Source organism: Paraburkholderia dipogonis (assembly GCF_042680985.1).
In the GTDB taxonomy this organism is placed as follows: Bacteria; Pseudomonadota; Gammaproteobacteria; order Burkholderiales; family Burkholderiaceae; genus Paraburkholderia; species Paraburkholderia phytofirmans.
This window is the reverse complement of the sequence record NZ_JBHUFR010000011.1, coordinates 1-57671: the sequence shown is the minus strand read 5'-3', so window position 1 is coordinate 57671 and position 57671 is coordinate 1. Positions and strand designations below refer to the sequence as shown.

Below are 57671 nucleotides of genomic sequence, written 5' to 3'. Positions count from 1 at the left end.
CGGAAGTAGATGAAACGATCATCGCGAAAATCGTCTCGGACTGGACCGGCATTCCCGTCGGCCGCATGGTAACGAATGAAGTTGCGGCTGTGCGCGCTTTGCCCGAAACACTCGCCGCCCGCGTGATCGGGCAAAGCGATGCATTGCGCCAGATCGGTGAGCGAGTGCAAACGGCGCGTGCGGGTCTTACCGACCCACGCAAGCCACTCGGCGTGTTTCTGCTGGCTGGGCCGTCCGGCGTCGGCAAGACGGAAACGGCGCTTGCACTGGCCGAAGCCCTGTATGGCGGTGAGCAGAACCTGATCACGATCAACATGAGCGAGTATCAGGAGGCACACACGGTCTCCGGACTCAAGGGCGCGCCGCCCGGATACGTCGGCTACGGTGAAGGCGGCGTGCTGACAGAAGCCGTCCGCCGGCGCCCGTATGCGGTTGTTCTGCTCGACGAGATCGAAAAGGCGCATCACGACGTACATGAAATGTTCTTCCAGGTGTTCGACAAAGGCTACATGGAAGACGGTGACGGACGCTACATCGACTTCCGCAATACCACGATCCTTTTGACCAGCAATGCCGGTTCCGAGTTGACAGCGAGCCTATGCGCGGACGCCACACTCGCACCCGATCAGGACGCCCTGCGTGAAGCGTTAGCACCTGAGTTGCTGAAAGTATTTCCCGCAGCCTTCCTCGGACGCGTGACCGTCGTGCCGTATCGCCCACTGGTCCACGCGTCGCTCGCCAGCATCGTGCGTCTGCATATGAACCGTGTCGTGCGGCGTATGGCCGACAGTCATGGCATTGCGCTGTATTACAACGAACAGGTGATCGACTACATCGTCAGCCGCTGCCTCGTGCAGGAGACCGGCGCTCGGGTGATGATCGGGTTTATCGAACAACACGTTCTGCCGAGACTGTCCGCTCTCTGGCTCGGCGCATTCTCGTCGAAGCAAGCCCTCTCGAGCATCGAAATCCACGTCGGCGACAGCAACGCCGCGCCCGCTGCCGCATTCGTCTTTGCATCTGCCAACAAGACAGCGCTCAGCGAGAGCATTTCCCCGGTTTCTGTCGGCGAGACTCATTAAACCTGCCGGCCATTTCCCACGCTTACGGAGTCATGCATGTCCGTTTCAAACAGTTCGCAGAAGTTCATCGCGCGCAACCGTGCGCCGCGCGTCCAGATCGAGTACGACGTCGAGATCTACGGTTCCGAGAAAAAGGTGGAACTGCCATTCGTGATGGGCGTGCTCGCCGATCTGTCCGGCAAGCCGGTCGAACCGCTGCCGGCCGTCGCGGATCGCCGCTTCCTCGACATTGATATCGACAACTTCGACGAGCGCATGAAAGCGCTCAAGCCACGCGTCGCATTCGCTGTGCCGAATACGCTCACGGGCGAGGGCCAGTTGATGGTCGACATGACATTCGAAAGCATGGAGGACTTCTCGCCGGCCGCCGTCGCAAGCAAGGTCGAGCCCTTGAATCGCCTGCTCGACGCGCGTACCCAACTGGCCAATCTGCAAACCTATATGGACGGCAAGTCCGGCGCCGAAGCGCTCGTCAACAAGCTGCTGGCTGATCCGGCCTTGCTGAAAGCGCTCGCCGCCGTGCCGAAGCCGAAGGTTATCAACGAGACAGAACACAGCCATACCGACAAGGCGTCGAACTGACCGCCGCTACTGGCGAAGGCACACCGGCAAGAACGACTCAAGAACGACCTAAGAACGACCCAAGAACCACAGAGACACACAATGACAACACAGCAGGTAAAGGCGACGGCAACCGCAACTGCCGCGCATTCACAGACCGACTTTTCGCAGTTGCTCGCGCAGGAATTTCGCCCCAAGACCGCTGCGGCTCGCGACGCGGTCGAATACGCGGTTCAAACGCTAGCCGAGCAGGCACTGCAACAGTCGATCATCATCAGCGACGACGCCTACAAGAGCATCGAAGCGATCATCGCGCAAATCGATCACAAGCTGTCGGAGCAGATCAACCTGATTCTCCACCACAACGATTTCCAGAAACTGGAATCGGCGTGGCGCGGTCTGCATCATCTGGTGTCGAACACCGAAACGGACGAGCGGCTGAAGATCCGCTTCATGGACGTGTCGAAGGAGGAACTGCGTCGCACGATGAAGCGCTACAAGGGTCTCGCATGGGATCAGAGTCCGCTTTTCAAGCAGATTTACGAAGAAGAATATGGCCAACTCGGCGGCGAACCATACGGCTGCCTCGTTGCTGACTATTACTTCGACCACACACCGCCCGACGTCGACCTGCTCGGCTCGATTGCAAAAATCTCCGCAGCCGCGCATACGCCGTTTATCTCGGGGGCCTCGCCCTCGGTGCTGCAGATGGAATCGTGGCAGGAACTCGCCAACCCGCGCGATCTGACGAAAATCTTTGCGCAAAATCTCGAGTACGCGCCGTGGAATTCCCTGCGCAATACGGAAGATGCGCGTTATATCGGGTTGGCAATGCCGCGCTTCCTGTCGCGTCTGCCGTACGGCGCGCAGACGAACCCGGTCGATGAATTCGACTTCGAGGAAGACACCAACGGTCCCGATCACCGCAACTATGCGTGGGCCAACGCGGCCTACGCCATGGGCGTAAACATCAACCGGTCGTTCAAGCTGTATGGCTGGTGCTCGCTGATTCGCGGCGTCGAATCGGGCGGCACGGTCGAGAGCTTGCCGTGCCACACGTTCCCGACCGACGACGGCGGCATCGACATGAAGTGCCCGACGGAAATCGCAATCTCGGACCGTCGCGAAGCGGAACTGTCGAAGAACGGTTTTATTCCACTTGTGCACCGTAAAAACACCGACCACGCGACCTTCATCGGCGCCCAGTCGGTGCAGAAGCCCGCCGAATACCACGATCCGGATGCGACTGCCAACGCCAACCTGTCGGCGCGGCTGCCGTATCTGTTCGCCTGCTCGCGATTCGCCCACTACCTGAAGTGCATTGTGCGCGACAAGATCGGGACGTTCCGCGAGCGCGAGGATATGCAGCGCTGGCTCAACGAATGGATCATGAACTACGTCGACGCGGATCCGGCGAATTCATCGCAGGAAACCAAAGCGCGCCGCCCACTGGCGGCGGCCGAGGTGGTCGTCGAGGATGTCGAAGGCAATCCCGGCTACTACCAGGCGAAGTTCTTCCTGCGTCCGCACTTTCAGCTCGAAGGCCTCACGGTGTCACTGCGTCTCGTTGCGCGACTGCCTTCCGTGAAGGAAGCGGCCTGATCGATCGCTGCCAGAACGCCGCCGGCCGCCGTGTAATCCAGCCGGCGATGCCGGCGGTCATTCTGGATGCGTCGGCCATTAACAAAAAAGGAGTCTCTCAGATGTCTTCGCTACGGTTTGATGGGCGTACACACCAGATTGCGCTAGTTGATTCTGGTGGCAATACGACCGGCACCTGGGCTGCGTACAACAACGTCGACAGTCATGCCACGATTCGTCACATTCAGAACGGCGTCTACACAGTCCAAGACCGGGTGATACCTCACCCTCACGCTGCGTCCGCCAATGGCCCCTATGGGCTACATGGCATTGTTCGCTTCAACGTGCCCGGTCATCCCGGCATCGGCGTTCATTCGGGACGAGCCAACGCGACTCATTTGGCGGGTCCGCAACATCCGACCATGGGTTGCATCCGAACGACGGACGACGCAATGAACGCCATCGGCAATCTGATGAGAACGGACGCGCTGACCACCGTCGAAGTTGTCGGCAACGACAGCATGGGTGCGCATGCCGCGTCCCGGCGCAACCGTCACGCCAGCCTTCATGGGCGCAGTCATGGTTAGGCTTCCAATTCGTGGCGCTATGTTCAGGCCGATCGCATGTCTCGTTGCGGTGCTCGGTTTCCTGTCAATGTCATTGGCCTACGGTAAGGCTTGCACCGAGCATGACGCAGTCGGTGCGGACGCGATGGTTGACAAGATCACCACCTGGAACGCGGCGAACGTCGCGTTCACGAAGTACGGACAGTGCGACGACGGCGACATCGCGGAGGGGTATTCGGAGGCGATTGCGCGACTACTGGTGGATCGGTGGAATACATTGCCGCGACTTGGTCAATTGATCAAGCGCAATCCATCGCTCAAAGGCTTTGTGCTGCGTCATATCGACAGCACGCTGGATACGGCCGACCTCGACAAAATCAAAGGACTTTCCACGTCATCATGTCCGGCGGGCATGGAAACGTTCTGCAAGGCACTGACCCACGCCGTCGTGCAGACCGAACGGACAACGAAATGAAGTAGTGCGCCCGTCGCGCCGTAGCCAACGCCACAGCCATCGCGGTGCGCACGTGCACGCGTACGTCCGCAAGCGGTACGCAACTCGTCTGCGCAAAAAGAACTGTGGGCAGCCGAAGCGCCGCCAATACGCGGCGTTCACTGGCAAAGAGCATCGCTGATACGACGCGGCAGTCCCGCAACAAAGAGCAGTCTGTTTTTTCACTCACGGAGTTTTTAAATGGCACAGGACATTTTTATCAAGATCAACGGCATCGACGGCGAATCGCAGGATTCGGCGCACAAGAACGAAATCGAAGTGGCGAGCTGGGGCTGGCAAATCCTGCAGCAGTCGAACATGCACATGGGTTCGGGCGGCGGCGCGGGTAAGGCAACTGTCGAAGATCTGGCGTTCGAACACCTGGTCGATCGTGCAAGCCCGAACCTGATGAAGTATTGCCTGACCGGCAAGCACATCGACCAAGCCGTGCTGACCGTGCGCAAGGCAGGTGGCAATCCGCTCGAATACCTGAAGATCACGATGAACGACGTCATCGTTACGCAGGTTCATCCGTCGGGTAGCAACGCTGACAATGGCATCCGTGAACAGGTGCGCCTGTCATTCGCGAAGGTCAAGCAGGAATACGTCGTGCAGAACGCCCAGGGCGGCAGTGGCGGCGCCGTGACGGCAGGCTACGACATCAAGCTCAACAAGGAAGCTTAAGCGCTCCTGTCTTGCGAGGTCCGGCGTGCGCGCCGGACCTTATAACGCCCCACTTCCCTGTTCACTGCCGATGCGCCCGTCCACTCACGTCGTCGTACTTATCTGCGTGCTCGGACTCACCGCATGCGCGAGCAACGATCCCAAAGCCGTTCATGAACCCGTGAGGCTCGACCTGTCGATAACCGCCTCATCGAGCGTCAACCCCGATGACCAGAAACGCGCCGCGCCGATCGTGGTGCGCATTTACGAATTGAAAAACGCCGACGCGTTCACCGCCGCCGACTTTTTCTCGCTGCAGGACAAGGACAAAACCGTGCTCGCCGACGACCTAGTCGTGCGCGAGCAGTATCAGCTTCGTCCGGGAGAAAACAGGACGATCCAGCGCAACGCCGATCAGACCACGACCGCGCTCGGTGTCATCGCGGCCTACCGCGATCTGCCGAATTCCGTGTGGCGCGCCACCTGGACACTGCCGTCATCGCCACCGGCTGCGTGGTACCGGATCGCGCCAAAACTGAAGCTGACGATCAATCTCGATACCAGTGCGATCCGGATCACCGACGCACAAAAACAAAACAAGTAATGGACCACACGCATGAGTTGGTATAACAAGGTCACCTGGAGCGAAGGTCTGTTCCTGCGCCCTCAGCTTTTCCAGCAGCAGGAACGCTACCTCGAACATTTCGCTCACAAGCGCGCGGCGCCGCTTTCGCCTTTTTTCTTCGGCTTCTCTCACTACGCAATCGACAATGAGGCGCTCGCGCTCGGCAAAGTGATCCTGAAGTCCGCCAGCGGTGTATTCGCCGACGGCACGCCCTTCGATTCGCCGGGCAACACGCCGCCGCCCGCCCCGCTGACGGTACGGCCGGAGCATCTGGACCAGGTCATCCATCTTGCCGTGTCGATTCGCGTGCCCAACGCCGAAGAAACCACCTTCGACGAGTCCTCCCATTCGCTAGCCCGCTATGCCGTGTTCGACACGGACTTGCGCGATACGAACTCGGTCGGACAGGGTCCGAAAGCCGTTCAACTATCCAATCTGCGGCTGCGACTGGTGCCGCAGAAAGAGATGACCGACGCGTGGATCGGTCTACCCTTGACGCGAGTCAAGACGCTTCGCGCGGACGGCAGCATCGAACTCGACGACACCCTGGTCCCGCCGGTGTCGGGCTATGGCGCCAACGCGCTGCTCACGAGCTGGCTGGCGAAGGTCCACGACCTCACGCGCCTGCGTGCGGATGCGCTCGCCAAACGGCTGACCGGGAGCGACGGCCAGGCCGGCACGGTCGCGGAGGTCTCGGATTATCTGCTGCTGCAAACGCTCAACCGCTACGAACCGCTGTTGCAACACCTGCGCCGGGTTCCGGCCACCTCCCCCGCCGATCTCTACGCGCTGCTGCTCAGCATGGCGGGAGAACTCTCGACCTACGTGCGTCCGCAGACGCGCCGGCCGCTCGAAAGCCATCCGCCGTATCAGCACATCGAGCCGCATCTGTGCCTGAAGCCAGTGGTCGACGACACGCACTGGCTGCTCAACGCGGTCCTCGTACGCAGCGCGCAAAGCATTCCGTTTACCGATGCGGGATACGGCATGCGCAACGCGGTGGCCGATCCGGCGGAGATTCGCAGTTTCAGTTCGCTGGTCCTCGCCGTGTCGGCCCAGATGCCACCGGACGCGCTGGTCCAGCAATTCGCCATGCAGGCCAAGATGGGACCGTCCGAGCGTCTGCCGGATCTGGTGCGCTCGCACCTGCCGGGCATTGCGCTTCAGGCACTGCCCGTGCCGCCGCGGCAGATTCCATTCAACGCCGGCTACGTGTACTACGAACTCTCGCGAACGGGTCCGCTGTGGGAGACCGTTGCGCAGCATGGCGGCATTGCGCTGCATGTGGCGGGTGATTTCCCCGCACTCAGGCTGGAACTGTGGGGCGTGCGCTGATAAGCCGTGACTCACCGGAAAACAGGAACGCTTCCGTAGAAGCGCCCGTTCATCATCGCATCAGGGGAACACAGTGAATCCAGACCGAGGACTGCCTTCTTTAGGCACAGCTTTCGCGCCCGACGACCGCGCTGCGTCTGCCGGCATGGAGAAAAAAATTGGCGACTCGGCGTCCGGCGTGAAGCCCGAACTGCCGGCCACGTTGCTCGCCAGCATCCCCGCCGGTGAACCGCAGGCCGCCCGCCTGCAGGCCGTGGAGGACGCGGCCAATCCGCTGCTGGAGGCCGCGCGCCCTTTGCTGCGCGCGCTTGCCGACATGCCGGACAATCTGGATCTGACGGCCATCGATCAGCTTCACCTGCTGCTCAAACAGGAGGTGCGCATCTTCCAGCGGCTGTGCGAGCAAGCGAATATCAGGCGCGATCACATGATCGGCGCGCGTTACTGTCTGGCCACGGCGCTCGATGAGGCCGCCGGAAAGACCGTTTGGGGTCAACGCGAAACCGGCGTCGAATGGCTTCGCAAAGGCTTGGCCACCGAATTCCACGAGGACCGCCAAGGCGGCGACAAGGTCTATCTGCTGATCGGACGGCTGATGAACGAGCCGCGCGAGCATCTCGACCTGCTCGAAGTGATCTATCGGATTCTGAGCCTCGGCTTCATGGGTCGTTACCGCCATGAAGCCGACGGCGCCCGCAAGCATGACGCCGTGCGTCAACGGCTCTACAACGAGATCCAGACGCAGCGCGGTGTCGTGCCGATCGCACTGTCGCCGCGAGTGCAATCCGACGCCCGCGGACGGCGCCTGTCCGTCTACGACTTTCCGGTCTGGATCACGTTTGCCGTTCTCGGGCTGATCCTGCTCGGCCTGTTCGGCTGGTTCAAATACCATCTGCTCGACCATGGCGCGAACGTCGAGAAGCAGATCACCGATATCGGCCATCTGACGCCGCCACCGGCCCCGCGCCTGCCCCACCTCAAGGAACTGCTGAAGAACGAGATTGCGGCCGGCACGGTCAGCGTCGACGAAGACGCACGTCATAGCTCCGTGACATTCCGCGGCGACGCAATGTTCCCGCCGGGCGGCGTCAACGTCAACGCGTCGATGGGGCCGCTGATCGCGAAGATCGCGAGCGAAATCGGCAAGGTGCCCGGCAAGGTCACCGTCACCGGCCACACCGACAACCTGCCGATCAGAAGCCGCCAGTTCGCATCGAACGATGCGCTCTCAGAAGAGCGCGCAACCCAGGTCATGCAGATGCTGCAAGCATCGGGCGTGGCTGCGGCGCGGCTCGAGGCGATCGGCGGCGGCGAGGCGAACCCCATTGGCGACAACACAACGGCGCAAGGCCGCGCGCAGAACCGCCGCGTAGAAATCACGGTCACCCCCTGATCAATATCATGCCCATCGGGACTCAAGGATGAAGAAGTTGTCGTTTCTGGTATCGCGCTGGTTCCTCGCGTTCCTTGCGCTGTTGGTCCTCGGACTGGTGATCTGGTTTCTGGGGCCGTTCGTCGCGTTCGGCGGCCTCAAGCCTCTTGTTAGCGTCGGCATGCGCGTCCTCGTGATCGCGCTGCTGCTCGTGGGCGCGCTGCTCTGGCTCAAGGGCTGGTCGACCGGCGTGGTGTTCGGTGCGCTGCTGTGCCTGCTGGTCTGGTACGCAGGGCCGCTGTTGAGCTTCGGGCGTGCCGCGCCGTTGACCTCCGTCGCGGCGCGCGTGGTCGCCATTGCCGTCGTGCTGGCGCTTTTTGCCGCGTTCGGTCTGTACTGGCTCTGGCAGAAAATGCGCAGTGACGAAGCGTTCCTTAAAAAAGCGCTGACGTTCGGCGGCAAGAAGGAGGCGCCGCCGGCCGCCGGCAGGCTCAAAGAGGTCGAGGCTCGCATCAACGCCGCGCTCGCGCGGCTGAAGTCCATGCGCACGGGCGCGCGAGGCGCGGGACGGCTCTTCCAGGGCACGCGGTATCTGTACGAGCTACCCTGGTTCATCGCGCTCGGCTCGACCTCCTCCGGCAAGACGAGTGCATTGCTGAACGCCGGGCTGGTGTTTCCGATTGGCGGAGCGACGCCGCGAACGGCCGGCGCATCCGTCGGCACGAAGAACATCGACTGGTGGCTGTCGAACGATGCCGTTCTGATCGATACCGCCGGCTACTACACGCGACATGGCGCATCGACCCAGTCATTGCCCGCGCTCGCGGACAAACGCGCCGAAAACAAAGACGACAAGGCCGCAATCCAGGGAGCGGACGCCGCGGTGGGTGATGCCGACTGGCGTCGGCGCGTGGACGAAGACGAATGGCATGGCTTTCTCGACCTGCTTCGCCGTCACCGCCCGCGCGCGCCGATCAACGGCGCGGTGCTCGCAATCAGCCTCGACATACTGACGGCCTCCGACCCCGCGGTGCGCGCGACCGAAGCCGACATGCTGCGCGAACGGCTGGCCGATTTGCGCGCCCGGCTGGGTATCCGCTTTCCCGTGTACCTGATGATTACGCAAATGGACCGCTTGTCCGGGTTCGCCGATTATTTCGGATCGCTGACCGAGGAACATCGCGCGCAGATGTGGGGATTCACGCTCCCGGTCAACGGCCAATCGGCGCGGAGCAACCTCGTCGTTGCATGCAACGGAGAACTCAGGCAGCTTGTCACGCGTCTCGCCGGTGGCGTGAACACGCGGCTGGAAGACGAGTACGACATCGAGCGCCGCCGGCGGCTCGCGGCGCTGCCGGAAGCATTCGCCGCGCTCTGCGCTCCGCTTGCCGAGTTGCTGGGGCAACTGTTCATCGATTCGCGTTACGACGCTACGCAAAATCACACGATGCTGCGAGGCGTCTACTTCACGAGCGCGTTGCAGGCAGGGCAAACAGTCACTGCAGAACCGCTCACGGTCGTACAGCGTCTGATGGCGGGGCGCGGCCGCCCGTTCTCGGCGGACGCGGCGCGGCCCGCCGCGAACCATAGCTACTTTTTGCACGATCTGTTCACGAAGGTCGTCTTTCCCGAAGCGCATCTGGTGCGTCCTAATCTGCGCTGGGAGTATCGTTTCCGCCTGTTGCGACTGCTCGGGCACACGCTCGGCCTCGTATTGTTCGTCTGGCTCGCAATCGGCATGCGCGTGAGCTTCGGCAACAACAGCGACTATCTGGATGCGATCGCGCACAAGAGCCAGGCACTCGCGGCCAAGGTTACGCAGCTTTACCGCGAGCCCAAACCGGAAGCCGTGCCGGACACTCTTGGCGAGGCGCGCTACCTGCCGACCTGGACAGGATTGGATCTGTCGGAGCCTGACAGCCGCTTTCGCTATGGCCTCTACAGCGCGCCGGGTGTCGTCGAGGCGAGCCGCGACACCTATCGCGCGCTCGAGGACAATCTGCTGCTGCCGTCCATCGTTCATCGCCTCGAAGACGTCATTGCTCAGTCGATGGCGAACAAGGATGCCAAAGCAACCTACGGCGCGTTGCGCGTCTACTTGATGCTGTATGACAAGGCCAGGTTCAATTCGACCGACGTCAAGGCCTGGGTACTCGACGACTGGGCAAAAAATGACAGTGCATCGATCTTCGGCGGACGGGCTTCGATGATCGAACACGTCGAGCAGTTATTCTCCGGCGAGCGTATCGTTCAGTCGCCGCTGATCCGCAACGACGGCTTGATCCAGCAGGCCCGCGCATTTCTCGACGGCAGCAATGCCACGCAGCGGCTCTATGAGCGCGCGAAGGCGGACATGCAGAAGGAGGCGCCCGACGAGTTCACGCTGCTTCGCGCGGTCGGACCGCAGGCCGGCACGGTGTTCACGCGTGCCAGTGGTGCGCCGCTCTCGCGCGGCGTGCCGGGCCTTTTCACGTTCGACGGCTACCGGAACCTGTTCGACAAGCGGCTGCCGGAGTTCGTCCAGGCAGCGCGCGACGACGACGCCTGGGTCATGGGACGTTCGTATCTTGGCGAGGCTCAAAAAAAAACGGCTGAAATCGTGAGCACGGTAACGGGCGCCGACGATCCGCTGACGGAAGCCATCCGCCGGCTCTATCTGACCGAATACGCGCAGCAGTGGGACGCTTTCCTCGGCGATATCCGCACGGTCGCCGGTACGAGCCTCGCCTTCAATCTGCAGGTGCTGCGCCAGTTCGCAGCACCCGATTCGCCGCTGGCGCAGCTTGCTCGCGCATCCGTGCACGAAACGACGCTCACCCAGTCGATCGCGGCCGCCAATGGTTCTCTGCTGCAGAAAACGACCGACCAGTTCAGTCAGAAAGCGGATAAGGCGCTGGGCATTCGCGCGGAAGAACGCGTCGAGCGCGAATTGGTCGACGGCCATTTCGCCGCGCTGCGCGAGATGGTCACAGGCACCGCCGATACTGCGGCCGCCGATGCGCCGGCCAATGCCCAGGCCGGCAAGACAGGTCTCGACGGCGTAACGAGCCTGCTCAACGATTACTACACCACCCTGACGGTCGCCGATAACGCGATCGCGAACAACAGCATGCCGCCGGCCAGCGATGCCGCGGCAAAACTGAAAATGGCGGCCAACACCATGCCGGCGCCATTTCGCGAGGTGTTGCTCGGCCTTTCGGTGCAGGGCTCGCGCGAAGTCAATCAGGGCATCGGCCAACTGCTTTCGCGGCAGATGCAGGCCGTGGTCAGCGATACCTGCCGAATGACCGTGGAGGGCAACTATCCTTTTGCGCCGGACAGTCCGCGAGACGTGAGTGTCGACGACTTTACGCGCGTATTCGCACAGGGCGGCGTGATCGACGACTTCTTCACGAAGAACCTCGCACCGTTCGTCGATACCTCGGCGAAGCCGTGGCGCTACAGAACGCTGCCAGGCGCCACGGAGCCCGTACGAGGCCCCGACCTCGAACCATTCCAGCATGCGAGGCAAATCCGCGACGTGTTCTTCGGCGACCAGGGCAAGCAACTTCTCTGGAAAACCGAAATGCGCGTGCCCGAACTCGATCCGACCGTGACGACGCTGGCAATCGATATCGACGGTCAGAACATGCTGTATCAGCACGGACCCGTCGCACCATTCGCGGTGAGTTGGCCTGGGCCGCGCGGCGGCGTGCATGCCGAAATGACCGCGAGTCCACGCATTCGCAATGAAACCTCGACGCTCGCGACGGACGGCCCGTGGGCACTCATGCGTTTGCTGCGCAAGGGGCAGATTGTCCAGACGGCCACGCCGGGGCGCACGCGTGTGGAGTTCGATTTCGACGGACGCAAGGCGGTGCTCGATATCACCGGTGCGGGCAGCGTCGCCAACCCGCTGACCAGCGATGTGCTCACGACCTTCCGTTGCCCGAATTCGATGTCGATGTTCAGCCTGCCTGACAGCGGGCCGCCTCCGGGCTTGCCGGGGGCGGATGCCGGCCACACTCATTGATGCCGCCTATACGAGCCAACCGCACACCATGAACAGCCCGACGCTAAATCGAGGTATTTGCGCCTGTACTCAGGCGGCTCACTACGTGCGAACTCGCACATAACGCATTCGATTGTTCTCTTACAATCGTCCGGCGCAGATGACGCCCAGGATGACCCAATGCGTTTCGTGTACCTCGTCGTGTTGGCAATCGCATGTAGCGCATGTTGCGCATGTTCGCCGCGCGACCTTCGCGTCTCCGCTTCATCGGCGGAACGCGATATCGGCAGCGCGGTGGCCGAATGGCGAGACAGGTTCGACCCGCTGTGGCGCTATAAGCGCGCGAACTGCGGAGCCGAGGCCGCCACACTCGCGGAAGTAAAAGATCTCTTTCAGCAGCTTCGACACGTGTCGACGGCAACTGCCTGCGATCGCCTGACGGCGCTACCTGAAACCCTTCACATTCAGGTCGACGGCAACGAGGCCAGCCTGGTCGTGCAAAACCCGGACGGGCGGCCGGGTAGCGAGCTTCGTTTCGCTCTCGCATCGTCGGCCGGCGGCTGGACAGTGGTGAAAGTATCGACCTCGGGTGCGCTGTCCACCACGACGATCTTCGACGCATCACAGGCAGGCTCCGGCGATGGACGCGTCGAACCGGCCTACTCGGCATGGATTCCGCACGGCGCAGCGCCGTGGGACATCACCCACATCATTAGCTACGGCCAGTCGCTCAGTCAGGGATTTTTCAACAAGCCCGTGTTGTCCACTCATCAGCGCTATTCCTCGTTGCGTTTCAGCGGCGGCGTGCGCGCTCAAGACGGCGTGCAAGATGCCGGCGTCGACGCGGCCTACCAGCAGTTCGTGCCGTTGACCGAGACTCAATGGGGCGACAAGGCCGAGACGCCAACGAGCGGCACCTTGAACATGGCCATGCAACTCATCGAGCAGGAGAACCTGCAGAGTCACGCGGACCTGCCCTACCGTTTCATCGGATCGGCGCCGGGCGAAGGATCGATGGACATTGCGACGCTGTCGCCGGCGGGGACTTACTACACGCGGTTGCTGCGCGATATCAGCGAGGGGAAACGGCTCGCAGGCGCACAGGGCAAGACTTACGGCGTCGGCGCGATCACCTGGACGCAAGGGGAAGCCGACGATTCCGGCCACACATCGATTCCGACTTACATTGCGAAGCTGAAGCGCTTACGGGCCGACGTCGATCGCGACGCCAAGGTGCTGACCGGCCAGACGCAGGACGTCGAGATGATTACCTATCAAGTGGCCACCCATCGCCGTTTCGGCCAGCGGTATCCGCATATCGCACTCGCGCTGCTGGAAGCCAGCCACGAAGATCCCCACATTCATCTCGCGGTGCCGATGTATCTGTTTCGCTACGTGGACGGCGGCCATACCGACAATCGCAGCACCGAATGGGTGGGCGCCTATTATGGGCTGGTCCTCAAGAGAATTCTGATCGATAAACAGACATGGACGCCTCTCGAACCATTGAACTGGCGACGCGAGGGCACGACCGCCGTGCTGCGCTTCAATGTCCCTGCCCCGCCTCTCAGATGGGACACGATGCAGGTTGCCGGCAATTCGGACTATGGTTTCTCGTTGCGCCTGCCGTCCGGTAACTTGCTGCCAATCCGCTCGGTATCGATCACCGGACCCGACGAAGTGAGCATTACTGCTCGATCGACTATCCCTGCCGGTACGCATGTCGAGTACGCATTCAACGGCGTCGGCGTCGCGGGAAGCCGTTACGGTCCGCGTGGCAATCTGCGCGATTCGCAGGGCGACGCGATCCGGTTCAACGACGGGCGCGAATCGATGCGTCTCGACAACTGGTGCGTGATTTTCGATGTGCAGCTGTAGCGCCGCGTTAAATGGCCGGCCGCATTGCGTGGCAACATGAACCGGAACGAGGGAATGGTGAAAGAAGAGCGCATCCGAGGCGGCCTGGCAATTTCCATCAGCGCGATCGTAAGCGCCGAAGTGCTGCAGCGGATCAGCGACGCCGGCTTTCTGCAGGATGGGCACGTGGCCCGTCTTCTGAAAGTTCTTCTGTACGCAGCCGGCACGCTGGGATACCCAACGGTCTTCTTCCTTCTGGGCGTGAGCACGCTGGCCTCTTTGCAACGCTCACGAGCACGCTTGCTGAAGTCGCTTGCGTCGACTGTTCTCTATCCGTATCTGCTTTGGTCGATACTGCAAATGGCTGTGCAATGGCTGGTAGCCGACTATCAAGACTACCCTGCCCAGCAATTCGAATTGGCTCGTCTGGCATGGGCGCCCATTGGACAATTCTGGTTTCTCTACGCTCTGTTCATCTGTCAGATCGTCGCGTTCGTCACGCTATGGCCACGACCCACTACGGTCCGATGTGCGTTGACAGTGGCAAACCGCAGCCTGATTGTCGCGATGATCCTGGCGAGCGCAACCGTCGCCATACGAAGTCGCTGGGGCATCGTCACGATGACATGCTGGGGCCTCGTTTTCTTCCTGGCCGGCGTGCTGCTCGCCTCGCGGCCGGATCGGCAGGAGAGCCACGCGTCGGGCGTCTATGTCGCATTGGCGAGCGCAATCGCCTTTGGCGCCGCCGCGTTCATGGGGCAGCGGTTCGGCCACCATCTCGACTTGTATTCGCTGCTGACGAGTTTTCTGGGCGTTGCAGCAGCCCTCTCGGTTGGAAGATGCTTGCCGATCTGGCGAAGGTCGCGCTGGATCGTATTGATCGGCTTGACGTGGAAGCCAATCTACCTGATGCATGTGCTTGCCACCGCCCTGGTCTGGAACGCGTTGCTGGCGTTCGGCATCGGCCATCCGGTCGTCCACTTCGTGCTCGGCAGCGCGGTCGGCCTGACGTTGCCGATCGCCATCTATGTTCTCGCGAAGCGTCTTCGAGTCGCGAGTTGGGCCGGCTTTGCGGAAACCGCGGCAGCGCGAAGCGAAGGCGCGGAGTCTTCCGGTAAGCCTGCTCCGCGCGCGGACAAAAGCGCGAAGTCGCGCGTGTGATTCTGGTCGTGGACCGTCTTGGCGCGGACAAGGCCCAGCATCGCCACGACTTTCGCGGCCTTTCACCGCCGCAAGACAAGGCGCGCACCAATCCGGCGCATCCCGACGCTTCAACTGAGTGCATCGCTCATCGCGGCGTGCCGTCAGGCCATGCTGCACCGTCATGGCACACACCTTGCATCGACACCGCCCACGATGCTGCCGCGTCCTGACGGCAGCCGACCGGCCCGTCGCCACCACCGCTCACAGAACATGACTCGATCGACTCTTCGCCCCGCGCGTCGCGCCTGGCTCGCCGCACTGTTGCTCTCGCCCGTCCTCGCCGTCAATGCGCCCGCCGCTCACGCGGATACGCTCGATAACATCGCCAAAGCCGGCGTCCTCAAGGTCGCCGTGCCGGAAGACTATCCGCCGTTCGGTTCGGTCGGCGCGGACATGAAGCCGCAGGGCTACGACATCGACACCGCCGCTCTGCTCGCGAAGTCGATGAACGTGAAGCTCGAACTCGTGCCGGTCAATAGCGCCAACCGCATTCCGTATCTGCAAACGGGCAAGGTGGACCTGGTGATCTCGTCGCTCGGCAAGACGCCGGATCGCGAGAAGGTGATCGACTTCTCGACCGCCTACGCGCCGTACTTCCAGGGCGTGTTCGGTCCCGCCGACATCAAGGTGAGCGGCCCGGCCGATCTGACCGGCAAGACGGTCGGCGCAACCCGTGGCGCGCTCGAGGAAATCGGTCTCACGCAAATGGCGCCGAACGCGACCATCAAGCGCTTCGAGGACAACAACGCGACTATCGCCGCGTTCCTCTCAGGCCAGGTGCAGCTGATTGCGGCAGGCAACATCGCCGCGGCCGCGATCCTCGCGAAGAATCCGCCGCGCCGGCCGGAGCCGAAATTCGTCATCAAGAATTCGCCGTGCTTCGTCGGGATGAACAAGAACGAGCCACGCCTGCAGCAGAAAGTGAACGCCGCCATCGCGCAGGCGAAGCAGGACGGCACGCTCAACACGATGTCGAAGAAGTGGTTCAGCGCGCCGCTGCCGGCCGATCTGTAAGCGCGCCGTTAGCCGGTCTTGATACCGTGACCGGCTTATCCGGCATTGCACTCGTCACAACCCTACGCACTCACTCGATGAAGCTGACACCTCGCGAGAAGGACAAGCTGCTGATCTTCACCGCCGCGCTGCTTGCCGAACGGCGCCGCGCGCGCGGCCTCAAACTGAACTATCCGGAAGCGATCGCCTTTATCACCGCCGCGCTGATGGAAGCGGCCCGCGACGGCAAGACCGTCGCCGAAGTGATGCACTACGGCACCACGCTGCTCACTCGCGACGACGTTATGGAAGGCGTGCCGGAAATGATCCCCGACATCCAGGTCGAAGCCACGTTCCCCGACGGCACCAAGCTCGTCACCGTTCATCACCCGATTCCCTGATCAAGGCTCCCCCAGATGATTCCCGGCGAACTCCTCATCGACGACGGCGAACACGAACTGAACGCGGGCCGCGCCACCGTCACGGTGGTCGTGTCGAATACCGGCGACCGTCCGGTGCAGATCGGCTCGCATTACCACTTCTACGAAGTGAACGAAGCGCTCGCGTTCGATCGCGATGCCGCGCGCGGCTTCCGGCTGAACATCGCGGCGGGCACCGCCGTGCGCTTCGAGCCCGGCCAGGAACGCACCGTCGAACTGGTCGAACTGGCGGGCGAGCGCGTCGTCTACGGCTTCAACGGCAAGGTGATGGGCAAGCTGTAAGGCCTCCTCCACGCTTGGCACGAACCCAGATCGCCCTGTTCATTCCCGGACCCACACCATGACCTTACGCATTGGCCGCCGCGCATACGCGGAAATGTTCGGCCCCACCACCGGCGACCGCGTGCGCCTCGCCGACACCGAATTGCTGATCGAAGTCGAGCGCGACTTCACCACCTACGGCGAAGAAGTGAAATTCGGCGGCGGCAAAGTGATTCGCGACGGCATGGGCCAGTCGCAACGCGTGCATGCCGAGGTGGTCGATACCGTCGTGACGAACGCCGTGATTCTCGATCACTGGGGCATCGTCAAGGCCGACATCGGCATCAAGGACGGCCGCATCGCCGCGATCGGCAAAGCGGGCAATCCCGACATCCAGCCGAACGTGACGATCGCGATCGGCGCCTCCACCGAAGTGATCGCGGGCGAAGGCCTGATCGTGACGGCGGGCGGCATCGACACGCATATTCACTTCATCAGCCCGCAGCAGATCGAAGAGGCGCTGGCCAGCGGCGTGACCACGATGCTCGGCGGCGGCACCGGTCCGGCGACAGGCACGAACGCGACGACGTGCACGCCGGGGCCGTGGCATCTCGAACGTATGCTGCAAGCGGCCGACGGTTATCCGATGAATCTCGGCTTTCTCGGCAAAGGCAATGTGAGCCTGCCGCAGCCGGCACTGGAGCAGATCGCCGCGGGCGCGATCGGTTTGAAGCTGCATGAGGACTGGGGCACGACGCCGGCCGCGATCGACAACTGCCTTTCAGTCGCCGACGATACCGACACGCAGGTCGCGATTCACACGGACACGCTGAACGAAGCCGGTTTCGTCGAAGCGACCGTAGCCGCGTTCAAGAGCCGCACGATTCACACGTATCACACGGAAGGCGCGGGCGGCGGCCACGCACCGGACATCATCAAGGTCTGCGGCGAAGCGAACGTGTTGCCCTCCTCGACGAATCCGACGCGCCCATACACCGTCAACACGCTCGAAGAGCATCTCGACATGCTGATGGTGTGCCATCACCTGGACCCGTCGATTGCGGAAGACATCGCGTTCGCCGAGTCGCGCATTCGCCGCGAGACGATCGCCGCCGAGGACATCCTGCACGATCTCGGCGCGCTGTCGATGCTGTCGTCGGACTCGCAGGCCATGGGCCGCGTCGGCGAAGTGATCATCCGCACCTGGCAGACCGCGCACAAGATGAAGGTGCAACGCGGCGCGCTGCCTGAAGACAACACGCGCCACGACAACTTCCGTGCGAAGCGCTACGTCGCCAAGTACACGATCAACCCGGCGATCACGCACGGCATCGCGCATGAAGTCGGCTCGATCGAGCCAGGCAAGTGGGCCGACCTGGTGTTCTGGGAGCCGGCGTTTTTCGGCATCAAGCCGTCGCTGATCCTCAAGGGCGGCATGATCGCCATGGCGCAGATGGGCGACCCCAACGCATCGATTCCGACGCCGCAGCCGGTGCACTATCGCGAGATGTTCGCCACGCGCGGCGGCGCTTTGGGACGCACTTCCCTGACCTTCGTCTCGCAGATGGCCGCCGATGGAGGCGTCGGCGAACGCTACGGCCTGAACAAGCGTATCGTTGCGGTCAGGAACTGCCGCAACATTTCGAAGGCAGACATGATCCACAACGCGTGGCGTCCGGCGATCAGTGTCGATCCGGAAACCTATCAGGTGATTGCCGACGGTCAGTTGCTGACCTGCGAACCGGCCACCGTGCTGCCGATGGCGCAACGCTACTTTCTGTTCTAGACATGCGCACCATCGACAAACTTATCGCGCCGCATCTGAAGCTTGCGCCCGTGCTGATCAAGCGCGCGCCGACGCTGACACTGGCGTTCGACGACCGCCGCAAAAGCCGGCTCGCGGCCACGCTCGATAGCGGCGAAGAAGTCGCGCTGCTGTTGCCGCGCGGCACTGTGCTGCGCGACGGCGATGTATTGGTCGCCGACGACGGCGGTCTCGTGCGGGTCGTCGCCGCGCAGGAAACGGTCCTGTATGTTCGCGCGAAAGACGCGCTGACTTTGACTCGCGCCGCGTATCACCTCGGCAATCGCCACACGCCGGTGGAAGTCGGCGCCGATTATCTGAAGCTCGAATTCGATCCGGTGCTGGCCGATATGCTCAAGCGCATCGGCGCGAGCGTCGATCAGGTTTCGATGCCGTTCCAGCCGGAATCCGGAGCGTATGGCGGCGGCCATAAGCATGGTCACGACGAAACCTTCGCCGAGGATTACGCGCTCGCACAGCAGGTGTTCGGCGAGCATCATGGACATGAACATTCGCATGACCATGAGGGCGAACATAGCCACGCCGCGCAGGGTCATTCGCATGCGCACGATCATGACCACGACCACGGCGATCACGTCCACAACGAATCGTGCGGCCACGGGCATCACCATCATCATGCGCATCGCTGAACTGACGGCGCTGCTGCATCTTGCGTCGCCGGCGCTGCCGATCGGCGCATTCAGCTACTCGCAGGGTCTGGAAGCCGCCATCGAAGCGCAACTGATCACCGACGCCGATTCCGCTCGCGACTGGATCGCCGGCGGCTTGACCGACGTGCTCGCGCGCGGTGAGTTGCCGTTCCTCGCGCATCAGATGGAACGCTGGCGCGCGCATGACGCCGCGGCCCTCGCGCACGCCAACAGCGAATTCCTGGCGAGCCGCGAATCCGCCGAATTGCGCCGCGAAACGGAACAGATGGGCTGGTCGTTGCGGCAGTTGTGCGTATCGCTCGAATGGGGCGATGCGGAACGGCGCGCGACGCTTGCCTCGCTGACGCCGCTCGCTCAGCCCACCGCGTTTGCCTTCGCCGCCTACGCGCACGACGCCGCCGTCGACGCCGCACTCGCCGCCTACGCCTTCAGCTGGGTGGAAAACCAGGCGGCCGCCGCGTTGAAGGCCGTGCCTTTGGGACAACTTGCCGGTCAACGCATCATCGTCGCCCTGCGCGAGCCGATCGATGCGGCCGTCAAGCGCGCCATGGCCACATCGCCGGACGACATCAATACCTTCGCGCCGCAACTCGGCATTCTCTCGGCGCGTCACGAGTCGCAGTATTCGCGGCTCTTTCGCTCATAAAACGATCCATCATGAACGCACCTCATCAGCCCGCTCACTCGTCCGTCCGCACCAAGAAACTGCCGCCGCTGCGCGTGGGCGTCGGCGGCCCGGTCGGCTCGGGCAAGACCACGCTGCTCGAAATGCTCTGCAAGGCGATGCGCGAACAGTACGACCTCGTCGCCATCACCAACGACATCTATACGAAGGAAGATCAGCGTCTGCTGACCGTGGCGGGCGCGTTGCCGGCTGAACGGATCATGGGCGTCGAGACGGGCGGCTGTCCGCACACGGCGATTCGCGAAGACGCGTCGATCAACCTCGAAGCGGTGGACCGCATGCTGACGCGTTTTCCCGATGCGGATATCGTCTTCATCGAATCGGGCGGCGACAACCTCGCGGCGACGTTCAGTCCGGAACTGTCGGATTTGACGATCTACGTGATCGATGTGGCGGGCGGTGAGAAGATTCCGCGTAAAGGTGGGCCGGGCATTACGAAGTCGGATCTGCTGGTGATCAACAAGACGGACCTCGCGCCGATGGTCGGCGCGAATCTCGATGTGATGGCGTCGGACGCGAAAAAGATGCGCGGCGAACGGCCCTTCGTGATGTGCAATCTGAAGGCGCTCGACGGGTTGGAGGTGGTGGTGAGGTTTATTGAGGAGAAGGGGTTGTTGAAGGTTTGAGCAGGCGGGCGAGCATTGCGCGTTTCGCCCCTCCCTCATTCCTCCGGCAACAACGCCATCAACACATCCACGGTCCGCGCCGTCGCGCCGCGGTGGCGCGCGGCGAACGCCGAGGCCGCGCCGCCCATAGCCATCCTGCGCGCCTTGTCGCCAAACAGCTCACGCAACGCGCGCCCCAGATCGGCCGGATCCTTCACCTGCACCGCGGCGCCCGCCGCCACGGCATCCGCGGTGGCCTGCGTGAAGTTGAACACATGCGGACCGATCAGCACGGGCACACCGACCGCGCACGCCTCGATCAGATTCTGCCCGCCCAACGGCAACAAACTACCGCCGATGAACGCCAGATCCGAAGCGGCATAGTAAGCGCCCAACTCACCCATCGAATCGCCCAACAACACGTTCACGCTGGAAGGCAACGCTGGCACACCGCCGCCAGCGGCCGCCGCCGATGCCACCTTGGCATCCGGCGCCCACACCGACCGTCGCGCGAGCCGCAGCCCGGCCTTCTCGACCAGCCCCGCCACCTCGTTGAACCGTTGCGGATGACGCGGCACCAGAATCAGCAATGCGTTGTCGATACCGAGCGCCGCGAACGCCTGCAGCACCAGTTCCTCTTCGCCCTCGCGCGTACTCGCCGCGACCCACACCGGACGCGCGCCGATTGCCGCGCGCCACGCATGCCCGCGCGCCGCCAGTTCCGGTGGCGTGCTCATGTCGAATTTCAGATTGCCAAGCACGGCTGCGTTGCGCGCGCCGAGCGCGGTCAGCCGCTCGGCATCCGATGGACTCTGCGCCAGCACGCGCGCAAAGCCGCCGAACACGTCCTTGGTCGCGCTGCCGAACTTCGCCGCGCGCTTATAGGAGCGCGCCGACATGCGCGCATTGGTCAGCACCAGCGGCACGTCCGCGCGACGGCACTCGTCGATCAGCGTCGGCCACACTTCGGTTTCCATCACCAGGCCAAGCGACGGCCGCCATGCCCGCAAAAACCGCTGCACGGCGTGCGGCATGTCGTACGGCAGATAACTGCGCAAGACCCGGTCGCCGAAAATCTGCTCGCCGGTGGCGCGTCCGCTCGGCGTCATGTGCGTCAACAGAATGCGCGCGTCGGGACGCGCCTTGATCAGCGCATCGATCAGCGGTTGCGCGGCGCGCGTCTCGCCCACCGACACCGCGTGCACCCAGATCAGCGGCGCATCGTCTTCGGGCAACCGGCCGCGCGAATAACCGAAGCGCTCGCCGATATGCTCGCGATAGCCGCGCTCTTTACGAGAGCGGATCAACAGGCGCAACACGGCCAGCGGCGCGATGATCCACCAGAGCGCGTGATAGATCGCCCTCAGCATCGGCACTCCGCCGGCCTGAAGCGACGAGCCGAGGCGTCGAGCGAAACCGCCAAATGGACTGCGGCGCTCAAACGAGAGCCCTGCCCTTCAGGCGCTCGAGAATTCCGAGTGGCGCGCATTCCGGCTGCGCCATCGCCTTGACCGGCAGGAAAAAAGTCTGCTCCAGCATGAACTGGCCGGACATGACCGCGTGCGAAGTTTGATCCGAGAAGCACACCCAAACGCTGCCAGGCGGAAACGGCATGGTCTCCTGCGGGCTCGACTTCTGATAGTCGAGGTCGGCCTTCATGCCGTCGTGCAGATGCAGCATCAGATGGTCGTACTCGCTGCGCGGCGATTTGGTCACATGCAGCAGGTTCAGCAGCCACGCCGCGCCCGGCATCTGCGGCTTGATGCGCGGCAGAAACCGTTTGGCCATGTCCTCGAACGGTTCGCCGACGCGCCATACACGCGGCGTGCCTTGCGGATTGACGTTGGTGAACACGCGCAGAATGCGCTCGCCGTAGTTCGGCCGCGAAGGAAAGGCGTCCACGTGCAGACGGCTGTCGTCTTTGCGCCATGACGTCTCGCGCGTTTCCACCTGATGCAGCCGCAGGCTGGTCGGCGCCACGCGCAATCTGCCGTTGTATTCGGGAAAAAGCCCGTCGACCAGCGTGCGCGCATTGGTCTGATACCGCGCGATCAAGGCACGCACGGCGGATTGCGTGACGGCGTCGCCGGCCACGCCGTGCAGCGCGCCGCCATTGGGTTCGAGGCTGATGTTCTTGCGGCTCGGGTCGGCGAGCGCGGGGTCGAGCAGCGCCTGTTCGCCGCCTTCGATCGCGAAGCGCAGATTGGGAAAATACAGCACCTTGCCGCGTTCGACGCCGGCCAGCAGCGTCTCGCGCGGCGCGGACAGATTGCGTCCGTGCCAGTCGGCGTTCGCTACTTCGATGATCTGGGTTTCGTTCATGGTCGCCCTTGAAAACGGTTGGAGCGCAAGGCGAAGCGCCCCGGACGTGTCATAGCAGGCCGAAGCCCGCGAGTGCCGACTTCACCTGTTGCAACGTGGGCGGCTGTCCGGCCGTACCGAGATTGACGACGTTCGGCGACCAGTAGCCGCCAGTGCGCCACGCAGTGGCGAAATTGTACAACTCGACCGTCGGCCGCTTCAGCGCCGCGGCGATGTGAACCAGACCTGTGTCAACACCCACGGTCGCGGCCGCGCCTTCGATCAGGCCGACCACCGCGGGCAACGAGAGCCTGGGCGGCACGATGGCGGCGGCGCCGAACTCTTTCGCCAGACGCTCGCTGGTCGCGCGCTCCTCTTCGCTGCCCCACGGCAGCACGATCGACGCACCGCGCCGCACCAGCGACTGCCCCAGCTCGATCCACGCGGTATCGGGCCACTGCTTGTCGGCGCGCGAGGTGGCGTGCACGAACACGACGTACGGCACCGGCAGGTTCAGATTCGCCTCCGACAAAGCCAGCGCCGCGCGCCCGGTGTCGATGCCGAAGTCGATGTCGTCGGTAGGCTGCGGCGGCGGGTCGTTCAGCGCCGCGGCCACCAGTTGGCGCGTGCGCTCGACCACATGGGTGCGCGGCTCGATCGGCACGCGCTTGTCGTAGAAGAAGCGCACCGGCCATTCGAAGCCCGCGCCGTCGGTACGGTTCGCGAGACCGACCAGTGTGCCGCGCGCCATGCTCGCGACCCACGCCGTCTTGATGAGCCCCTGGCAATCGATCACGAGGTCGTAGTGTTCGGCGGCGAGCGCGCGGCGAAATGCGCCGATCTCGCGCCAGTTCTCGACCGACAGAATGCGCTTGCGCCAGCGCCGCAGCGACACGGGAATCGCCCGGTGTACGCCGCTCACGAGTTGCACGAGCCCCACGAAGCTTTCTTCGACGAGCCAGTCAATCTGGGCCTCGGGATGACGGCGTCGGATATCGGCGATCACCGGCATGTTGTGAACGACGTCGCCCAACGACGACACCCTCACGATCAGTATCTTTTGCACGCTCAAGAGTGGGAAAACCGGCTATCCGGCCCGAAGATGCGTTGAGAGAGCCCCAAGGGGCATGAGAAAAACCTGAAACGCTCAGCCGTTTCTCATGAGGACGGCAATTCTAGCGCGTTGCATGCACACCGCATGAAAAAACGCGGCGCGGTCAAAAAAACCCGCGCCGCGTTCGACGGCCACCGCGGTTCGAAAAGAACCGCGGCGCCGCTCATGCGTTTAGAACGGCAGCTTCGCGTCAGGCTTTTCCGCCATGATCACGCGGCGGAAGTCCTCCTGGATGCGCTTGAGCGCCGCGTCGTTATCGGCTTCGAAACGCATCACCACGACCGGCGTGGTGTTCGACGAACGCGCGAGACCGAACCCGTCCGGATACTCGACGCGCAGACCGTCGATCTTCACCACGTCGTCCGCGCCAGTGAACTTCGCGTTTTGCTGGAGGCGCGCGATCAGTTCGAAGTTTTCGCCTTCCTCGAGCTTCAGCTGCAGTTCCGGCGTGGAGTTCGAGTTCGGCAGCGAGTTCAGCAGCTTGCTCGGGTCTTCCACACGCGTGAGGATTTCGAGCAGGCGCGCTCCGGTGTACAGGCCGTCGTCGAAACCGTACCAGCGGTCCTTGAAGAACACGTGGCCGCTCATTTCGCCGGCCAGCGGCGCGCCGGTTTCACGCAGCTTCGCCTTGACGAGCGAGTGGCCGGTCTTCCACATGAGCGGCTCGCCGCCCTTGTCCTTCACCCACTTGGCGAGGTTACGCGTGCACTTCACGTCGTAAATGATCTGCGCGCCCTTGTTGCGCGACAGCACTTCTTCTGCGAACAGCATCAACTGGCGATCCGGGTAGATGATCTCGCCGTCTTTGGTGACCACGCCCAGGCGGTCGCCGTCGCCATCGAACGCGAAGCCGATTTCAGCGTCCGTTTCCTTCAGCGCGCGGATCACGTCCTGCAAATTTTCCGGATGAGCCGGGTCCGGGTGATGGTTCGGGAAGTTGCCGTCGATCTCGGTGAACAGTTCGACCAGTTCGCAGCCGAGCTTCTTGAACAACTTGGGCGCAAGGCCGCCGGCCACGCCGTTGCCGGTGTCGACCACGATCTTGATGGGACGCGCGAGCTTGATGTCGCTCGTGATGCGTTCGAGATAGGCGTCGGCGATGTCGTACTCGGTGTACGTGCCGCTACCTGCGGAGAAGTTTTCGTCGACGATGCGCTGATGCAGCGCGAGAATCTGCTCGCCGTAAATCGCCGCGCCGCGCAGGACCATCTTGAAGCCGTTATAGTCCGGCGGATTATGACTACCCGTCACGACGATGCACGAATCGACGCGGCGCTCGCCGCCGTCGAGCTGCAACGGCACGCTGGCCGCGAAGTAGCCGACCGGCGTGGGCACCATGCCCACGTTCACCACGTCGACGCCGGCTTCACGCAGACCGTCGGACAAAGCCTGGACCAGCTCGGGACCCGACAGACGGCCGTCACGCGCGACCACCACGGCGTCGCCGCCTTGGGCACGCACTTCGCTGCCGAACGCGCGGCCGATCGAACGCGCTGCATCGGCGTCGAGCGTCTTGCCGATTACACCGCGAATGTCATATGCCTTGAAAATAGATTTGGAGATCATGTTGGCTCACTTGCGTGCAATGGAGAATTTTGACCGGCGCACCGCCGATGAATCGGTAAAACACAGCGATGCGCCCTTGCCGGAAGCGATCCGGTTCCAACTTATAATTGCGCCTTTCGGACCAGCCTTATAGCACCATTCTAATGCTTAGACGCCCTCCAAATGTAAAGTTGCCGCGACAGTCGGCGGGTTGGGCAAACGTGCGCACCACGTCACCCGAATCATGCGCGCCGCGCGTGCTCGCGGTGCCGCAGGCAGGGTCGGCACGCTCGGCGCAAGCGGACCGGCGAGCGGCCAGCGGATGCTGACGCTCAAACGCTTCGCCAATCCGGACGTCACGCGCGCCTTCACGAATATCGTCTGGCTCGGGCTGGAGCGGCTCACGCAGATCGGCGTGGCGATCGTGATCAGCGGCATGCTGGCGCGCTACTTCGGGCCGGACACGTTCGGCAAATGGCAATACGCGAACACGCTGCTGCTGGTGCTCTCGCCCATCACCTGGGTGTGCGGCGCGGAGATTCTGGTGCCCACCATCGTCAACCGCCCGCCGGCGCAGCTCGGCACCGTGCTGGGCAGCGCTTTCGCGTTGCGCATTTCGGTGTCGGTGGCGGCTTTGCTGCTGACGTGGCTCGGCATCGCCCTGCACTTCTTCGATCCGCTGGTCGGCGCCATGCTCGCCGGCCTCGCCGTGACCATGCTGTTTCGCGAACCGTTCGTCGGCGTGATCAACGCGTGGCTGCAAAGCATGACCTACAGCAAGCCGCAGTTGCTCACCAGCATGAGCACCGCGGTGCTGAAAGCGGCTCTTGTCTATGTGCTGGTGCGCGCGGCGGCCACACCCGCGCGCTTCGGCTGGCTGTGGGCGCTCGAGTCGGCGGCGATCGGCGCGGTCCTGCTGATCTATTACATGCGGCGGCACGGCGGCAAGCTCGGCTGGCATCTCGACCGCTCGCTCTTCAAGCATTTCGCGAGCGCCGGCACGGTGTTCTGGCTCGGCCTGATCTGTATGTACCTGTTCCTGAAACTGGACCGGCTGATGCTCGAACGGACGATTTCCTTCGCCGATCTCGGGCGCTATTCCGCCGCCCAGCAGTTGAACGAAAACTGGATCACGCTCGCGCTGATGCTCGCGCAGACCATTGCTCCCGCCTTCGTCTATCGTGTGCAAGAGGCCGCCCAGCTGCGCCGCAATATGTGGCGGCTCACCGCCATGACCGCCGCGCTCATGGTGAGCGGCGCGATCGTGCTGGATCTGCTCGCGGGGCTGATCATCCGCCGCGTGTTCGGGCCGCAGTTCGAAGGCGCGATCGAGATCTTCCGCTGGGCCGTGTGGTTGTCGGTGCCTGCCGGCATCGAGGCGATCGGCAATCTGATCGTGCTGAAGTATCAGGCCAAATTCGTGTTGCTCGCGAAATGGCTGCTGGCGCTGGCTGTCGCGTTTGCAGTCAATCTGCTGGCCATTCCGCGGCTTGGCGCATATGGCGCGCTTGTCGGTCTCGCGGCCGGCTATCTGGCGGCCGCGTCGGTTAATCTTTATTACATTCGTTTCAAATTGCGCCCATGACGAACTCACCCGCCACCGCGCAAATGACCCTCGACGACGTCGCGGTGCTGATTCCCGCATACAACGGCCAGGCCGATCTCGACCTCACGCTCGCCTCGTTCAGTGAAAGCGCGCCGGTGCACGTGCTGATCGTGGACGACGGCAGCACGCCGCCGATAGTCGCACCGGCCATCGCCAATATGAAGATCGAAGTGCTGCGCATGGCGCAGAACGGCGGTATCGAACGCGCGCTTCAAACCGGCATCGACACGCTTGCGCAGCGCGGCTTCCGCTATGCTGCGCGCATCGACGCGGGCGACCGCAGCGTGCCGCAGCGGCTCGCCAAACAACGCGTGTTCATGGAATTGCATCCCCGCGTGGCCGGCCTCGGCATGTGGACGCAAGTCGTCACGCGCGAAGGCAAGCCGCTCTTCATGCTGACGCCGCCCGCCGAACCGAACGCGATCCGCCGCCTGCGCTTTTTCCGCTCATGCCTTGCGCATCCTTCGATGATGCTGCGCATCGACGCCGTGCGCGCGGTCGGCAACTACTGCGCCGAGTATCGCTCCGCCGAAGATCTCGATCTGTTCGTGCGTCTGATGGAGCGCTACGACTGCGCGAACCTGCCGGAACTCGGGCTCTACTACGAACTGAACGAAGGCGGCATCAGCGCGACCAAACGGCGCCGCCAGGTGAGTTCGACGCTGAGGCTGCAACTGCGCTACTTCAACGCCGCCAATCTGTACGATTGGCTGGGCCTCGCCAAAAATCTGCTGCATCTCGTAACGCCCTACAGCGCCTTGCAGCGGATCAAACGCAGCCTGCTCTCGCCGCGCGCGAGCCATTAAATCATTCATCACCCCATTCACCGCCGAGCTCGTTCCCGCATGAAGCCTGCCCTGAAGTCGACGCCCGCGTTGCGCATTACACTCGTCTGTAACACCGCCTGGGCAATCTATACCTATCGGCAAGGGCTGATCCGTATGCTGGTCGGACGCGGCGTCGACGTGACGATCGTTGCGCCGCGCGACCGCACGTTCGAACTGCTCACCGCCATGGGCTGCCGCTGCATCGACTTGCCGGTCGCCTCGAAGAGCACCAGTCCGCGCGACGACCTGCGCACGCTGTACGCGCTCTACCGGCATTACCGGTCGATCCGCCCGCACGTGGTATTCCACTACACGATCAAGCCGAATATCTATGGCTCGATCGCCGCGAAGCTGGCGGGGGTGCAGTCGGTTGCGGTCACAACGGGATTGGGCTACGTGTTCATCCAGCATAGCCGCGCCGCTCAGGTGGCCAAGAAACTGTATCGTTTCGCGTTCCGTTTCCCGCGCGAAATATGGTTTTTGAATCGCGACGATCAAGCCGCGTTTGTCGAACAGAACTTGTTGGTGCATCCTGAGCGTGCGCGGTTGTTGCATGGCGAAGGCGTCGACCTCGTGCAGTTCGCCTTCACGCCCTTGCCGGAACGAACCGATTACCGCTTCGTGCTGATCGGGCGCCTGCTGTGGGACAAGGGCGTGGGCGAATATGTCGAAGCCGCGCGGCGGTTGCGTGAACGTTACCCGCACGCACGGTTCCAATTGCTCGGCCCGGTAGGCGTCGACAATCCCAGCGCGATCACCCGCGAAGAAGTGGCGGCGTGGGAACAGGAAGGCATCATCGAGTATCTTGGCGAGGCGCACGACGTGCGGCCTTTGATCGCCGAGGCGGATTGCGTGGTCTTGCCGTCGTATCGCGAAGGCGTACCGCGCACGCTGATGGAAGCCTCGGCGATAGGCCGGCCGATCGTCGCCACCGACGTGCCCGGCTGCCGCGAGGTGGTGGCGGACGGCGTCAACGGATTGCTGTGCGAAGTGCGCAATGCAGAAAGTCTTGCGGCCGCGCTGGCGCGCATGCTCGACATGAGCGGCGCTGAACGGCGGGCCATGGCTGAACGCGGCCGGAAGAAAGTCGCGGAAGAATTCGACGAGCGCGTGGTCGTCGAAACGTATAAGGACCTGGTGCAGAAAATGACGGGCGTTTTACTTTAACGGAGCAACAGCATGACCACGAAGGGCACGATTCTGGTAACGGGCGGTGCGGGTTTTATCGGCTCGCACACCTGTGTCGAACTGCTGAACGGCGGTTACGACGTCGTGGTAATCGACAATCTCGTGAACAGCAACCGCGAATCGCTGCGGCGCGTGGAGAAGATCACTGGTAAGGCGGTGACCTTTTACGAAGCCGATGCGCGCGACGAAGCGGCGCTCAATCGTATTTTCGACGCGCATCCGATCACGGGCGCGATTCATTTTGCCGCGTTGAAGGCGGTGGGCGAGTCAGTGGCCAAGCCGATCGAGTACTACAGCAATAACGTCGGCAGCCTGCTGGCCTTGCTCGGCGTAATGCGCGACCGTAACGTCAAGCAGTTCGTGTTCAGCTCGTCGGCCACCGTGTACGGCGTGCCGAAGAGCTCGCCGATCGACGAGTCGTTCCCACTGTCGGCGACCAACCCCTACGGCCAGTCGAAGCTGATCGCCGAGCAGGTGCTGCGCGACCTGGAACTGGCCGATCCGTCGTGGCGCATTGCCACGCTGCGTTACTTCAATCCGGTCGGTGCGCACGAGAGCGGTCTGATCGGCGAAGATCCCGCCGGCATTCCGAACAACCTGATGCCGTATGTCGCGCAGGTGGCGGTCGGCAAGCTCGAGAAGCTGCGCGTGTTCGGCGGCGACTACGAGACACCTGACGGCACCGGCGTGCGCGACTACATCCACGTCGTCGATCTGGCGCGCGGACATCTGGCCGCGCTCGACGCGCTGGTCAAGCGGGATGCGAGTTTCGTCGTGAACCTCGGCACGGGTCAGGGTTATAGCGTGATCGACGTGGTCAAGGCATTCGAGAAGGCCGCCGGCCGGCCGGTGCCGTATGAAATCGTCGCGCGCCGCCCCGGCGACGTCGCTTCGTGTTTCGCCGATCCGGCCGCGGCCGAGAAGATCATCGGCTGGCGCGCGCAGTTCGGCATCGAGCGGATGTGCGCGGATCACTGGCGCTGGCAATCGACGAATCCGCAAGGTTTCGCGTGAACTGATTGAAGGTCGGCGGCGGCGCGAAGGTGCCGCCGGGCAGCAAAACTTTTGATCGGCGGCCGGCCGATGAACGAAGTCGCGTAGTACTGGCTCTTCGCGGCGCTGCGCGACGGTCCGATCGCGTCGGACTGCATGGGTGTCTCGGTGTGCCGCGACAAGGTCTATGCGTTTGTGATCAGCGCCGGGATTGCCGGCCTGGCCGGCTGCATCTATTCGTATTCGGAGTAGTACATCTCGCCGAGTACCTATAACTTCAAACTCACCATCCTGTTCCTGCTCGCGATCATCATAGGCGGCCGCAAGACGCGCACTAGCGCGTTGCCTGGCTCGGCGGTCAGCATGGTTACCGTCGATGACACTCGCGCCCATTCTGGTCGAAGAGGCGTTTCGATCATCGGCAACCTGATGAGTCAGGGCGTCATCATGTTGCTGGTCGAATAGTTCGCCCCGTGGCATTCAATGTGGCCGATTATGGCTATGTACCGGAGAACGGCAGAATTGCCGCGCACGGGCTTGCCTGAGGCGCAGACCGCGCGAGCTAAATTCGCCTCCTCTCTCGACTCCACAAGCCAGATGAAAGATTCGGCATCTTGCGTGCGAGATCGAACACTCATCTCGCGGGCTAGCCAGCACACTGAGGCCAACGGAAATTCTCGCTACATGTTTGGCTGAACTCTGAAAACAACCCGCAGCTCTTTGGCGACGGCAATCGGCACTTATCTTGTTGCAGCCAGCGTTCGCGCCGCACGCCGCAATCATCATACACATGAACGCGGCGATCCACGCACGTGCTAACCGGCCTTTGTGTGCTGTACCGAACGGAGTAGCGACATTCGTACAGATACTCTACGTCTACACATACTCGATCAAGCACGGAGCAGGCGCGTATTTATCGCGTTGATCGATATCGTAGGTCAATACGTAATCGGTGAGCCTCGGCCCGCCGGGTGAAACTGGTTTATCTGTTGAATCCGGCTTCGGCTATGGCAGTTGGGATATTGATAACGATCAAATATTTTCGTAGTGCCAGTGGTTGCCGTCTGAAGCATGGCGAAGCCGATTGGCATATCTTTCTGAGTCGGCCAAGACATCGGCAATTTACGACTTGTCCGCGCACGGACGCCAAATTGCAAAGCTATACTTTCTATTGAAATAATTAGGATTTAAGTTGCCGGGGAATGCGACGCTTAGCATGCCGCTGGCGCGCCCCCGCTTGGCTTGAAGCAGTTTTTATTGATTTTTCTTCAGCTTATTTTCTTACTTATTTGCAGTATTTTTTATAGCAATTTGATTGCTATATCCCTGCTGTCCGATCTCAAGTCGTCCGCCGCATTCGTCTGATGGCGTGCTTTGCCTCAACGATTGAAACAACCGGCACGACTTGCAATGCCGAAACACTGATGTATTCGTCAACGAACTTCGAACCGGGGGCAGCAATGGCTTTAGTCGGCAAGGTATCGAAATCAGTGTCAAAGGACGTCAATCCTTTCGATACCCGCTACGAAAGTCGTTCGCACGCCGAACATCCTGAATTGGGCGCCCGCGGCTTTTCAGCTTCGCATATGGACAGCACCTCGGAATTGAATCGCGCCGAGGAGCCGTTTGCTTCGGACGTGTCGGCGGATTCCGCTGCGGGCCCAATGCCTCGCCGTGCGTTGCCAGCGGCCAATGATCCTGACATCCCGTCGAGAAAAGGCGACTTCACAAAACGCGTTTTCGACATTTTCGGCGCGTCGGCGCTTCTCCTTGTGCTGCTGCCGATTTTTCTCGTCATAGGTTGCGTCGTAATCAGCGACGGCGGGTCGGCTTTCTTTGGCCATCCGCGCGTTGGAAGAAACGGACGATCGTTTCGCTGTCTGAAATTCCGCTCCATGGTGCCGAAGGCCGATGTCGTTCTCGCCGAACTTCTTGCCACCGACGCCGCCGCGCGCGAGGAATGGAATCGCGATTTCAAGCTTAAGAACGATGTACGCATCACCACCGTCGGCCGGATTCTGCGCAAGACGAGCCTAGATGAACTGCCTCAACTCTGGAATGTTCTTCGTGGCGACATGAGTCTCGTCGGCCCCCGCCCCATCGTCACGAAGGAACTGGAACGGTATGGCCCCGACGCCCACTATTACCTGTCGGTCAGGCCCGGTGTGACAGGATTGTGGCAAGTCAGCGGACGCAATAACGTTGACTACGCAACGAGGGTCGCGCTGGACGTCTCGTACGTGAAGGAACGTTCGACGCTGCTCGACATCAGCATTCTGCTAAGAACATTCAAGGTGGTCTTCGACGGAAGCGGGGCGTATTGAACAGCATGCACGTCCGTGCATCGCAAGGAAACCCGGACGAAATGCCTATGAACATTGTTCATGTCATTGAATTGGCTTCTGCAGGTACGCTCTTCGTGGCTCGCGGGATTTCAGATCATCTCGCCGGTGAAGCTCACGAAATTCGCTTCGCGTCCTCGCGGCGTAGCGAAACAGCCGACATCCCGCCTTCTTTTCCCCCCGAAAGTCCAGTTGCGGCAATCTCACATGAAAGGCCGAACGGCAAACGTTTTTGCCGGCTGACAGCGCCTTCCCGATGCTCACATCGGCTGGCATACAGGAGCGACATCCGATGAAGCAGTTTGCGGAGCGGTCTCACGTGCACCCGGAAGATGCCCCCGTTCAGTCTGCGTTGCCAGCCGACATCAGCTCGCCGCGACAGTCTCACTGGCGGGGTCCTTCCGCTGGGTTTGCAATCAATGGCAAGTTCGCATCTCAACGCATAACAGGCGTGCAACGTGTCGGCTATGAACTGGCGATGGCGTTCCAACGTCTGTTTCCCGATGAAACCGACCTGCCCGTGTTGGTTCCCCCGACCGTACGAACCGACGTTGTCTTGCCAAAAACGAAGGTGATCGGCCGGTGGTTCAAGGGCTCGCTGTGGGAGCAACTGGCACTGCCATTCGCGCTTGGCGGCCGAACGCTTCTCAGCCTTTGCAATATGGGCCCGTTGTTCGCTCGCCGGCAGGTCGTGATGATGCATGACGTTGCGATCTACGATCTGCCAGAAAATTATTCGTGGAAGTACAGGCTCTGGTATCGCGTCGCGTTTTCTCTACTGAAGCGCAACGCCAGCCACATCGTGACGGTGTCGGAGTTCTCGAAAACACGCATCATGAAGCGACTTGGCATCGACGGGTCGCGCATCTCGGTAGTCCTGAATGGTGTGGACCACTTCGAGAAGATCGCACCGGATCCGGCGATTCTGTCTCGCTTGAATCTGCAGAACGATGCTTACGTACTCGCTGTCGGAAATCTCTCGGTAGGAAAGAACCTTCCACGCATCGTTGCGGCAATGGAGCGCCTGAGCGACCGCGCTGACCTGAAGTTCGTTGTCGTCGGCGGATGCGATTTACGGGTCTTCAGTTCACAGGCGAAAGTGGGTTACGACTTGTCGAAAAACGTCATCCCCGCAGGCTTCGTATCGGACGGCGAATTGAGAGCGCTGTATGAGAATGCAGCCTGCTTTCTGTTTCCTTCGTTATATGAGGGCTTCGGGCTGCCGCCGCTTGAGGCGATGACTTGTGGATGTCCGGTCATCGTATCGCGTGAAGCGTCCCTTCCTGAGGTATGCGGCAATGCCGCGCTGTACTGCGACGCGCATTCGGTCGACGACATCGTCGACAAGGTGACGCAGATGATGGAGGACTCCGCGGTGCGCGAAACCTGGCGTGAACGAGGACGGGAGCATGCTCGTGCTTTCCGGTGGGAGCGGTCCGCACATCAATTGCTCGATGTTCTGGAGCGTGAACTCGCGGGTGGAGCGGCTCGTCCGGTTCATACGCAATCCGCACAATCCGCGCCATCGCGCGTTTAACGCGAATCGCAGCGGCGCGCGTATGGCGCAAGCTCGTATGCGCGAATCTACAAATGCGCAATTCAGGTGCAATGCGACAAGCTTTTTACGGCTATACCGAAGGAGATCCGCAGCATGAACTCGTCCGCCTCCACGATCGCCCTTTCCGCCACGCTACGAGATCACTTCGCTTGCGTCGTCCTGCCGGTCTGGCGCGGGCCGGGCTTCAATAGCGCAATGAATCTGCCCTACGAAGCCGTTTGCGCTGACGTGGGCCACCTTCCGATGCCGGTCGAACGCTATCGCGCGATGGCGTGCGCGCGGCAGTTGTTCGTCTTCTCGCAAGCCGGCGAAGCAGCTCATGCTCACGTGCTGTTCGAATCCCTGTTGCACTACTTCCAGGACAAACAGCGCGGCGGCTGGTTCTACAGCGTCGATGCACAAGGTACGCCACTCGATACGACGAAGGATCTCTATACGCACGCGTTCCTGGTCTTCGCGTGCGCTGAATATGCCGCAAGGTTCGACAATCGCGACGCACTCGACCTCGTCCACAGCACCTCGGCGTTGATCGAAACGCGTTTCGCCGCGCAACACCGATTGTTCAACGCCGCGCTCGACGCGAATTTTTCGACGGTGACCGGCACGCCGCTGCAAAACCCGCTAATGCATCTCACCGAAGCCTGGCTCGCCGCACGCGACGTAACCCATGACAGTGCATTCGATTCCGCGTTGCGCAAGTTGGCAGACGCCATCGAATGTACGTTCGTGCATGCGCCGACCGGTTGCATCGCGGAACTGCCGTTGGGAATCGACGACAACCGTCTGGAGCCCGGCCATCAGTTCGAATGGTTCTGGCTGATCAGGCAAGCAGGCGAGCTACTGGACGGATCGGGACTCGCCGACGCGCTCACGCGCGCGTTTGAATTTGCGCAGCAACATGGCGTGGATCCCGTGACGGGCGGCGTGTGCGCGTCGCTCGACGAAGCCGGCCGGATGAAGGACGCCACGCAGCGGGTCTGGGCGCAAAGCGAATATCTGCGCGCACTCGCCACCCGCGACGATGACGCAGCGCGAGACGTGCTGCCTAGGCAGATCGAACGATTCCGCCAGCGGTTTCTGCATGGGCACGGTTGGTTCGAATGCAAGACCGCCGCGGGCGACGTGTCGCGCGCCGACATGCCGTCGACTACGCCCTATCATCTCGCCACCGCTTACGCGGCACTGCCAGTTGAGGCTCACGCCGATCGCAGCATTGCCGCGGCCTAATTGCAGACTCCGAACGGCAAGGCCCGCGCAATCTTCCGGTTCGCGGGCCTGAATTCCCCACGCGACGACTCCACCATCGCTACCTGTTTGGAGCTAAGTTTTGAAACTTCGACTTATGGTGCTGATCGTCTTTCTGGTGACAGTCGGCGCTACCGTGACTGCGCACTTCGAGAGCACCCGCAACCATGATGATCCGAAGCGGCCACCGGTCAACACGACTGTGCGCGTCCCCTTCTACGGGGTCAACGGGCATTATGTCCAAGGGGGCGTCTACGCGACGAACATCGCACAACAAGTTGCCGACATGCGGGCCATGGGCATCACGTCGATCCGCCAGGACTGCTATAGCATCGCGGATACGGCGAAGATGGCCAGCCTGGTGAGTTCGTTTGCGCCTGTCAAAATCCAGCCGGTCTTCAATGTCTTCCCCGCGACTACCGACGAAACCACCGCCTACAATCAGTTCTACGCGTACGGTCGGACTGTCGCCGGTCAACTTGCCGGCAAGGTGGCGGTGATCGAGCTGATGAACGAACCGGAGAACATGTACTTCACCAAGGGCCCCAGATACAGCGGTCAAAACGTCACCGACTGGTCGGCTTCAAACAGTCAGTGGGCCGCATTTCGCGGTGCTGTGCGAGGTTTCTACGCGGGCTTCCGTGCTGTGGATACGACCATGCAAACCCTCGTTACCAGCCCAAGCGTGGGTTGGCTGCACTACGGCATGCTGAAGGGCCTGTGGAACGGCGAAGCACCGGATGGTTCGTCCGGCCATCCAAGGGCGACCTGGGATATCACCAACTATCACTGGTACCACGACTTTGGAGACATCGAGGACGCGGGAGGCGTCAACACGCTGGCGGCGATCAAGTCGGCCTTCAACCTCCCGATCATGTTGACCGAGATCGGCGTGCAAAAGAACGTGTCAGGCTCCGTCTATAACTCGTATGTTGCGTCGAGCTTTGCCAAATATGCACGCAAGGCCAAGACTTACGACATCATCGGCGTTGACTGGTACGAGCTTTACAATTTTCAGAAAATCGACGGCTTTTATATGGGCTTGTACAGTTCGCCAGGCGTAGTCAATACCGGGCGGGCATCCGCCATGGCCAGCGCCGTTGCAGCGAATCCCGCTCCTTGACCAACCGATTTCACGGCGCCGCAAGACTCATTCGCCGTTGGAAATCGTCACGCAGCTTTCTGAAGATCTCGTACTAGCCTTGATCGCTGATCGGTAGAGCGTAATGTTCGCGCTATCCGCGAGTTCAGTGCGTTGCCGCACCGATGACGCCTCCAGATTCGCCTAGTCTCCCGAAAGACGCTTGGTGCCGGCACTCTCCTGCGAGCGTCCGCCTATTCTTGTCCGAACGGCCCGCCATGCGCGGCATCGCTGCTTCGGTACGCGATGCTGCTTCATATATCGCAAGTCATATATTTGGTTTTCCACCATGACCAGCCCAATTAACCGAGGTCGTCTCGACCATATCGACGCAATGCGCGCGATGGCGGTGCTGCTCGTGATGTGGACGCACTACGCCGAAATGTTCGCGCCGATCGCCGGCTCGCAGTTCGCGCTCTACGCGCTGCAGCGTTGGGCCGACTTTGGCCGTGTCGGTGTCGTGATCTTCTTCGGCGTCAGCGGAATGCTGATTCCAACCAGTTTGCGCGGCACACCGCGCGACGGATCGCGCCGCTTTCTGATCCGGCGCTTCTTGCGGCTCTACCCGGCGTTCTGGCTGTCGCTGCCGATAGGTTATCTTGCGTACTGGACGCTGTACGGCACGCAGATGAACCTGTCCAGCCTGATCGCGAACGTCACGATGATTCCGTCTGCTTTCGGCAAGCTCCCGGTGATGGGGCAATACTGGACCCTGGAAACTGAACTGTATTTCTACGGGCTGTGTCTCATCCTCTTCTGGCTTGGAGCGCTGCATCGCATGCGCGATTTGTGTCTCGTCAGCGTCGGGCTGTGTCTCGTCTTCGTAATAACTTCTGCACTCAAGCTGATTCCGTCCGACGCGCTCGGGCAGTACAAGGGGATGTTGTATCACCTTGCGATCATGTTCTGGGGTGCGTGCTTCCGGCAGGCATATGACACACCAACGGAGCGCGTGACGTTCCGTTGGGCGCGCGGCGCGCGTTCGCAAGTTTCAATCACGTATCGCGTGGCGCTCGTCGGGGTAACTGCGCTGATTGCTGTGATAGCGCTGCTCATGGCCGCAAACGATTGGCGCCACAATGACGTCGCGCATATGTCAGTGGCATTTGGCTATCTTCTTGGCATTGCCGCGTTTGCGTTGTTCTCCACCTTACTGAAAGTCCATCTGCGCGTGTTTGCGTGGCTCGGCGAAATCAGCTACTCGATATACCTGCTGCACGGCGTGCCGCTTTACGTCATCGTCTGGCTCTGCCGTCACTATGGCCTGGTGGGAGGCCCGCTCGGTTTGTATATGGTGGCGACCGTGCCTCCGGCGATCGTCCTGTCCTGGGCGAGCTATAAACTCGTCGAGGCACCGGGCATCCGACTGGCGCATGCGCTGACGTCGCGTCGCGACGCAACAGCGCATGGGCGCGCAGCGCTGGTTGCATCGGGCGATTCGAACTGAGGCCATAGCGCACGTACAAGTCAACTGCGGCGACGGTCTCCACGTTCTGCCGCTAACTTCTTGCCGTCGTGGCGTCCACTTCAACTCCCTTGCCTGACGGATCGCCGGCTGGATGCCTGAGCGTCTATGCACAGTTCAAGATGCTTATTGTTCGCCTCCTTCAGACTAGCGGCGTCAACTAAATCCATCACTTGTGCCAGCAATTCCGCAGCATGACGTGCATGATCCCTCGCCAATGCGACACGTTGATCATAATTCATAGGTATCCGTACAATGTGATTAAACTTGGGATTGCTTCACTGGATCCTCGACTCTCCTCAAAACTACAATAGTCGTATCCAAGTGTCATCCCGCTTATCAGTTGATTAGCACCTGCGTTTGACATGCCGGCCGCCCACGCTATCGAACATGGCGTCTAGCGCCCTTGAGCCTACTCGGCGACGTCAATCTGCGCGTCGCCGGCAACCGCAGCGTCGTGGTTTTCGGCCGCAAGGTGCGCGTATTCCGCAGTAAGCGGAGGCATGCGCAACCCTCAACGCATTCCGCCGTTTTCATTCTCAGAAGACGATCGCGGACATCCTGAGACGCGCCTTCCAGCAACGCTCGTAACCGATAAAAGTTGGTGTCTTCGCCTTGATTGCACTACGTGTTGCAACGGAGGCGGCACGTATTGCCTCCGCGACAGCGGACTACTCCTTGGCGATGGCCTCGACTCTTCCAGCAACGACTGTATCGGCGGCGTTCTCGGCGCCGGTGAGATCGGACACGCCTCTTCTCCGTATCAACAAAACACGCCACAGCAACGAACATGGTGACATGACGTCACTCGTGCCGCTTTTGACAATGTCCGTCTCCGCGCTGTTTCGGGAAACTGCGACTGCGGGGATCGTCAGCAGGGATGTCCCTGCGCTTGGGGCAGCCTTACGAGTCCCAGTACACAAGCGCGTTGCTGGTCGGCGTAGTCATTCCAGGCACTCTATTGATGCTAACGGCGGCATTTGCCGATGCATGCCCTGTCTCGCCGAGGCGGCGGCATATCGGCTAGCTGTCCCATCTGCGCGCCGTCGTGGCGTTGATCTTGACGCTGTCTATCGAACTGCGAATTGCGTGGCTTGCCGCGCCCCCGAATCGGCCCACTCTGGGGCTGATCACCATGCGACCAGTGGTGCGTAAGTGGTATTTGCTGCATCGCTTGCCGACTCCTCTGGGCACATCGTTATAGCTCGTAATGCGAAATAAAATGCGCCCGCTCTCAAGGCGTCGACGCCACGACTACGGACCCGCTGTTACCGATTTTCAACTCCGTGATTTCTCAGAAACGAGTTGAATATTTGACAATTGGGATGCGACACTATTTACAGATTTTCATTCTAATTACCGGTATCAATCGATCGAAGAGACGGATAGTCTCCGATAGTCAATTTGTAGTATTAATGTAAAAGATTCATGGCTACATTAGGTGACGATCTCTTCATTAATCTGCAGACGAATCAAAGATTTACGTTTTCATAGCGGTGACGAGGCGGAGCTTTCCCATACCGTCGAATTTCAAAAAGCTTCGGTCAAATTTTATTGAAATTTTTCGTAATTGTCACTTATCTCCCCCGAGCTGGCCACGTTACACGAATGAAACGTTTATAATTCGTCTGCCCAGAAATTTCTGTAACTAATACCGGGTGTGCGATCGGGTGCCGGTGGCCCTGTAACAGTTACACCGCTAGTTGCTGCGTTGAGGCAGGAGTTTTTCCCGACGCCATGTGAGACGGATGGGCGATCGACACGCGTCGATTTCGACGCGTCATGTCTATCGCTGCGACCGAATCAAGCGAGGAAAGTCCACGGGTCAACCAGTTTTTTGGGGATCGAACCCCAGCTAGCAACACGAGGGAGTTGGCTCGACCGCCGTCGAGCCGACGGGTGTATATGGCACTTTTAAAGTGAGGTTAGCAGCGGATTTAGCGTTTGGAGCAGTGAGATCGGTCTGCTGCGGCAAGTATCACAGCAAAGACTTTGGCTGGAGAGTGCAAGGCGTGATTCACGCGAGGCCACTGTTAGTGGCGGCAGCGTCGATCTTGTTTTGACCATCGGCAAATAAATGCCTCCAGGCTGGTACATGTCGAGCGGCTGACCGGGGTTTCTTGAAGGTGCCGGACAACCAGCGCCGTGAGAATCGCAGAAGTAGACCTGCCACACTGGTTACAGCCGCCTGTTCCCGACGCCGCGACATTCCTTCCCTAATTGCAGGTGAAGCTTTGTCGCAACAGTTGGGAAATCGAATTGAGTTTGGCCGGACGCCAGCCAGAATTTAAGCGGCGGCGGCATTTTTCATCTTCTTTAGTAGTGCGAAGGTGTGCATCCGTTCGACCTGGATTCCGCCGGGGATCGGTTGCCCGTGCCTTTGATAAGGTCACCTTCCCCGCGACCCTGCGGCAACCCCCGTCTTCGGTGTCGGGATGCCGTATATGAATACCGGCCGCGCCGGTCTGCGCCCCGCGTGCGCGGCATGCGCATGCCGTAGCCGTGGCGTCGGCGAGCAACCGCGACGGCACGATTCGCCAGGCCGTCGTGCCTGCATTGCCCCCGAGGGATTCCCTTCGGCGTGAAGATAGTTTCGTGAGAAACCTGATGCGTCGGGTCGCATTGAGCGCCCGGCGGGGAAGCATGCGTCGCCATCAGGCAAGTTGATCGGCGCGAGTTCGCGGCTTATGGCCGCCGGCAAGCGCTCGAACATCCGGCTCATGGTCCGGATGCTCAAACCCTGCAGGTGTTGGCTTGCGATGGTCAGGCGCTCCTCAGGTTGCAGTTGCTGGCGCTCTGAGTGCATTCGTACATCGCCACACCTTATACGAGACGGGTGTTGCATCTCGGATTTTTAGGCCGTCCGCACATGTCGCGATGATAGTCGCTTACACATAGTAAGCAGTGCTATTCGTTTATGGATTGCTGCGATCCAATCATTTTAATTTCATCTACTTGGAGCTCCGTTTTGAGAATTCGATTTTTGACGCTCACAATGCTACTTGTGTCAGCCAGTGCTACCCTGACGGCTTGCGGTGGTGGATCATCCTCTGACGCGACAGACGCCGCTGCAGTCGCAAACCGTCAACACGGTGGCGGCAAGTCAACGACAAAGCCGACGACAGGTTCGTCGGGCAGTTCATCGAGCGGTTCGTCGACCTCTACGCCTACGACGTCTACCTCGGTCCCGTTCTACGGTGTCAATGGGCATTATGTTCAAGGGGGTGTCTACTCGTCGAACATTCCGCAACAGGTCGCTGACATGAAGGCGATGGGCGTCACGTCGATCCGCCAGGACTGCTACAGCACTGCGGACACGGCAAAAATGGCAACTCTCGTGAGTTCGTTCGCACCTGTCAAAATCCAGCCGGTCTTTAACGTCTTCCCGACGACCACCGACGAAACTACCGCGTACAACCAGTTCTACGCCTATGGTCAAACCGTGGCCGGTCAACTTGCCGGCAAGGTTGCGGTGATCGAGTTGATGAACGAACCGGAGAACATGTACTTCAAACAGGGGCCCAAGTACGGCGGTCAGGACGTCACTGAATGGGCAACGTCAAACAGTCAGTGGGCTGCATTCCGCGGCGCTGTGCGTGGTTTCTACGCGGGTTTCCGTGCCGTGGATACGACAAAGCAGACTCTCATTGCCAGCCCGAGCGTAGGTTGGCTGCACTACGGAATGCTCGAGGGCCTGTGGAAGGGTGAATCGCCGGATGGTACGACCGGGCATCCCACCGCGACGTGGGATATCACCAACTATCACTGGTACTACGACTTTGGAGACATCCAGAACGCCGGCGGTGTCAACACTCTGGCGGTCATCAAGTCGCTGTTCAATCTCCCGATCCTGCTGTCGGAGATCGGTGTGCAAACCAGTGTGTCGGGTTCTACCTACAACTCGTACGTTGCGTCGAACATTGCCGAGTACGCCAGCAGTGCAAAGACCTACAACATCATTGGCGTTGACTGGTACGAGCTCTACAATTTCCAGAATATGAATGGCTTCTATATGGGCTTGTATAACTCGCCCGGCGTAGGCAACGCTGGTCGTGCGACCGCGATGACGACTGCGGTTGCGTCGAATCCCACGCCTTGACAGCCTGCCTCCCAGGGCGGGCCAGATTGGCGCCCTGGGTTTTCCGCAAGCTCCAGATCTTGAGAAAGTGGAGCTGCGGAGAACATCGAGGTGAAGTCTCTGACGTAGTCGCCGGAACTCGGTGATCTGGCAGTGAGATGGTCCACAAGCACGGTGGCGGAAATCAATCGCAACCGGGTGTGATGGTATCGTTGCTGTCAGGATCGGTCGTTTCAGCGAGACTCTCCGTGACTGTGTATGAAGGAACGAATGAAATGGGCGCTTGCGTGGCGACTGCAACGTCGCGGATCAGGAAGGTCTGAAAGCGCTGGAGTGCGAGGTTCGCGAGTCGCACCGGATCTATTGAGATTCTGCGCAAGGAACCGGTATATTTCGCACACGCGAGGCTCTCCCCCCTGGCCGATGCGACGATCATGGTGGTCGAAGATCGCCAGTAGGTCCATTAGGTCCAGCCGGTCTGTAGGATACGGCCGATCAACCCGTCGACGTGTTTTCAGCATCGGGCCCGGCGGCCCGGTCGAGCACGACAGACAGCGCGCACGCCCAGTGTGACTCGGTGGGCGGCAAAACTTCACGCGTGCGGAAGCACAGAATTCCCATAAGTATGGGGTGTGCAAGGTCAGCGGCAACTCGCACCCTGATGCATCCGCGCGGACCGCTACATCGTAGATGCGGGTTGGAATGCTCTAAGGTTCCGCTATTCCAATGACCGCGATCGCGATATACGCACTCAAATAAAGAGGCAAAGAATCAGCGGTGGAATGCATAGCCAGTTCAATCGGCAATTTTGCCATGCCTTCTTCGATGTGAGAAACACGTACCGCAAGCTGCTCGAAGGTATCCACAGCGTACAGGTATTCAACGTGCCGTACACATAATCGCTGCTTCAGTTGCTCACACTACTCGGCTTATCGGCGCGGCGTTTCGCTCGCCAGGGTAGCAGCGAAACTCGCGCCAACATGTTTCCTCGACGCGCCGAATGCGGATCTTGGTGTATTGCCTGCTGAAGCTCGGGCCGGCCAACCGTTGCGGTACCCAATTTAGCCACGACAATCCCCGCCGCGACATTGGACAGCGCTACTGCTTCGTCGAGCGGAATTCCGGCACCGAGCGCGGCACTTAGCGTCGCAACGACCGTGTCCCCCGCACCTGTCACATCGAACACCTCACGCGCGCGCGTCGGTAAATGCAACGGGGCGTGGCCGCGAGCAATCAACGTCATGCCCTTCTCGCTGCGAGTGACGAGTACCGCATCCAGTTCAAGTGCGTCTCTAAGGGCGACACCCTTCCGTTCAATATCTGTTTCACTCTCGCAACGCCCAACGACAGCCTCGAACTCGGAAAGGTTGGGCGTAATGACAGTGGCGCCACGATAACGCTCGAAATCTCTGCCTTTCGGATCGACGATCACGGGTTTGCCTGCACGGCGAGCAGCGGAGATTAGCTTTATCGAATCTCGCAGCGCCCCCTTGGCGTAATCGGACAAGACGACCGCCTCAACTTCGCGTAACTGGTGCTCAAAGGTGAACATCAACTCGTCGCCATTCAGTTCGGGGAAATGGTCCTCAAAGTCCGCCCTGATCATCTGCTGATGGTGAGAAATAATGCGAAGCTTCGTTATCGTCTTGCTACCCCCGACACGTTGAAGAAAGCACTCGACACCGCCTTCGTGCAGCAACTGTTCCATCCGATCGGCGTGCGCGTCCTGCCCAGCCAAGCCGAGAAGACGAACATGGGCCCCAAGCGCCGCTGCGTTAAGCGCGACATTTCCTGCCCCACCCACACGCGTCTCTTCAGTTTGCACATGGACCACGGGAACCGGAGCCTCCGGCGAGATTCGAGAGGTCAAGCCGTGCCAATACCAATCAAGCATGACGTCACCGACGATCAACAATTGAGCACGGTCGAAATCAGGAAGCGAAAGCTTTGCCGGTGGGTTTCTTGTCATGGTGGCTAAATGATCGAATAAACTTCACCCAAAACGTCGGCCACAGAGGCGACGCTGATTTTTTCCATCACGTACTTTGGATTCCTAGGATATTCAAACCCGAGATTCAGAAACATTCCGCCTTCCCGCCGCGACACAGCAATGACCCCAAGCTCTTTGTTGACAGGCCCCCAGCGAAACGGATTCGTAGGACCATGCAGACTGATCATTGGCGTATCCAGCATGGCGGACAAATGCATGATCCCGGTATTGACGCAGATTATGCATTCTGCCTGCCTCACTATTCCGACCACCTCAGTTAAGCTCACCTTTGCTGCCACGCTCACGACCTTCTGACTGTCGATCAGCTGAACTAATTGGTCTGCCCGTCTGGCGTCTTCTGGACCACCGGTAATGACGATGGCGTACCCTTTCTCGATCAATATGCGCGCAAGGCTGCGCCAGTGCGCCATCGGCCATTCGCGCATGGTGAAATTTGTTCCGGATGCCCATGGATGAAAAACGATATATTTATCGTCAATAGCGAAAGGCAAACCGGAGGGCCGAATGTCTTTAGTTATCCGCGGATATTCCGTCGACTCAATCCCCAGCGGGCGCAACAGCTTTCTGAAATTATCCAGCTCATGAAGGCCGTCGCCATGGTCGACGCTGACGTCGTAGGCGTAATGGCGAAATTGATGTCTGGTGCTAAAGCCGATTGTGAACTTCGCCCGGGAAAGCGCCGCTAATACTGCCGAAATCCGCGGCCACTGCGAAGTGTCGATCAAGACATCGACGTCGTATTTCCTTATTTCCCTGAGTGCATCGAGCGGCCTGGTCAGCGGGACGATTACGATCTCGTCAAAGCCATCGAACAGATCATAGATGCGCGCATTGCTTCGCGATGCAAATATTACTACTCTGGAAAACTTCTTTACTTTCCTCACCTCAGAGATAATTATCGACGACAAAATCGAGTCGCCGATTGCAGCAAAAGCAAAAATTCCTATCGCCGCGCACTCAGTCGGCAGGCGTCGTTTCTTGCGAAACGCTCCTAATATGTATAAGAAAGCGCCACCGACAATAAGGTCGATGCGCTTCAGAAGATTTTGTCCGCGCTCATTTTTCATTTCAGGTCCAGTAGCACTTCAACCCAAGAATCCTTCGATTCCCGATAGCTGTCGGCGAACGCCGGGCGCCGCCTCTTGCCTTCCGGAGTGAAGCTGATGATCACGAGCAGACGCCAACTGTCGGAGTCGTTGATACGCAGACGGTGTGAACGCTGCGGACCCGCGCCGGATGGTCATCCAGGCTGCCCGACGTTACTGCTGTACCGTTGAATGGTCGATGATGCAGCAGACATCATCCATATCGCAACCGCAGGCGTCTGTGCGGAGCCGAACGTTCAGGTGTCCGCGCGTAAGGTTTTGTTCAAGTGAGACTAGATGGGACAAAATATCTTGATATGCAAGGTACTGCTTATGTTGTCAACACGGACGATAGAGGTGGGCGGTTTCCGCGAGCGCATTTCACCGGCCCTTTGATAATCGTAGAAAGCTTAGGCCGGATGTATTCGTCAGACCTTCCAACGACCGATTCGGCGGGGGAGCACCTTCTCCAGTATCCCGCCGAGTGGCGAGCGGCGCCCGGTCGAATATTCGGCGTTTTTTGCACAGTCGGCAAATATGACGGAGCCCTGCCGTCAATCCTGCCACACCAAAACGGGTGAAATAAATATCTATGCTCGCCCACCCAGTACCCACGCGCCTTGGCTGAACCAGGTCGGTCCAACGTGCGCTAAGCCACAGACTGGGAAGCGGTAAAAGAGGTATTCATATCACACTTGCCCAACGCGGCGTCAATGGACGCGGCTGCGACGAATCAACGAGTGGCGGACCAGGTAACGACATCCATTCCGAGCCGGGCGATTCGTCGAACCAGAGTCTACCCATGTGTCAATTTCGGCCTCAAGGGAGTCCTGGGGCCGTTGCCCCGTGATCGACGCGGCGAAGCTCGTCGCTCCATCTAGAAGCTAGTTACCCCCGAATCTTGGAGATGGCGCCTTTGAACACGCATATTCTCAATTCCGGATCGTCTCGCGCAGGCAACGAAGATGGCAACTTTTCGTTGCGCGACATGCTTCATCTGTTGCGAGACCATATCTGGACACTGCTGGCATTCATCGCCATAGCGACGACGCTTGCAACCGCGTACGCCTTCCTCGCGACACCGACCTACTCCGCAGACGTCGTCGTACGCGTCGACCCGCCTGCTCCGCCCGACCAGAATGCGCTAGGCATTTCCCGCCAGGACGGCACAGCGCAGCAACCACCGGGCATGCAAGCGACTGCCGCGGAGATCTCCGTCATGCAGAGCCGTTCCGTGCTGGAACCGGTGATTCGTCGATTTCAATTCGATGTCGAAGTCGTACCGCACACGTTTCCTATGCTCGGACGTTTCGCGGAGCAATTCGCCTTTCCCGGCCATCCTTCGAAACCGTGGTTCGGATTAGGTTCGTTCGCCTGGGGTGGCGAGAAGCTCCAGATCCCTTCGCTCAACGTGCCTACGGAGCTCGAGGAGAAGCCGCTCGAACTGACCGCTCTCGACAAAGGACAGTACGAACTTCGCGCGCCCAACGGAGATATCCTGCTGCGTGGCGAGACGGGCAAGCCCGCGACCGCGCCGGATGGTCTGTCGATCACGGTGAAGGATCTCGTCGCCAGACCTGGCACTCAGTTCACGATCACCCACCGCAATATGATGGATGCAATCGACAGATTGCGCCGTCAGCTGAAGATTGTCGAGGTGACCAAAGACACGGGAATCGTGCAGATTTCCTTCGCGTCGAAAGACCGGTTGCTGACCCCGGACGTCGCCGATGCGGTGGCTCAGCAATACATCGCTACTTCCGTTGCCAGCCGCCAGTCCAACGATGAGAAGACACTCAGTTTCATCGACAGCAAGTTACCGCAGCTAGACAAAGACCTCAAGCATGCCGAACAGGCATTGAGCGAATATCAATCGTCGACGGAGACAATGCGCCCGACTACCGAGGCGCAATCGTATCTGCAGGGCAGCATCGAGCTCCAGAAGCGCACGGCAGATCTGCAATTGCAGCGCACCCAAGCGGCGTCGATCTTCACGCCGAACAGCGCCCAGCTCAAGACGATCGACACGCAACTTGCGCAACTGGCCGAGGCAAGGCGTGCTTTCGACGCGCGCTTCACCAGCATGCCGACCTCTGAACGGCGCAACGCCGAGTTGACCCGCGATGTGAAGGTGGCTGAAACCATCTATCTCGGTATGGTCACCAAATCCGCCGAGCTATCCGTGCGCCGCGCAAGCGCGACGGGTGGCGCCCACATTCTCGATGCGGCGATGGAGCCGTATCGACCAATCAAGCCGAACCGCCCACTGGTGATCGTCGCGGGCTGCGGCCTGGGCTTCTTCATCGGCGCATTCTTTATCGTGCTGCGACGCTACGCGACAACCGGCGTCACCGACCCGCTCTTTGTCGAACGGCGTCTGGACGTGCCCGTCCTCGGCGAAGTGCTGTTCAGCCGGCAGCAGGCTCAGCTTGAGAATGAAACTTCGGTGCAAGCCTCGCCCGGATCGCTATCCGGGCGTGAGGGCAGCCCACCGGGTCTGCCCGATCCTAATGCGCTAACGTTGGACCCGCTCGATGCAGCGCGCGCGAGGCCCGCTTTCGCCGCCGGCATGGCACGGGAAGCAGCTGCGCGCATTCTCGCCAGCCGGCTGCCTCACGAGCCGTCAGTCGAGGCGCTTCGCGAAGTACGCACGCAGGTGTGCCGCGATCGTCTGAACAAGAAGAACAACATTGTGATGCTGACGGGTCCGAGTCCGTCCACCGGCAAGAGCTTTGTGGCAGCGAACCTTTCCATACTTCTCACCGAAGTAGGTTTGCGCATCCTGCTCATCGACGCCGACATGCGCCGCGGCAACCTTGCCTCTTTCTTCAAGCAATCCAATCGCGGCGGCCTGTCCGAAGTTCTCCAAGGCAAGCTCCGCAGCACCGACGCCGTCCGGTCAGTAGGCGTTCGCGGCCTCTCGTTTATGTCGTGCGGCGCTTATCCGGCCAACCCGTCGGAGCTGCTGATGATGCACGACTTCAAGCAGGTGGTCGATCAGTTAAGCGAACAGTTCGATCTCGTGTTAGTCGACACCCCGCCGTTCCTGGTGGTGACCGACGCCGCGATCATGGCGCCCCATGCGGGCGCGACCGTCCTCGTGCTTCGCTCTGGCATGCAAAGCGAAGACGAGATCTCCGAAACAGTCAAAAAGCTACGGCGCGCTGGAGGACGACTTCTGGGGTCGGTCTTCAACGCGATACCCAAGCGGGCCAGCAACTGGAGAAGCTATGAGCAGGCCGCGCAGTACACGCGCACGCTCGACGAGACTAGTGAAGCGTGACGATACAGAGCTCTACGGCAAGTGCGTTCGCGCAGCTTGCTCCCTGAAACACCTGTCCCAAACAGGGGAAAACAAATGAACGCTGTTACGCTGCTTCGCGCTATCGAGTCGCCGATCGACGAGCGTATCTACGTTACCCAGCCGCATCTCCCGCCGCTCGAAGAATTCATTCCCTATCTCCAGCAGATCTGGGACACCAAGGTGCTGACCAATGGAGGTCCATTTCATCAGCAGTTCGAAGCGGCGCTGTGCAAATATCTCGGCGTCAAGCACCTTGCGCTGTTCACTAATGGCACAGTAGCGCTGCTCACCGCATTGCAGGCGCTGCGCGTGACCGGCGAGGTGATCACGACGCCCTATTCATTCGTTGCAACCGCGCATTCGCTGCTCTGGAACGGCATCAAGCCAGTATTCGTCGATGTCGATCCGCACACGCTGAATCTCGATCCCGCAAAGATCGAAGCGGCCATCACGCCGCAGACCACCGCGATCATGCCGGTGCACTGCTACGGCAAGCCGTGCGATGTCGACGCCATCCAGAAGATCGCCGACAACTACAACCTGAAGGTGATCTACGACGCGGCACATGCGTTCGGCGTTCAGACCAATACCGGAAGCGTGCTCGAACACGGCGACCTCGCCGTTCTCAGCTTCCACGCAACCAAGGTCTTCAACACGTTCGAAGGCGGTGCGATCATCTGCCAGGACGCCAGGACAAAAGAGCGCATCGACCATCTAAAGAATTTCGGTTTCGTCGATGAGGTGACCGTGGTGGCGTCTGGCATCAACGGCAAGATGAGCGAGATCAACGCGGCATTCGGTTTGCTTCAGCTGCAGCACATCGATGATGCGTTGGCACGGCGCGCGCGTATCGACGGGATCTACCGCGAACGACTGCGTGACGTGCGCGGCATCACCTGCGTGCCGAAAGCCGGCGAGAAGGTGGCGAATCACTCTTACTTTCCGATTCTCGTCGGCCCGGACCATCCAATCAGCCGCGACGCGATGTATCAGAAGTTCCGCGACCACGACATTTACGCGCGCCGCTATTTCTATCCGCTGATCTCGGACTTTCCGATCTATCGCAACCTGCCTTCGGCGCGCCCCGAAAACCTCCCGGTCGCGCGAGCCGCTTCGCAACAGATACTGTGCCTGCCGCTCTTCCCGGCACTGACCGACGATATGCTCGATCGAATCGTCGGGATCATCTCGGATGCCTGAAGGTAATAAAGCTCACGATCATGCAGCCCTACCTGATTCCGTATAGTGGATATGTGCAACCCGGCGCCGGCAGTCGACAAGTCCGTCCTCTACGACGACGTGAACTTCATCAAGAATGACTCTTGTCGCCCTTCGGGCCAGCTTGATCGACGCAAGAACGCGTAATCGGCATGTCCTCACACATATCTGAAATAGCGGCGGCCGACTACCGAACGGGCGAGCGAAAACTGGGATCCGAGCGCTGACGAAAGATATTCGCCAGCGGCTCGAATTCATTCACGCTTGCTGAAACCGGTTTGCAAGCCACCTCTGGAATTCCATGAAACAGAGCATTTCCTCGCACGCCGACCTGTACTATTTCATCTGGGCATTCGCCATGCCCGTGACGTCGGTACTGATCATGCCCTCCGTCCAGGGGACGACGCTCGGCTACCTGATGTGTTTTCTTTCATTGCCGGTGGCGTTGGCATGCGCCGGCACTTCACGCAGCCGATATGTTAACCTCCTGATTGTCGCGGCGCTGGTATGGACGTTTTTCTTCCTCGCATCCCAGCTCGCTGACTCCGCACTCACCTACGAACCTGACCTGACGAAAGTGGTGCTCATCGACAATAACGATGTGTCGACCTTCGTCCTGAGAAAGAGCCTATTCACACAGACAATCTATCTTGCTGCCGTGGTGCTCTATGCGTCATACGTCTATATTTTCTACAAGCCATCGTGGCAACAGTGGCTGCTAGCCTCGGCGGCGATTTTTGCCGCGTACGGCATCTATGAAGTGATCTACTTCATCGTGATGGGCCGGCCTGGGGACTTTATTTCCAACCGGGGCTACGGCGCGGACTTTGCGAATAACGGCGTTACCAAACCGGAAGGTGCCGCGACTGGAACCTCCATCCAGCGGATCGACATCGCCGGCCTCACGGTACAACGGCTAAAGAGCCTTACCGGTGAACCGTCGATGTATGCGATGTCGATGTTCCCGTTCTGGGTTTACTTCAATGCGATGTCGAAGAGGCGCCTGCCGGTGTGGATCATCGGTGCGTCGCTCGTCATGAGTACTTCGTCGACGGCTTTTATCGGCTATGTCGTTTATTTCCTTATCCGACTGAGAAAGATCCGCTTTCATCCGATCAAGTTTCTAGCCGGTGCGTTGGTGCTATTCGTGGTGGCCTATCTGGCAAGCGACTACATTGGCGATCTCTTTCAACAAATGGTCGTGGACAAGCTGGACGGCACCAACGTATCCGGCGCTGAAAGATCGGACCTCTTCCACGATTCAGTGGGCATGTGGGCGAGCGGATCGCTTGCCAACCAGTTGTTCGGGGTCGGCTTCGGTTATATACGATCGACCGATCTTTTCTCTACCCTGTTGGTCAACGCGGGCGTTGTGGGACTCGCTCTCGTAAGCGTGCTGATCCTGTATCCGGCGTTCAAGCTCGACTGGTCGACTGAGGGGACGGCATTACGCCAGTGTTGCGTTACGACGTGGGTAATGATGATGATATCGGTGCCGGAGTTTTCCTATCTCGCGCCGTGGACTTTCGTCGCCATCGCTTATGCCCGGGTACGCGCCGACAAATTGGCGGCACGCAGGAGTAGCGGCGCGCTGCCGGGCGGTCGCTCAGTCAATGATCGGCGACTGACAACGCGAAGCCGGCTCTGAGCCCTTTGAACACGCTCGACCTGGCCGCCGGCGAAAACTTAACGCACTTGACTGTCAACGTCAGGATCGCATAAGCAATGGCAATTGCGCGATGTGCGGGCGCAAGATGCTTGCGGCTGAAATAAACGCGATTGCGCGCCGTATAGAACAGACTAAACGGGCTTTCATTGCCGCCGGTAGACACTGCCACCTTGTGACCGACACTCGAGGTCGGAACGTACAGCAGGCCGATATCCGCACTTTTCATGCGCCAGACGAAGTCGCTGTCGTCGTAATAGACGAAGTACTTTTCGTCCATCATCCCGATCTTCTGGAAGATGCTTTTGTGCAGCAACATAAAGCACGTCGGCGCGTACTCCGTAAACATTTCTTCGTCGAACTGCCCGCGATCTTCTTTCCGGTCGCCCACGTGCGGTGTGGTGGCCGTCAGCGGCGAGAACCTTCCCCCCGCACACCAAATGCGATTGGTGCCGTGATAGGTGATCTTGGGTACGGCGGCCAAAGCGCCTGCTTCCTCCGTGTGCCGTACCAGTCCTGCGATCACGTCGGAACCCGGAAAGTCGGTGTCGTTGTTGGCCAGCAGAACGTATTCGCATCCGTCCGCGAGCGCCATTTCGATACCCTGATTGTTGCCGCGAGCAACGCCGACATTGTCATTATTGAACACGACGTCAGCGTGGATGCCATTGAGAGTCGCGAGTTCGCGGGACATCGCGGTCCCCGTATCATTTTCGCTGTTGTCGATCACGTAAAGCTTGAAATTCGCATCGCGCTGGGCAGCGAGACTCTTGAAGAAATCGGGAAGTACGGAATCCGAGCGATACAGTACGGTGACAATCCCGATCAGCGGCGAACCATATCTCGTTGACATATCGCTTCCTTCAAATGAGTTGCGGAGGCTGCTATTGCGTGCCTCCGTCGTGGCGTGACGGTCTCTTCCTGTATCAGGCCGCGCGTTCACAGCCTTTATAAAGACCCTTCTCCCGCATCTCGGCAATGCTCTTCTCGTAGGTATCGGCCATCACCTGCTGCTGGTCGACCCAATGGGCAAAGCGAGTGATACCCTCGCTGAACGACACTCTGGGCTCGAAGCCGAGCATGTCCCTCGCCTTGGTCAAATCGGCGTAGACATGGCGGACATCGCCCAGACGGAATGCGCCTGTCACGGCGATGCTGACATCGCTGGCGTACACCTCGCACAGTGTCCTCGCAACGTCCATGACCGAAGTGCGCACGCCCGAGCCGATGCCGAAAACGTTGTCTGCCGCACTGGCATTCGTGAGCGCTGCATAGGTCGCATCGACCACGTCGTCGATATAGACGAAGTCGCGGCTTTCCAGACCGTCCTCGAAAATATTGATCGGGTTGCCGTTTTTTATGCGTGTCGAAAAGATCGAGAGAATGCCGGTGTAAGGATTGGAGAGCGATTGACCCGGGCCGTAGACATTCTGGTAACGCAATGCCGAAGCAGCAATGCCGATCGAACGGCAAGTCGTCATCACCATCTGTTCCTGAGTTTGCTTGGTAATGCCATAAAGCGACGTCGGATGGATTTTCGACTCCTCGTCGGTCGGCACGCATTCCATTGGTTCGCCGCTTATCGGGCAGAGGTGCTCGAACTGGCCTTCGAGCATATCCTTTTCCTTGCGCGGGCCAGGATACAAAATGCCGGAGGCCGAAGAACGATACTTTCCTTCGCCGTAAATCGCACGCGACGAAGCGACGACCACGTTGCGTACGGAATTGCTGCTGTTCTTCACCAGTATGTCGAGGATTAGCGCCGTGCCGTGCACGTTCACGTCGACATAGCGATCGACCTCGTACATCGATTGGCCCGTACCCGTCTCGGCCGCGAGATGAACGATCGCGTCCTGCCCCTGCATGACACGTTCGAGAACCGCGCGGTCGGTCACCGACCCTTTCACGAAGTGCACGCTTTCCGGCAACGATGCGAAAATCGCAGACGTAACACTGGGATTATCCCCATGAATCTGGGGGGAAAGGTTATCGAGTACCGTTACTTCCGCATTGTCGGCGCAGAGCTTGCGCGCCAGACTCGAGCCGATAAAGCCGGCGCCACCTGTAATCAGGACTTTCATCGTTTCTCCCTTTCCCAACATTTCGTTTCGAAGTTGTAGCGCTTCATGATTTGCGCCGGATTGCCTGCGACCACGCAATAGTCGGGAACGTCGCGGGTCACCACCGAATGGGCGCCCACCACGACGTGACGACCGATCTTCACATTGGGCAAGATGACCGCGCCAAAGCCAATGAATGCGCCCTGCCCGATCCGCACATAATTGCCTCGCGTGCGAATACGCTCGCCAATACGGGTGGCATCGTTGACGTCTTCATAGGGATGCTCGATATCGACGATGGCAACGTTCCCGGTGATGGTCGCGCCGTCGCCGATCTCGATTGAAGAGCCGCATACGATGTGCACGTTCTGCTCGATATTGACGCGGCTTCCAATCGTGAGCCGCGGCGGCGCAGCCGGGTCCGTCACTACAAGTTCGATGCGCGCGCCGGGCCGGATCAATACACGCTCGCCAATCGACGCATGGTGTACGTTGACAAGCAGCATGGGACGAAAGATCGTTGTTTTCGCGCCGACCGACTGGAATACATGTGCGTACCAGACACGCGTCTTTAGCCGATACCATGCTAATAACGCCCGGTTACACACAGCGAGCAGCCTCCCTCTCGTCGTGGCGGGCCGTTCGTTCTCCTGTATGGCGGCACTCATGCGTTGATCCGTTGTCGTCTGGCCATCTGCTTGAGCCGCCTATAGACCGTGCGCAGCACGCGTGGCCAGCGACGCATCGCGTACAGAACCAGCTGTTTCATGCCGATTCTTGCCGCACGCCAGCTCGATTCAATGCAATCCTCAAAGCCGTCGTCGCGTCCGTGCTCCAGATAGAAGATGGCCGAGGTCAGATAGAACCGTGCACGCCCGCGGTTGACCGCGTCGCTCGCCACGCCGAGGTCGGCTGCGATCTGGCAGGTCTGGATCATGTCATTCATGCTCTCCCTGTGACGCTCGGGATTCTTGATTCGCATGGAGGTCATACCGGTCCGATTGACGCGGTAGAGGCCCAACTCTTCCTCCAGGTAGCAGCCTTGCGATCCAAACACCACCTGCAGCAGGTGAGCCAGATCAGAGACTGCTTTCAGACCTACGTCAACGGGGCCGCGATGACGCAAGTGGGCCCGATACATTTCCGAGCTATGAAAAAAGTACGGTCCGTTCTTGATGAGGTATTCAGCGTCGAACGTTGCTGGTTTTCTTTGGGGCAACGGATACAGCACGGGCTCCAACGTGTCCTGATCCACCGTGCGCATTCTATGGACGACCAGACCACATTCAGGGTGCGTTCTTAAGAAGTCGAGTTGGCGCTGCAGCTTGCCTGGAAGCATGACATCGTCGCCGTCGATGTTCGCAATGAATTCGCCTTTTGCCATCGCAACGGTATCGGCGAAGTTCGCTGCGCAGCCGACGTTGGTGTCATGCGAAATGACCTTGATCAAATCCGGATAGCGCGAGCGAAACGACTCGATAACGTCGAGAGAACTGTCGGGCGAATTATCGTCACCCACGATCACCTCGAATGGCACGTCGAGCTTCTGATCAAGTACGCTTTGGAGGCACGCACCGACATACTCGTCTTGCCGGTAACAAAGCACGATGACCGACAAGACGGGCACGGCTTGCTCGTGGACCGGAGCGTGAAGGTTATTATCCATGCTGTTTGTCTCAGTTGAAGACCAGCCGCCCGGCCAGGTGGCGAGCCTTTCGTTGTATGATCGGCGAGACCGCGATGGTCAATGCAGCCATAGCGAGCCACGCTCCAGATAAAACAAAGAACAGACCAATGCGTGAACAGCTGGTCAGGTCCGCAAGACTCAGCAACAGTCCGACGGGTGTGAGCGCGGCGATACGCGCAGCGAGGCCCCAATACCAACTCGAGTTGATACCGGGGATAAACTTTCGATGAACGATCGCGACCCAACCAAACAGGAGCAGAAAGTTCATTGCCGCCCATGCATAAGCCGCGCCCACTGCTCCGAGATGAATTCCGCCAAATAGGACCGCAGGCGCATAGAGCGTGAGAAAGCCGATATTGCCTTTTAGATGGAGAGACAAATCTCCTTTCGCGTACTGCACAATAAACGCCAGAGAAGCGATCGCGGAGAATGCGTTACCAGCTGCATAGCATTGCATCGTTCGCAGTGCGTCGGGACTCAACGGTGCGTTTGCGGACCAGAATCGAAGCACGGCCTCGGGCGCACAGATGAACACTGCCGCGACCGGGATCACCGCCAATGACGTCAGTTCGGTGGCCAGCGCATACATCTCGCGAATTTTTTCCCCGCCGCCGAACGTTTCCGTGGTCAGCCGTGGAATGAATGCCTGTTGAATCGGATTTGCCAGCAACAGGATTCCGCTCGCCAATAGGGTGGCCAAGCTGAACACCGCGAAATCCGCCAGCGGCAAAATTTTCGAGAGCGCGATCTTGTCGATCTGCGTGGTACACGCCCAGATCACCGTCGCCAATGCAATCGAAAGCGACAGCTTTGCACGCGACGAGAGTACCTTCCATGAGAAACGCGTGGACACAAACGGTATGTCGATCGTACGGCCGAGCAGCACGCGCATCGCGATTGCTTCTACGACAATTGCCAGAAGTTGCCAAACAAAGAAGAACTCGATACGCGGCCAGATCATAATGATCGGTACAACGAGCACCGTGCGTATTACGGCGAAGGTGATGACAATTCCGTTGAGTGCAACTTGTCGATCGATGCCGACCACGCCCCCGCGGTACAGAGCACCGAGCCACCGTGCGATGGCAGTCAGCATCATCAGCACAAATGCCGTGCGAATCACGCTCGGCGGCAGCGTGGACGCATTCAACCATCGTTCGGCGAAATAAGGCGCGATGACGATCGACAAGACGAACAAGACGGCGCTGGTGCCGAGAATCAGCTTTTCCAGTGATTCCAGCAGCAGTCCCACCTCAGCTTTCGAACCGGTGCCGGCCCGCAGGCTGCCGAGCTCGCGGCATAACGTGGGCGAAAGCCCGAAGTCGAGAACGAGCACCCATGCGAGAACCACCGCGTTGATGGCAATCAGCCCATAAGCTTCCACCCCGAGATGATGCACGTATATCGGGACCATGACGATGCCGAGCAACGCGGTCACCATCTGTCCAACGAAATTTGCGAGCAGGGTTCGTCTCAACATCGCGGTCTGCCAGTAAATTAGGTAAGGGCTGAAGGTACCGCCAGAGTCGCCGCGAATTCTGAATTTGACATCGTTAATATCAACTCAATGCGAACGCGTCTCAGGGCGAGCGTTTGATCCGCCAGGCGACCGAAAGATGCCACCCCCATTCCGGCCGGTCGAAGCCGGAATGACAATTCACGCTGAGCGCAACGCGTATCGAAGATAGGGAAAAATCACTACTTGTGAAACTTGGTGTACTACCAAAGTATTTGATGCGGTCTGCGGGCGTATCGCGACGATCGGCAAACACCCTTCGGCTGCGTGAACAGATCCGCAAGTAAACATTTCGCGCAAGTCACCTGACGATGCGCATCACTGCGGTCTACGCCTGAAGCGTACCTGTCCAGCCTCAATTTAAATGTGCGGCGGCGCACGTTCAGCAGGTTGCGTATCGGTTACCGCATGGAAGTCGCGAGCGGCTGCAGTTCACTCGGACACGACGGGATCAACGGCTTGGCCATGCAACCTGATCCTTCGGAAGATTAAGTAAATACTGACCATATGCATTCTTGGCGAGCGGTTTGGCGAGTTGGAGTAGTTGCTCCTCGTCGATCCAATGTCGGCGGAATGCGATCTCCTCCGGGCACGCCACCACCAAACCTTGACGCTTCTGCAGCGTTTCGATAAACGTAGCCGCCTCGATCAGCGAATCGTGCGTGCCCGTATCGAGCCACGCGTAACCACGCCCCATGATTTCGACTTCGAGCGCTTCGCGCCGTAGATAGCATGAGTTGACGTCGGTGATTTCGAGTTCGCCGCGCGACGACGGCTTGATGTCCGCGGCAATGTCGCAGACCTGCCGGTCGTAGAAATACAGACCCGTGACCGCGTAGTTCGAACGCGGCCTGGCCGGCTTCTCTTCGATCGACAGCGCGCGGAACTGCCTGTCGAATTCGACCACGCCATAGCGCTCAGGATCGTGCACGT

At 60.2% G+C, this 57671-nt stretch carries 46 protein-coding genes and 2 pseudogenes (1 of these 48 running past the window's edge); 34 read left to right on the top strand and 14 right to left on the bottom strand.

Annotated features, from left to right (window positions below):
• From tssH to ureG, 19 genes are all read left to right on the top strand, one after another.
• Positions 1-1082, top strand: the final stretch of a protein-coding gene (gene tssH / locus ACFSNN_RS15735; RefSeq protein ID WP_134456937.1) for a type VI secretion system ATPase TssH. The gene continues 1639 nt to the left of window position 1, outside the view; only the last 1082 of its 2721 coding nucleotides appear in the window; its start codon lies off the left edge, out of view; its stop codon occupies positions 1080-1082.
• 36 nt (positions 1083-1118) lie between these two features.
• Positions 1119-1664 carry a type VI secretion system contractile sheath small subunit gene (gene tssB / locus ACFSNN_RS15730; protein ID WP_134456938.1) on the top strand — a complete coding sequence of 182 codons (546 nt, stop codon included), beginning with the start codon at positions 1119-1121 and terminating at the stop codon, positions 1662-1664.
• 81 nt (positions 1665-1745) lie between these two features.
• A complete protein-coding gene (gene tssC / locus ACFSNN_RS15725) occupies positions 1746-3245 on the top strand; it encodes a type VI secretion system contractile sheath large subunit (protein WP_134456939.1) in 1500 nt (499 codons plus the stop codon).
• Between the two features lie 101 nt (positions 3246-3346).
• A complete protein-coding gene (locus ACFSNN_RS15720) occupies positions 3347-3811 on the top strand; it encodes a hypothetical protein (protein WP_377690420.1) in 465 nt (154 codons plus the stop codon).
• Entirely contained in the window at positions 3792-4265 is a 474-nt protein-coding gene (locus tag ACFSNN_RS15715) for a hypothetical protein (RefSeq protein WP_244322773.1), read from the top strand. Before ACFSNN_RS15720 ends, ACFSNN_RS15715 begins: the two co-directional genes overlap by 20 nt.
• A 219-nt stretch (positions 4266-4484) precedes the next feature.
• Positions 4485-4967, top strand: a complete 483-nt coding sequence (locus ACFSNN_RS15710; RefSeq protein WP_012431989.1) for an Hcp family type VI secretion system effector — start codon at positions 4485-4487, stop codon at positions 4965-4967.
• Positions 4968-5037: 70 nt separating this feature from the next.
• Positions 5038-5550 (top strand): type VI secretion system lipoprotein TssJ, encoded by a 513-nt coding sequence (gene tssJ, locus ACFSNN_RS15705; protein ID WP_134456940.1) that lies wholly within the window; start codon positions 5038-5040, stop codon positions 5548-5550.
• A 12-nt stretch (positions 5551-5562) separates the two neighbouring features.
• A complete protein-coding gene (gene tssK, locus ACFSNN_RS15700) occupies positions 5563-6906 on the top strand; it encodes a type VI secretion system baseplate subunit TssK (protein WP_134456941.1) in 1344 nt (447 codons plus the stop codon).
• Between the two features lie 145 nt (positions 6907-7051).
• Complete coding sequence (gene tssL / locus ACFSNN_RS15695; RefSeq protein WP_134456942.1) at positions 7052-8299, top strand: type VI secretion system protein TssL, long form; 1248 nt, start codon at positions 7052-7054, stop codon at positions 8297-8299.
• Between the two features lie 28 nt (positions 8300-8327).
• Positions 8328-12290 carry a type VI secretion system membrane subunit TssM gene (tssM, locus tag ACFSNN_RS15690; RefSeq protein ID WP_134456943.1) on the top strand — a complete coding sequence of 1321 codons (3963 nt, stop codon included), beginning with the start codon at positions 8328-8330 and terminating at the stop codon, positions 12288-12290.
• Positions 12291-12449: 159 nt separating this feature from the next.
• Positions 12450-14147, top strand: a complete 1698-nt coding sequence (locus ACFSNN_RS15685) for a sialate O-acetylesterase family protein (RefSeq protein ID WP_134456944.1) — start codon at positions 12450-12452, stop codon at positions 14145-14147.
• Positions 14148-14183: 36 nt separating this feature from the next.
• The gene (locus ACFSNN_RS15680) at positions 14184-15287 is read left to right on the top strand and encodes an acyltransferase family protein (RefSeq protein WP_244322774.1); all 1104 of its coding nucleotides are present in this window, start codon (positions 14184-14186) and stop codon (positions 15285-15287) included.
• Positions 15288-15539: 252 nt separating this feature from the next.
• Positions 15540-16343, top strand: a complete 804-nt coding sequence (locus tag ACFSNN_RS15675; RefSeq protein ID WP_134456945.1) for a transporter substrate-binding domain-containing protein — start codon at positions 15540-15542, stop codon at positions 16341-16343.
• 77 nt (positions 16344-16420) lie between these two features.
• Positions 16421-16723, top strand: a complete 303-nt coding sequence (gene ureA / locus ACFSNN_RS15670; protein WP_011487082.1) for an urease subunit gamma — start codon at positions 16421-16423, stop codon at positions 16721-16723.
• Positions 16724-16738: 15 nt separating this feature from the next.
• Positions 16739-17044, top strand: a complete 306-nt coding sequence (locus tag ACFSNN_RS15665; RefSeq protein ID WP_134456946.1) for an urease subunit beta — start codon at positions 16739-16741, stop codon at positions 17042-17044.
• Between the two features lie 58 nt (positions 17045-17102).
• Positions 17103-18809, top strand: coding sequence for an urease subunit alpha (gene ureC, locus ACFSNN_RS15660; RefSeq protein ID WP_134456947.1), 1707 nt, complete (start codon positions 17103-17105; stop codon positions 18807-18809).
• Between the two features lie 2 nt (positions 18810-18811).
• Positions 18812-19477, top strand: a complete 666-nt coding sequence (gene ureE / locus ACFSNN_RS15655; RefSeq protein ID WP_134456948.1) for an urease accessory protein UreE — start codon at positions 18812-18814, stop codon at positions 19475-19477.
• On the top strand, positions 19464-20144 hold the full coding sequence (locus ACFSNN_RS15650) for an urease accessory protein UreF (RefSeq protein WP_134458980.1): 681 nt from the start codon (positions 19464-19466) through the stop codon (positions 20142-20144). The genes ureE and ACFSNN_RS15650 overlap by 14 nt, the downstream gene beginning before the upstream one ends.
• An 11-nt stretch (positions 20145-20155) precedes the next feature.
• On the top strand, positions 20156-20809 hold the full coding sequence (gene ureG, locus ACFSNN_RS15645; RefSeq protein WP_012431976.1) for an urease accessory protein UreG: 654 nt from the start codon (positions 20156-20158) through the stop codon (positions 20807-20809).
• A gap of 35 nt (positions 20810-20844) precedes the next feature.
• Here ureG and waaA read toward each other — a convergent pair whose 3' ends face one another.
• From waaA to ACFSNN_RS15625, 4 genes are all read right to left on the bottom strand, one after another.
• Entirely contained in the window at positions 20845-22158 is a 1314-nt protein-coding gene (gene waaA / locus ACFSNN_RS15640) for a lipid IV(A) 3-deoxy-D-manno-octulosonic acid transferase (protein ID WP_134456949.1), read from the bottom strand.
• 67 nt (positions 22159-22225) lie between these two features.
• Positions 22226-23110, bottom strand: coding sequence for a Kdo hydroxylase family protein (locus ACFSNN_RS15635; protein ID WP_134456950.1), 885 nt, complete (start codon positions 23108-23110; stop codon positions 22226-22228).
• 49 nt (positions 23111-23159) lie between these two features.
• A complete protein-coding gene (waaC, locus tag ACFSNN_RS15630) occupies positions 23160-24161 on the bottom strand; it encodes a lipopolysaccharide heptosyltransferase I (protein ID WP_134456951.1) in 1002 nt (333 codons plus the stop codon).
• A 213-nt stretch (positions 24162-24374) separates the two neighbouring features.
• Positions 24375-25769: a phosphomannomutase/phosphoglucomutase gene (locus ACFSNN_RS15625; protein ID WP_134456952.1), complete on the bottom strand. Its 1395-nt coding sequence runs from the start codon at positions 25767-25769 to the stop codon at positions 24375-24377.
• Positions 25770-26070: 301 nt separating this feature from the next.
• Here ACFSNN_RS15625 and ACFSNN_RS15620 point away from each other — a divergent pair, with 301 nt between their 5' ends.
• From ACFSNN_RS15620 to ACFSNN_RS15570, 11 genes and pseudogenes are all read left to right on the top strand, one after another.
• Positions 26071-27333: an oligosaccharide flippase family protein gene (locus ACFSNN_RS15620; RefSeq protein WP_134458982.1), complete on the top strand. Its 1263-nt coding sequence runs from the start codon at positions 26071-26073 to the stop codon at positions 27331-27333.
• Positions 27330-28160 carry a glycosyltransferase gene (locus tag ACFSNN_RS15615; protein ID WP_134456953.1) on the top strand — a complete coding sequence of 277 codons (831 nt, stop codon included), beginning with the start codon at positions 27330-27332 and terminating at the stop codon, positions 28158-28160. The genes ACFSNN_RS15620 and ACFSNN_RS15615 overlap by 4 nt, the downstream gene beginning before the upstream one ends.
• A 39-nt stretch (positions 28161-28199) precedes the next feature.
• The gene (locus tag ACFSNN_RS15610; protein WP_134456954.1) at positions 28200-29348 is read left to right on the top strand and encodes a glycosyltransferase family 4 protein; all 1149 of its coding nucleotides are present in this window, start codon (positions 28200-28202) and stop codon (positions 29346-29348) included.
• Between the two features lie 12 nt (positions 29349-29360).
• Positions 29361-30383: a UDP-glucose 4-epimerase GalE gene (gene galE, locus ACFSNN_RS15605; RefSeq protein ID WP_134456955.1), complete on the top strand. Its 1023-nt coding sequence runs from the start codon at positions 29361-29363 to the stop codon at positions 30381-30383.
• Between the two features lie 96 nt (positions 30384-30479).
• Positions 30480-30722, top strand: a pseudogene (locus ACFSNN_RS15600) (ABC transporter permease subunit); the annotation flags it as partial.
• A 10-nt stretch (positions 30723-30732) separates the two neighbouring features.
• Positions 30733-30907 (top strand): annotated as a pseudogene (locus ACFSNN_RS15595) (ABC transporter ATP-binding protein); the annotation flags it as partial.
• Positions 30908-31822: 915 nt separating this feature from the next.
• Positions 31823-32686 carry a sugar transferase gene (locus ACFSNN_RS15590; protein WP_134458984.1) on the top strand — a complete coding sequence of 288 codons (864 nt, stop codon included), beginning with the start codon at positions 31823-31825 and terminating at the stop codon, positions 32684-32686.
• Between the two features lie 310 nt (positions 32687-32996).
• The gene (locus ACFSNN_RS15585; RefSeq protein WP_134456957.1) at positions 32997-34241 is read left to right on the top strand and encodes a glycosyltransferase family 4 protein; all 1245 of its coding nucleotides are present in this window, start codon (positions 32997-32999) and stop codon (positions 34239-34241) included.
• A gap of 114 nt (positions 34242-34355) precedes the next feature.
• Complete coding sequence (locus ACFSNN_RS15580) at positions 34356-35489, top strand: AGE family epimerase/isomerase (protein ID WP_134456958.1); 1134 nt, start codon at positions 34356-34358, stop codon at positions 35487-35489.
• Between the two features lie 100 nt (positions 35490-35589).
• Complete coding sequence (locus tag ACFSNN_RS15575; protein ID WP_134456959.1) at positions 35590-36630, top strand: hypothetical protein; 1041 nt, start codon at positions 35590-35592, stop codon at positions 36628-36630.
• A gap of 307 nt (positions 36631-36937) precedes the next feature.
• On the top strand, positions 36938-38095 hold the full coding sequence (locus ACFSNN_RS15570) for an acyltransferase family protein (RefSeq protein ID WP_134456960.1): 1158 nt from the start codon (positions 36938-36940) through the stop codon (positions 38093-38095).
• Positions 38096-40502: 2407 nt separating this feature from the next.
• On the opposite strand, the gene ACFSNN_RS15565 is transcribed toward ACFSNN_RS15570, so the two are convergent.
• Positions 40503-40919 (bottom strand): helix-turn-helix domain-containing protein, encoded by a 417-nt coding sequence (locus ACFSNN_RS15565; RefSeq protein WP_166799250.1) that lies wholly within the window; start codon positions 40917-40919, stop codon positions 40503-40505.
• Between the two features lie 456 nt (positions 40920-41375).
• Here ACFSNN_RS15565 and ACFSNN_RS15560 point away from each other — a divergent pair, with 456 nt between their 5' ends.
• Positions 41376-42212, top strand: coding sequence for a hypothetical protein (locus tag ACFSNN_RS15560; protein WP_134456961.1), 837 nt, complete (start codon positions 41376-41378; stop codon positions 42210-42212).
• Positions 42213-42898: 686 nt separating this feature from the next.
• On the opposite strand, the gene ACFSNN_RS15555 is transcribed toward ACFSNN_RS15560, so the two are convergent.
• Genes ACFSNN_RS15555 through ACFSNN_RS15545 form a run of 3 tightly spaced genes read right to left on the bottom strand, consistent with a single transcriptional unit; the run spans position 42899 to position 45269 of the window.
• Positions 42899-43057 (bottom strand): hypothetical protein, encoded by a 159-nt coding sequence (locus tag ACFSNN_RS15555; protein WP_166799251.1) that lies wholly within the window; start codon positions 43055-43057, stop codon positions 42899-42901.
• 41 nt (positions 43058-43098) lie between these two features.
• The gene (gene rfaE1, locus ACFSNN_RS15550; RefSeq protein ID WP_134456962.1) at positions 43099-44160 is read right to left on the bottom strand and encodes a D-glycero-beta-D-manno-heptose-7-phosphate kinase; all 1062 of its coding nucleotides are present in this window, start codon (positions 44158-44160) and stop codon (positions 43099-43101) included.
• Positions 44161-44165: 5 nt separating this feature from the next.
• On the bottom strand, positions 44166-45269 hold the full coding sequence (locus ACFSNN_RS15545) for a glycosyltransferase family 9 protein (RefSeq protein WP_244322775.1): 1104 nt from the start codon (positions 45267-45269) through the stop codon (positions 44166-44168).
• A 925-nt stretch (positions 45270-46194) separates the two neighbouring features.
• Between ACFSNN_RS15545 and ACFSNN_RS15535 the strand changes: the two genes are divergently transcribed.
• The 3 genes from ACFSNN_RS15535 to ACFSNN_RS15525 all read left to right on the top strand — a co-directional run bounded on the left by ACFSNN_RS15535 (position 46195) and on the right by ACFSNN_RS15525 (position 51457).
• Positions 46195-48570: a polysaccharide biosynthesis tyrosine autokinase gene (locus ACFSNN_RS15535; RefSeq protein ID WP_408901747.1), complete on the top strand. Its 2376-nt coding sequence runs from the start codon at positions 46195-46197 to the stop codon at positions 48568-48570.
• Between the two features lie 75 nt (positions 48571-48645).
• Entirely contained in the window at positions 48646-49791 is a 1146-nt protein-coding gene (gene vioA, locus ACFSNN_RS15530) for a dTDP-4-amino-4,6-dideoxy-D-glucose aminotransferase VioA (RefSeq protein WP_134456964.1), read from the top strand.
• Between the two features lie 319 nt (positions 49792-50110).
• Positions 50111-51457 (top strand): O-antigen ligase family protein, encoded by a 1347-nt coding sequence (locus ACFSNN_RS15525; RefSeq protein WP_134456965.1) that lies wholly within the window; start codon positions 50111-50113, stop codon positions 51455-51457.
• Here ACFSNN_RS15525 and ACFSNN_RS15520 read toward each other — a convergent pair.
• The 6 genes from ACFSNN_RS15520 to ACFSNN_RS15495 form a co-directional block, all read right to left on the bottom strand.
• Positions 51420-52418 carry a glycosyltransferase family 2 protein gene (locus ACFSNN_RS15520; RefSeq protein WP_244322776.1) on the bottom strand — a complete coding sequence of 333 codons (999 nt, stop codon included), beginning with the start codon at positions 52416-52418 and terminating at the stop codon, positions 51420-51422. The two genes, ACFSNN_RS15525 and ACFSNN_RS15520, sit on opposite strands and share 38 nt — an antisense overlap.
• Positions 52402-53556, bottom strand: a complete 1155-nt coding sequence (locus ACFSNN_RS15515) for an NAD-dependent epimerase/dehydratase family protein (protein ID WP_134458988.1) — start codon at positions 53554-53556, stop codon at positions 52402-52404. Before ACFSNN_RS15515 ends, ACFSNN_RS15520 begins: the two co-directional genes overlap by 17 nt.
• The gene (locus tag ACFSNN_RS15510) at positions 53553-54041 is read right to left on the bottom strand and encodes an acyltransferase (protein WP_377690203.1); all 489 of its coding nucleotides are present in this window, start codon (positions 54039-54041) and stop codon (positions 53553-53555) included. The genes ACFSNN_RS15515 and ACFSNN_RS15510 overlap by 4 nt, the downstream gene beginning before the upstream one ends.
• A gap of 158 nt (positions 54042-54199) precedes the next feature.
• Positions 54200-55201, bottom strand: coding sequence for a glycosyltransferase family 2 protein (locus tag ACFSNN_RS15505; protein ID WP_134456967.1), 1002 nt, complete (start codon positions 55199-55201; stop codon positions 54200-54202).
• A gap of 10 nt (positions 55202-55211) precedes the next feature.
• Positions 55212-56702, bottom strand: coding sequence for an MATE family efflux transporter (locus ACFSNN_RS15500; protein WP_134456968.1), 1491 nt, complete (start codon positions 56700-56702; stop codon positions 55212-55214).
• 487 nt (positions 56703-57189) lie between these two features.
• Positions 57190-57671 (bottom strand): sugar phosphate nucleotidyltransferase (locus ACFSNN_RS15495; RefSeq protein ID WP_377779180.1); only part of this gene is annotated, 482 nt, incomplete at its 5' end.

What these genes read in the sequence shown, in the direction of transcription:
- tssB (WP_134456938.1), top strand. Translation starts at nt 1,119, where the DNA reads ATGTCCGTTTCAAACAGTTCGCAGAAGTTCATCGCGCGCAACCGTGCG.
- tssC (WP_134456939.1), top strand. Translation starts at nt 1,746, where the DNA reads ATGACAACACAGCAGGTAAAGGCGACGGCAACCGCAACTGCCGCGCAT.
- ACFSNN_RS15720 (WP_377690420.1), top strand. Translation starts at nt 3,347, where the DNA reads ATGTCTTCGCTACGGTTTGATGGGCGTACACACCAGATTGCGCTAGTT.
- ACFSNN_RS15715 (WP_244322773.1), top strand. Translation starts at nt 3,792, where the DNA reads ATGGGCGCAGTCATGGTTAGGCTTCCAATTCGTGGCGCTATGTTCAGG.
- ACFSNN_RS15710 (WP_012431989.1), top strand. Translation starts at nt 4,485, where the DNA reads ATGGCACAGGACATTTTTATCAAGATCAACGGCATCGACGGCGAATCG.
- tssJ (WP_134456940.1), top strand. Translation starts at nt 5,038, where the DNA reads ATGCGCCCGTCCACTCACGTCGTCGTACTTATCTGCGTGCTCGGACTC.
- tssK (WP_134456941.1), top strand. Translation starts at nt 5,563, where the DNA reads ATGAGTTGGTATAACAAGGTCACCTGGAGCGAAGGTCTGTTCCTGCGC.
- tssL (WP_134456942.1), top strand. Translation starts at nt 7,052, where the DNA reads ATGGAGAAAAAAATTGGCGACTCGGCGTCCGGCGTGAAGCCCGAACTG.
- tssM (WP_134456943.1), top strand. Translation starts at nt 8,328, where the DNA reads ATGAAGAAGTTGTCGTTTCTGGTATCGCGCTGGTTCCTCGCGTTCCTT.
- ACFSNN_RS15685 (WP_134456944.1), top strand. Translation starts at nt 12,450, where the DNA reads ATGCGTTTCGTGTACCTCGTCGTGTTGGCAATCGCATGTAGCGCATGT.
- ACFSNN_RS15680 (WP_244322774.1), top strand. Translation starts at nt 14,184, where the DNA reads ATGAACCGGAACGAGGGAATGGTGAAAGAAGAGCGCATCCGAGGCGGC.
- ACFSNN_RS15675 (WP_134456945.1), top strand. Translation starts at nt 15,540, where the DNA reads ATGACTCGATCGACTCTTCGCCCCGCGCGTCGCGCCTGGCTCGCCGCA.
- ureA (WP_011487082.1), top strand. Translation starts at nt 16,421, where the DNA reads ATGAAGCTGACACCTCGCGAGAAGGACAAGCTGCTGATCTTCACCGCC.
- ACFSNN_RS15665 (WP_134456946.1), top strand. Translation starts at nt 16,739, where the DNA reads ATGATTCCCGGCGAACTCCTCATCGACGACGGCGAACACGAACTGAAC.
- ureC (WP_134456947.1), top strand. Translation starts at nt 17,103, where the DNA reads ATGACCTTACGCATTGGCCGCCGCGCATACGCGGAAATGTTCGGCCCC.
- ureE (WP_134456948.1), top strand. Translation starts at nt 18,812, where the DNA reads ATGCGCACCATCGACAAACTTATCGCGCCGCATCTGAAGCTTGCGCCC.
- ACFSNN_RS15650 (WP_134458980.1), top strand. Translation starts at nt 19,464, where the DNA reads ATGCGCATCGCTGAACTGACGGCGCTGCTGCATCTTGCGTCGCCGGCG.
- ureG (WP_012431976.1), top strand. Translation starts at nt 20,156, where the DNA reads ATGAACGCACCTCATCAGCCCGCTCACTCGTCCGTCCGCACCAAGAAA.
- waaA (WP_134456949.1), bottom strand. Translation starts at nt 22,158, where the DNA reads ATGCTGAGGGCGATCTATCACGCGCTCTGGTGGATCATCGCGCCGCTG.
- ACFSNN_RS15635 (WP_134456950.1), bottom strand. Translation starts at nt 23,110, where the DNA reads ATGAACGAAACCCAGATCATCGAAGTAGCGAACGCCGACTGGCACGGA.
- ACFSNN_RS15625 (WP_134456952.1), bottom strand. Translation starts at nt 25,769, where the DNA reads ATGATCTCCAAATCTATTTTCAAGGCATATGACATTCGCGGTGTAATC.
- ACFSNN_RS15620 (WP_134458982.1), top strand. Translation starts at nt 26,071, where the DNA reads ATGCTGACGCTCAAACGCTTCGCCAATCCGGACGTCACGCGCGCCTTC.
- ACFSNN_RS15615 (WP_134456953.1), top strand. Translation starts at nt 27,330, where the DNA reads ATGACGAACTCACCCGCCACCGCGCAAATGACCCTCGACGACGTCGCG.
- ACFSNN_RS15610 (WP_134456954.1), top strand. Translation starts at nt 28,200, where the DNA reads ATGAAGCCTGCCCTGAAGTCGACGCCCGCGTTGCGCATTACACTCGTC.
- galE (WP_134456955.1), top strand. Translation starts at nt 29,361, where the DNA reads ATGACCACGAAGGGCACGATTCTGGTAACGGGCGGTGCGGGTTTTATC.
- ACFSNN_RS15590 (WP_134458984.1), top strand. Translation starts at nt 31,823, where the DNA reads ATGGCTTTAGTCGGCAAGGTATCGAAATCAGTGTCAAAGGACGTCAAT.
- ACFSNN_RS15585 (WP_134456957.1), top strand. Translation starts at nt 32,997, where the DNA reads ATGAAGCAGTTTGCGGAGCGGTCTCACGTGCACCCGGAAGATGCCCCC.
- ACFSNN_RS15580 (WP_134456958.1), top strand. Translation starts at nt 34,356, where the DNA reads ATGAACTCGTCCGCCTCCACGATCGCCCTTTCCGCCACGCTACGAGAT.
- ACFSNN_RS15570 (WP_134456960.1), top strand. Translation starts at nt 36,938, where the DNA reads ATGACCAGCCCAATTAACCGAGGTCGTCTCGACCATATCGACGCAATG.
- ACFSNN_RS15565 (WP_166799250.1), bottom strand. Translation starts at nt 40,919, where the DNA reads ATGCACTCAGAGCGCCAGCAACTGCAACCTGAGGAGCGCCTGACCATC.
- ACFSNN_RS15560 (WP_134456961.1), top strand. Translation starts at nt 41,376, where the DNA reads ATGAAGGCGATGGGCGTCACGTCGATCCGCCAGGACTGCTACAGCACT.
- rfaE1 (WP_134456962.1), bottom strand. Translation starts at nt 44,160, where the DNA reads ATGACAAGAAACCCACCGGCAAAGCTTTCGCTTCCTGATTTCGACCGT.
- ACFSNN_RS15545 (WP_244322775.1), bottom strand. Translation starts at nt 45,269, where the DNA reads ATGAAAAATGAGCGCGGACAAAATCTTCTGAAGCGCATCGACCTTATT.
- ACFSNN_RS15535 (WP_408901747.1), top strand. Translation starts at nt 46,195, where the DNA reads ATGGCGCCTTTGAACACGCATATTCTCAATTCCGGATCGTCTCGCGCA.
- vioA (WP_134456964.1), top strand. Translation starts at nt 48,646, where the DNA reads ATGAACGCTGTTACGCTGCTTCGCGCTATCGAGTCGCCGATCGACGAG.
- ACFSNN_RS15525 (WP_134456965.1), top strand. Translation starts at nt 50,111, where the DNA reads ATGAAACAGAGCATTTCCTCGCACGCCGACCTGTACTATTTCATCTGG.
- ACFSNN_RS15515 (WP_134458988.1), bottom strand. Translation starts at nt 53,556, where the DNA reads ATGAAAGTCCTGATTACAGGTGGCGCCGGCTTTATCGGCTCGAGTCTG.
- ACFSNN_RS15510 (WP_377690203.1), bottom strand. Translation starts at nt 54,041, where the DNA reads ATGCTGCTTGTCAACGTACACCATGCGTCGATTGGCGAGCGTGTATTG.
- ACFSNN_RS15505 (WP_134456967.1), bottom strand. Translation starts at nt 55,201, where the DNA reads ATGGATAATAACCTTCACGCTCCGGTCCACGAGCAAGCCGTGCCCGTC.
- ACFSNN_RS15500 (WP_134456968.1), bottom strand. Translation starts at nt 56,702, where the DNA reads ATGTTGAGACGAACCCTGCTCGCAAATTTCGTTGGACAGATGGTGACC.